The sequence below is a fragment of the Streptomyces sp. NPDC008139 genome (assembly GCF_042957025.1).
Classification (GTDB): domain Bacteria; phylum Actinomycetota; class Actinomycetes; order Streptomycetales; family Streptomycetaceae; genus Actinacidiphila.
In genome coordinates, this window is the sequence record NZ_JBIBHM010000007.1 from 84,033 (window position 1) to 141,703 (window position 57,671).

At 71.6% G+C, this 57,671-nt stretch carries 45 protein-coding genes (1 of these 45 only partly in view); 22 read left to right on the top strand and 23 right to left on the bottom strand.

The window, feature by feature from the left end:
* Positions 1 to 124 precede the first annotated feature (124 nt).
* The 4 genes from ACFZBB_RS16180 to ACFZBB_RS16195 form a co-directional block, all read right to left on the bottom strand.
* Positions 125 to 4,018: a multifunctional oxoglutarate decarboxylase/oxoglutarate dehydrogenase thiamine pyrophosphate-binding subunit/dihydrolipoyllysine-residue succinyltransferase subunit gene (locus ACFZBB_RS16180; RefSeq protein ID WP_391122450.1), complete on the bottom strand. Its 3,894-nt coding sequence runs from the start codon at positions 4,016 to 4,018 to the stop codon at positions 125 to 127.
* A gap of 248 nt (positions 4,019 to 4,266) precedes the next feature.
* The gene (locus ACFZBB_RS16185) at positions 4,267 to 5,358 is read right to left on the bottom strand and encodes an ATP-binding protein (protein ID WP_391122454.1); all 1,092 of its coding nucleotides are present in this window, start codon (positions 5,356 to 5,358) and stop codon (positions 4,267 to 4,269) included.
* The gene (locus ACFZBB_RS16190; RefSeq protein WP_391122457.1) at positions 5,355 to 6,068 is read right to left on the bottom strand and encodes a response regulator; all 714 of its coding nucleotides are present in this window, start codon (positions 6,066 to 6,068) and stop codon (positions 5,355 to 5,357) included. Before ACFZBB_RS16190 ends, ACFZBB_RS16185 begins: the two co-directional genes overlap by 4 nt.
* A 60-nt stretch (positions 6,069 to 6,128) precedes the next feature.
* Entirely contained in the window at positions 6,129 to 6,863 is a 735-nt protein-coding gene (locus tag ACFZBB_RS16195) for a spermidine synthase (RefSeq protein WP_391122460.1), read from the bottom strand.
* Positions 6,864 to 7,009: 146 nt separating this feature from the next.
* On the opposite strand from ACFZBB_RS16195, the gene ACFZBB_RS16200 reads away from it, so the two are divergent.
* The gene (locus ACFZBB_RS16200; protein ID WP_391122463.1) at positions 7,010 to 7,960 is read left to right on the top strand and encodes a class I SAM-dependent methyltransferase; all 951 of its coding nucleotides are present in this window, start codon (positions 7,010 to 7,012) and stop codon (positions 7,958 to 7,960) included.
* 199 nt (positions 7,961 to 8,159) lie between these two features.
* Positions 8,160 to 10,634, top strand: coding sequence for an endopeptidase La (lon, locus tag ACFZBB_RS16205; protein ID WP_391122466.1), 2,475 nt, complete (start codon positions 8,160 to 8,162; stop codon positions 10,632 to 10,634).
* A gap of 118 nt (positions 10,635 to 10,752) precedes the next feature.
* Here lon and ACFZBB_RS16210 read toward each other — a convergent pair whose 3' ends face one another.
* A complete protein-coding gene (locus tag ACFZBB_RS16210; protein ID WP_391122469.1) occupies positions 10,753 to 11,625 on the bottom strand; it encodes a GH25 family lysozyme in 873 nt (290 codons plus the stop codon).
* A 239-nt stretch (positions 11,626 to 11,864) separates the two neighbouring features.
* Between ACFZBB_RS16210 and ACFZBB_RS16215 the strand changes: the two genes are divergently transcribed.
* On the top strand, positions 11,865 to 12,278 hold the full coding sequence (locus ACFZBB_RS16215) for a MarR family transcriptional regulator (RefSeq protein WP_355344462.1): 414 nt from the start codon (positions 11,865 to 11,867) through the stop codon (positions 12,276 to 12,278).
* Positions 12,279 to 12,292: 14 nt separating this feature from the next.
* Here ACFZBB_RS16215 and ACFZBB_RS16220 read toward each other — a convergent pair whose 3' ends face one another.
* Positions 12,293 to 13,051 (bottom strand): hypothetical protein, encoded by a 759-nt coding sequence (locus tag ACFZBB_RS16220; protein ID WP_391122472.1) that lies wholly within the window; start codon positions 13,049 to 13,051, stop codon positions 12,293 to 12,295.
* 471 nt (positions 13,052 to 13,522) lie between these two features.
* Between ACFZBB_RS16220 and ACFZBB_RS16225 the strand changes: the two genes are divergently transcribed.
* The 5 genes from ACFZBB_RS16225 to ACFZBB_RS16245 are packed head-to-tail and all read left to right on the top strand — an operon-like array spanning position 13,523 to position 18,784.
* Positions 13,523 to 15,979 carry a nitrate- and nitrite sensing domain-containing protein gene (locus ACFZBB_RS16225; RefSeq protein WP_391122475.1) on the top strand — a complete coding sequence of 819 codons (2,457 nt, stop codon included), beginning with the start codon at positions 13,523 to 13,525 and terminating at the stop codon, positions 15,977 to 15,979.
* A 26-nt stretch (positions 15,980 to 16,005) separates the two neighbouring features.
* Positions 16,006 to 16,494, top strand: coding sequence for a roadblock/LC7 domain-containing protein (locus ACFZBB_RS16230; protein ID WP_391122478.1), 489 nt, complete (start codon positions 16,006 to 16,008; stop codon positions 16,492 to 16,494).
* Positions 16,494 to 16,886 (top strand): DUF742 domain-containing protein, encoded by a 393-nt coding sequence (locus ACFZBB_RS16235; protein WP_188281760.1) that lies wholly within the window; start codon positions 16,494 to 16,496, stop codon positions 16,884 to 16,886. Before ACFZBB_RS16230 ends, ACFZBB_RS16235 begins: the two co-directional genes overlap by 1 nt.
* Entirely contained in the window at positions 16,867 to 17,475 is a 609-nt protein-coding gene (locus ACFZBB_RS16240) for an ATP/GTP-binding protein (RefSeq protein ID WP_391122481.1), read from the top strand. Before ACFZBB_RS16235 ends, ACFZBB_RS16240 begins: the two co-directional genes overlap by 20 nt.
* A 52-nt stretch (positions 17,476 to 17,527) precedes the next feature.
* Positions 17,528 to 18,784: a styrene monooxygenase/indole monooxygenase family protein gene (locus ACFZBB_RS16245; protein ID WP_391122484.1), complete on the top strand. Its 1,257-nt coding sequence runs from the start codon at positions 17,528 to 17,530 to the stop codon at positions 18,782 to 18,784.
* Positions 18,785 to 18,810: 26 nt separating this feature from the next.
* On the opposite strand, the gene ACFZBB_RS16250 is transcribed toward ACFZBB_RS16245, so the two are convergent.
* From ACFZBB_RS16250 to ACFZBB_RS16270, 5 genes are all read right to left on the bottom strand, one after another.
* Positions 18,811 to 20,169, bottom strand: coding sequence for an NlpC/P60 family protein (locus ACFZBB_RS16250; protein WP_391122487.1), 1,359 nt, complete (start codon positions 20,167 to 20,169; stop codon positions 18,811 to 18,813).
* 333 nt (positions 20,170 to 20,502) lie between these two features.
* On the bottom strand, positions 20,503 to 22,155 hold the full coding sequence (locus ACFZBB_RS16255) for a glycosyl hydrolase family 18 protein (RefSeq protein WP_391122490.1): 1,653 nt from the start codon (positions 22,153 to 22,155) through the stop codon (positions 20,503 to 20,505).
* Positions 22,156 to 22,355: 200 nt separating this feature from the next.
* Positions 22,356 to 22,619, bottom strand: coding sequence for a hypothetical protein (locus ACFZBB_RS16260; protein ID WP_355344412.1), 264 nt, complete (start codon positions 22,617 to 22,619; stop codon positions 22,356 to 22,358).
* 46 nt (positions 22,620 to 22,665) lie between these two features.
* The gene (locus ACFZBB_RS16265; RefSeq protein WP_355344409.1) at positions 22,666 to 23,400 is read right to left on the bottom strand and encodes a TetR/AcrR family transcriptional regulator; all 735 of its coding nucleotides are present in this window, start codon (positions 23,398 to 23,400) and stop codon (positions 22,666 to 22,668) included.
* An 89-nt stretch (positions 23,401 to 23,489) separates the two neighbouring features.
* The gene (locus ACFZBB_RS16270) at positions 23,490 to 24,383 is read right to left on the bottom strand and encodes a diiron oxygenase (RefSeq protein WP_391122493.1); all 894 of its coding nucleotides are present in this window, start codon (positions 24,381 to 24,383) and stop codon (positions 23,490 to 23,492) included.
* A 105-nt stretch (positions 24,384 to 24,488) separates the two neighbouring features.
* Here ACFZBB_RS16270 and ACFZBB_RS16275 point away from each other — a divergent pair, with 105 nt between their 5' ends.
* From ACFZBB_RS16275 to ACFZBB_RS16285, 3 genes are all read left to right on the top strand, one after another.
* Positions 24,489 to 25,598, top strand: coding sequence for a ferritin-like domain-containing protein (locus ACFZBB_RS16275; protein ID WP_355344403.1), 1,110 nt, complete (start codon positions 24,489 to 24,491; stop codon positions 25,596 to 25,598).
* Positions 25,599 to 25,628: 30 nt separating this feature from the next.
* Positions 25,629 to 26,813, top strand: a complete 1,185-nt coding sequence (locus ACFZBB_RS16280; protein WP_391122497.1) for a CapA family protein — start codon at positions 25,629 to 25,631, stop codon at positions 26,811 to 26,813.
* A 176-nt stretch (positions 26,814 to 26,989) separates the two neighbouring features.
* Positions 26,990 to 27,859 carry a polysaccharide deacetylase family protein gene (locus ACFZBB_RS16285; protein WP_391122500.1) on the top strand — a complete coding sequence of 290 codons (870 nt, stop codon included), beginning with the start codon at positions 26,990 to 26,992 and terminating at the stop codon, positions 27,857 to 27,859.
* 34 nt (positions 27,860 to 27,893) lie between these two features.
* Here the strand turns inward: ACFZBB_RS16285 and ACFZBB_RS16290 are convergent, their stop codons facing one another.
* Both ACFZBB_RS16290 and ACFZBB_RS16295 read right to left on the bottom strand, forming a co-directional pair.
* Positions 27,894 to 29,354, bottom strand: coding sequence for a penicillin-binding transpeptidase domain-containing protein (locus ACFZBB_RS16290; protein ID WP_391122503.1), 1,461 nt, complete (start codon positions 29,352 to 29,354; stop codon positions 27,894 to 27,896).
* Positions 29,351 to 30,745, bottom strand: a complete 1,395-nt coding sequence (locus ACFZBB_RS16295; protein WP_391122506.1) for an FtsW/RodA/SpoVE family cell cycle protein — start codon at positions 30,743 to 30,745, stop codon at positions 29,351 to 29,353. Before ACFZBB_RS16295 ends, ACFZBB_RS16290 begins: the two co-directional genes overlap by 4 nt.
* A 107-nt stretch (positions 30,746 to 30,852) precedes the next feature.
* On the opposite strand from ACFZBB_RS16295, the gene ACFZBB_RS16300 reads away from it, so the two are divergent.
* From ACFZBB_RS16300 to ACFZBB_RS16310, 3 genes are all read left to right on the top strand, one after another.
* On the top strand, positions 30,853 to 31,506 hold the full coding sequence (locus ACFZBB_RS16300) for a pentapeptide repeat-containing protein (protein WP_391122509.1): 654 nt from the start codon (positions 30,853 to 30,855) through the stop codon (positions 31,504 to 31,506).
* 12 nt (positions 31,507 to 31,518) lie between these two features.
* The gene (locus ACFZBB_RS16305; protein WP_391122512.1) at positions 31,519 to 32,019 is read left to right on the top strand and encodes a glutathione peroxidase; all 501 of its coding nucleotides are present in this window, start codon (positions 31,519 to 31,521) and stop codon (positions 32,017 to 32,019) included.
* A gap of 252 nt (positions 32,020 to 32,271) precedes the next feature.
* Entirely contained in the window at positions 32,272 to 32,592 is a 321-nt protein-coding gene (locus ACFZBB_RS16310) for a hypothetical protein (protein WP_391122515.1), read from the top strand.
* Positions 32,593 to 32,744: 152 nt separating this feature from the next.
* On the opposite strand, the gene ACFZBB_RS16315 is transcribed toward ACFZBB_RS16310, so the two are convergent.
* Positions 32,745 to 33,182 (bottom strand): hypothetical protein, encoded by a 438-nt coding sequence (locus ACFZBB_RS16315; protein WP_391122518.1) that lies wholly within the window; start codon positions 33,180 to 33,182, stop codon positions 32,745 to 32,747.
* A 134-nt stretch (positions 33,183 to 33,316) separates the two neighbouring features.
* On the bottom strand, positions 33,317 to 34,324 hold the full coding sequence (locus ACFZBB_RS16320) for a LuxR C-terminal-related transcriptional regulator (RefSeq protein WP_391122521.1): 1,008 nt from the start codon (positions 34,322 to 34,324) through the stop codon (positions 33,317 to 33,319).
* 844 nt (positions 34,325 to 35,168) lie between these two features.
* Here ACFZBB_RS16320 and ACFZBB_RS16325 point away from each other — a divergent pair.
* On the top strand, positions 35,169 to 35,408 hold the full coding sequence (locus tag ACFZBB_RS16325) for a hypothetical protein (protein ID WP_391122524.1): 240 nt from the start codon (positions 35,169 to 35,171) through the stop codon (positions 35,406 to 35,408).
* A gap of 232 nt (positions 35,409 to 35,640) precedes the next feature.
* Here ACFZBB_RS16325 and ACFZBB_RS16330 read toward each other — a convergent pair whose 3' ends face one another.
* Together ACFZBB_RS16330 and ACFZBB_RS16335 are read right to left on the bottom strand one after the other, a co-directional pair.
* On the bottom strand, positions 35,641 to 38,511 hold the full coding sequence (locus ACFZBB_RS16330) for an AAA family ATPase (protein WP_391122527.1): 2,871 nt from the start codon (positions 38,509 to 38,511) through the stop codon (positions 35,641 to 35,643).
* Between the two features lie 248 nt (positions 38,512 to 38,759).
* Positions 38,760 to 40,625 (bottom strand): M1 family aminopeptidase, encoded by a 1,866-nt coding sequence (locus ACFZBB_RS16335; protein ID WP_391122530.1) that lies wholly within the window; start codon positions 40,623 to 40,625, stop codon positions 38,760 to 38,762.
* 681 nt (positions 40,626 to 41,306) lie between these two features.
* Here ACFZBB_RS16335 and ACFZBB_RS16340 point away from each other — a divergent pair.
* Positions 41,307 to 41,579 carry a LuxR C-terminal-related transcriptional regulator gene (locus ACFZBB_RS16340; protein ID WP_355344366.1) on the top strand — a complete coding sequence of 91 codons (273 nt, stop codon included), beginning with the start codon at positions 41,307 to 41,309 and terminating at the stop codon, positions 41,577 to 41,579.
* Positions 41,580 to 41,697: 118 nt separating this feature from the next.
* Here the strand turns inward: ACFZBB_RS16340 and ACFZBB_RS16345 are convergent, their stop codons facing one another.
* A complete protein-coding gene (locus tag ACFZBB_RS16345) occupies positions 41,698 to 42,438 on the bottom strand; it encodes a gamma-glutamyl-gamma-aminobutyrate hydrolase family protein (protein ID WP_391122533.1) in 741 nt (246 codons plus the stop codon).
* Between the two features lie 277 nt (positions 42,439 to 42,715).
* Here ACFZBB_RS16345 and ACFZBB_RS16350 point away from each other — a divergent pair, with 277 nt between their 5' ends.
* Positions 42,716 to 46,135, top strand: coding sequence for a glycoside hydrolase family 3 C-terminal domain-containing protein (locus ACFZBB_RS16350; protein ID WP_391122536.1), 3,420 nt, complete (start codon positions 42,716 to 42,718; stop codon positions 46,133 to 46,135).
* A gap of 136 nt (positions 46,136 to 46,271) precedes the next feature.
* Here ACFZBB_RS16350 and ACFZBB_RS16355 read toward each other — a convergent pair whose 3' ends face one another.
* Positions 46,272 to 47,765, bottom strand: coding sequence for a glycoside hydrolase family 76 protein (locus ACFZBB_RS16355; RefSeq protein ID WP_391123197.1), 1,494 nt, complete (start codon positions 47,763 to 47,765; stop codon positions 46,272 to 46,274).
* A gap of 286 nt (positions 47,766 to 48,051) precedes the next feature.
* Between ACFZBB_RS16355 and ACFZBB_RS16360 the strand changes: the two genes are divergently transcribed.
* The 3 genes from ACFZBB_RS16360 to ACFZBB_RS16370 are packed head-to-tail and all read left to right on the top strand — an operon-like array spanning position 48,052 to position 50,689.
* Positions 48,052 to 49,290 (top strand): ATP-binding cassette domain-containing protein, encoded by a 1,239-nt coding sequence (locus tag ACFZBB_RS16360; RefSeq protein ID WP_391122539.1) that lies wholly within the window; start codon positions 48,052 to 48,054, stop codon positions 49,288 to 49,290.
* Positions 49,287 to 50,024 carry an ABC transporter permease subunit gene (locus ACFZBB_RS16365; RefSeq protein WP_391122542.1) on the top strand — a complete coding sequence of 246 codons (738 nt, stop codon included), beginning with the start codon at positions 49,287 to 49,289 and terminating at the stop codon, positions 50,022 to 50,024. The genes ACFZBB_RS16360 and ACFZBB_RS16365 overlap by 4 nt, the downstream gene beginning before the upstream one ends.
* On the top strand, positions 50,021 to 50,689 hold the full coding sequence (locus tag ACFZBB_RS16370) for an ABC transporter permease subunit (protein ID WP_391122545.1): 669 nt from the start codon (positions 50,021 to 50,023) through the stop codon (positions 50,687 to 50,689). Before ACFZBB_RS16365 ends, ACFZBB_RS16370 begins: the two co-directional genes overlap by 4 nt.
* 76 nt (positions 50,690 to 50,765) lie before the next feature.
* Here ACFZBB_RS16370 and ACFZBB_RS16375 read toward each other — a convergent pair whose 3' ends face one another.
* The 4 genes from ACFZBB_RS16375 to ACFZBB_RS16390 form a co-directional block, all read right to left on the bottom strand.
* Entirely contained in the window at positions 50,766 to 51,380 is a 615-nt protein-coding gene (locus ACFZBB_RS16375) for an ATP/GTP-binding protein (RefSeq protein WP_391122548.1), read from the bottom strand.
* Positions 51,367 to 51,807: a DUF742 domain-containing protein gene (locus tag ACFZBB_RS16380; protein ID WP_188280651.1), complete on the bottom strand. Its 441-nt coding sequence runs from the start codon at positions 51,805 to 51,807 to the stop codon at positions 51,367 to 51,369. The genes ACFZBB_RS16375 and ACFZBB_RS16380 overlap by 14 nt, the downstream gene beginning before the upstream one ends.
* Positions 51,808 to 52,021: 214 nt before the next feature.
* Positions 52,022 to 52,513, bottom strand: a complete 492-nt coding sequence (locus tag ACFZBB_RS16385; protein WP_355344344.1) for a roadblock/LC7 domain-containing protein — start codon at positions 52,511 to 52,513, stop codon at positions 52,022 to 52,024.
* The gene (locus tag ACFZBB_RS16390; RefSeq protein WP_391122551.1) at positions 52,510 to 55,173 is read right to left on the bottom strand and encodes an ATP-binding protein; all 2,664 of its coding nucleotides are present in this window, start codon (positions 55,171 to 55,173) and stop codon (positions 52,510 to 52,512) included. The genes ACFZBB_RS16385 and ACFZBB_RS16390 overlap by 4 nt, the downstream gene beginning before the upstream one ends.
* Before the next feature lie 433 nt (positions 55,174 to 55,606).
* On the opposite strand from ACFZBB_RS16390, the gene ACFZBB_RS16395 reads away from it, so the two are divergent.
* Both ACFZBB_RS16395 and ACFZBB_RS16400 read left to right on the top strand, forming a co-directional pair.
* Positions 55,607 to 56,578 (top strand): glycine betaine ABC transporter substrate-binding protein, encoded by a 972-nt coding sequence (locus ACFZBB_RS16395; protein WP_391122554.1) that lies wholly within the window; start codon positions 55,607 to 55,609, stop codon positions 56,576 to 56,578.
* A 99-nt stretch (positions 56,579 to 56,677) separates the two neighbouring features.
* Positions 56,678 to 57,671, top strand: the 5' portion of a protein-coding gene (locus ACFZBB_RS16400; RefSeq protein ID WP_391122558.1) for an aromatic amino acid lyase. It continues 698 nt past the right edge of the window; the window shows 994 of its 1,692 coding nt (coding positions 1–994); it begins with the start codon at positions 56,678 to 56,680; its stop codon lies off the right edge, out of view.

A 57,671-nucleotide genomic window follows, 5' to 3' on the forward strand; every position in this document is an offset into this window, starting at 1 on the left:
CCCGCCCCCACCCGGGCCAGCCCCCCCACCCCGCGGGCCCCCCCCCCCCCCCCCCCCCCGGGGGGGGGCCCCCCCCCCCGGGGGGGGGGGGGGGGCCCCCCGGCCGTTCGCGACGAGCGGGAGGTCAGATCGAGAAGACCTCTTCGATCAACTGCTGCTGCTGCTCCTGGTGCCGCTTGGCGGAGCCCACCGCGGGCGAGGACGACGCCGGGCGGGACACCCGGCGGAGCCGGTCCGCGTTGTCGGGGGCCGCGCCGAGCAGCAGGTCCAGGTGGTCGATCAGGTTGAGCGCGATGAACGGCCACGCGCCCTGGTTCGCGGGCTCGTCCTGCGCCCACACGAACTTCTGCGCCTTGGTGTACGGCGCGATGGCCGCCTGGATCTCCACACCCGGCAGCGGGTACAGCCGCTCGATGCGGATGAAGGCCACGTCGGTCGCCCCGCGCCGCTCCCGCTCGGCGATCAGGTCGTAGTAGACCTTGCCGGAGCAGAAGACGACCTTGCGGACCGCCTCGGGCTGCACCGAGGTGTCGCCCATCACCGGCTGGAACTGCCCGGTGGTGAAGTCCTCGGCCTTCGACGCCGCCGCCTTCAGCCGGAGCATCGACTTCGGGGTGAAGACGATCAGCGGCTTGTGGTGCGGGTTGTGCACCTGCCAGCGCAGCAGGTGGAAGTAGTTGGCCGGGGTGGTCGGGGTGGCGACCGTCATGTTGTTCTGCGCGCAGAGCTGGAGGAAGCGCTCGATCCGGGCCGAGGAGTGGTCCGGGCCCTGGCCCTCGTAGCCGTGCGGCAGCAGCAGGGTGACGCCGGACGTCTGGCCCCACTTCTGCTCGGCCGCGGTGATGTACTCGTCCACCACGGTCTGGGCGCCGTTGACGAAGTCGCCGAACTGCGCCTCCCACAGCACCAGCGCCTCGGGCCTGGCCAGCGAGTAGCCGTACTCGAAGCCCATCGCCGCGTACTCGCTGAGCAGCGAGTCGTAGACGTTGTAACGGGCCTGGTCCTCGGACAGGTACAGCAGCGGGGTGAAGTCCTCGCCGGTCTCCCGGTCGATCAGCACCGCGTGCCGCTGGCCGAAGGTGCCGCGCCGCGAGTCCTGGCCCGCGAGCCGGACCGGCGTGCCCTCCAGGAGCAGCGAACCGATCGCCAGCGTCTCGCCCATGCCCCAGTCGATCGTGCCGTCCTCGACCATCGCCGCGCGGCGCTGGAGCTGCGGCAGGAGCCGCGGGTGGACGGTGACGTGCTCGGGGATGTTGACCTGCGACTCGGCGATCCGCTTGACGACCTCGGCGGAGACCGCCGTGGGCATCGCGACCGGGAACTCCGGCTGCACGGGCGTCTCGTGGCTCGCGGGCGGCGCGGACGCCGCCTCGCGGACCTCGGTGAAGACCTTCTCCAACTGCCCCTGGTAGTCCTGGAGCGCCTGCTCCGCCTCTTCCAGGGTGATGTCGCCGCGGCCGATCAGCGACTCGGTGTAGAGCTTGCGCACCGAGCGCTTCTTGTCGATCAGGTCGTACATCAGCGGCTGGGTGAACGCCGGGTTGTCCGACTCGTTGTGCCCGCGGCGGCGGTAGCAGATCAGGTCGATCACGACGTCCTTGTTGAACGCCTGCCGGAACTCGAAGGCCAGCCGCGCCACGCGGACCACGGCCTCCGGGTCGTCGCCGTTGACGTGGAAGATCGGCGCCTCGATCATCCGGGCCACGTCGGTGCAGTACATCGACGAGCGCGCGGACTCCGGGGCGGCGGTGAAGCCGACCTGGTTGTTGATCACCACGTGCACGGTGCCGCCGGTGCGGTAGCCGCGCAGTTGCGACATGTTGAGCGTCTCCGCGACGACACCCTGGCCCGCGAAGGCCGCGTCGCCGTGCAGCGCGATCGGCAGCACCGTGAAGTCGGTGCCCGCCTTGTTGATGATGTCCTGCTTGGCGCGGGCGATGCCCTCGATGACCGGGTCGACCGTCTCCAGGTGCGAGGGGTTCGCGGCCAGCGAGACGGTGATCTGCTCGCCGTCGAGACCGGTGAAGGTGCCCTCGGCGCCCAGGTGGTACTTCACGTCGCCGGAGCCGTGCATCGACTTCGGGTCGAGGTTGCCCTCGAACTCGCGGAAGATCTGCGCGTACGACTTGCCGACGATGTTCGCCAGCACATTGAGCCGCCCGCGGTGGGCCATACCGATCACGGCCTCGTCCAGCCGCGACTCGGCCGCCGCGTCGATGACCGCGTCGAGCAGCGGGATGACGGACTCGCCGCCCTCCAGCGAGAAGCGCTTCTGGCCGACGTACTTCGTCTGGAGGAAGGTCTCGAACGCCTCGGCCGCGTTGAGCCTGCGCAGGATGCGGAGCTGCTCCTCGCGCTCGGGCTTGGCGTGCGGGCGCTCGATCCGGTCCTGGATCCACTTGCGCTGCTTGGGGTCCTGGATGTGCATGAACTCGACGCCGACGGTGCGGCAGTACGAGTCGCGCAGCACCCCGAGGATGTCGCGCAGCTTCATCAGTGACTTCCCCGCGAAGCCACCGACCGCGAACTCGCGCTCCAGGTCCCACAGGGTCAGTCCGTGCTCCAGCACGTCCAGGTCGGGGTGCTTGCGCTGGCGGTACTCCAGCGGGTCGGTGTCGGCCATGACGTGGCCGCGGACCCGGTAGGAGTGGATCAGCTCGAAGACCCGCGCGGCCTTGGTGACGTCGTCGTCGTGCGCGGTGTCGATGTCGGTGCGCCAGCGGACCGGCTCGTACGGGATGCGCAGCGCGGCGAAGATGTCGTCGAAGAAGTCGTTCTCGCCGAGCAGGAGCTGGTTCATGATCCGCAGGAACTCGCCGGAGGCGGCGCCCTGGATCACCCGGTGGTCGTACGTGCTGGTCAGCGTCATGACCTTGGAGATGCCCAGCTTGTTCAGGGTGTCCTGCGAGGTGCCCTGGAACTCGGCCGGGTAGTCCATCGAGCCGACGCCGAGGATCATGCTCTGGCCGGGCATCAGCCGCGGCACGGAGTGCACGGTGCCCAGGCCGCCGGGGTTGGTCAGCGAGGCGGTGACGCCGGTGAAGTCGTCCATCGTCAGCTTGCCGTTGCGGGCGCGGCGGACGATGTCCTCGTAGGCCTGCCAGAACTCGAAGAAGTTCAGCGTCTCGGCCTTCTTGATGGCCGCGACGACGAGCTGGCGGTCGCCGTTGGGCTTCACCAGGTCGATGGCCAGACCCAGGTTGACGTGGTCGGGCTTGACCAGCGTCGGCTTGCCGTCCTTCTCCGCGAAGGAGTGGTTCATCGCCGGCATCGCCTTGAGCGCCTGCACCATCGCGTACCCGATCAGGTGCGTGAAGGAGACCTTGCCGCCGCGGGCGCGCTTGAGGTGGTTGTTGATGACGATGCGGTTGTCGAACAGCAGCTTCACCGGGATGGCGCGGACCGAGGTGGCGGTCGGCAGCTCCAGCGAGGCGTTCATGTTCTTGGCGACCGCGGCGGCTGGGCCGCGCAGCGTCACGTACTCGGTGCCCTGGGGCTCCGGCGTGGGGGCGGCCTGCCGGGGCGCCGCCTGCTTCGGGGCGGGCGCGGGCGCGGGAGCGGCCGGAGCCGCCGGAGCCTGGGCCGCGGGCGCCGGGACGGGCGCGGGGGCCGCCGCGGGCGCCACGGGGGCGGCAGGCGCGGCGGGGGAGGCCACGGGGGTGCCGTTGGCGACCGGCTGCGCGGGAGCGGGAGGGGCGGCGGACGCCGGGGCGTCCGTCGCCGCGGGGACCGGCTGCGCGGCGCCTACGGCGCTGCCCTCGTCGGGGGACGTCGCGCGAGCGGCGGCGCCGGAGGCGCCGCCCTGGCCGGGGGCGGCCGCCGAATCGGCGGAGCCGTCCGGCTTGTAGTCGGCGAAGAAGTCCCACCAGGCTCGGTCTACCGAGTCCCGATCCTGGAGGTACTGCTGGTAGATCTCATCGACCAGCCACTCATTGGGGCCGAAGCCCACTGCGGGGCCTTCGCCCTGCGCTTCGTGGTCGGTCGAGACACTAGAGCTATTGGGGGACTGTGACGACACGGCGGCAACCGCCCTCTTCCGCTTCACAAGATGGTGGACAGCGGAAATAAAGGCTACGCCTACTGGAGGGGTCGATGCAGGCCCGGGGCCCTTACGTCGCGCATGTCACACCCGAAGACTGGTTTCAGTGCTGTTCCTGGCGGGAAATTGATCCCTCTTGGGGGTCGTTCGATCGGCCGCGCTCGCACGGCGTCGGTGCGGCGGAGGGCGGCTGGGGGCAGCCGCGAGCGGCTTGCCCCAACTTTAGGTCAAGGTTGCGCCGTGGAGACACCCGGAAGGGTGACGTGGATCCGGCAGCCACGAGGGGATTCGGCCACTTCTATCCGCCCGCCGTGCAGGTCCACCGCCCAGCGCGCGATGGCCAGACCGAGCCCCGTACCGCCGTCGCCGCCCGGATGCGCGCCGCGGTGGAAGCGGTCGAAGACGCGGGTGCGGTCGGCCTCGGGGATGCCGGGCCCCTCGTCGCGCACGTCCAGGTCGAGGCTGCCGGGCGCGCTGCCGCGCCTGGCCCGTACCGTCACCCGGCCGCCCGGCGGGCTGTGCTTGACCGCGTTGTCGACCAGGTTGGCCACCACCTGGTGCAGCCGCTCGCCGTCGGCGTAGGCCGTCAGTTCCGGGGGTGACACGTCCAGGTGCAGGTGGACGTCGGCGCGCGGCCGGGAGCGGGAGCCGGTCGCGGAGGAGCCCTCCATGCCCAGGCTCGCGGTGCGCAGCACCGCCGACAGGTACGGCCACACCTCGAAGCGCTTGGCCTCCAGCCGGACCGCGCCGCTGTCCAGCCGCGAGAGGTCCAGCAACTGGGTGACCAGCTTGCCGAGCCGTTCGGTCTGCTGGAGCGCCAGCCGCATGGTCTCGGGGTCGGCGGCCGACACCCCGTCCACCACGTTCTCCAGCACGGCCCGCAGCGCGGCGATGGGGGTGCGCAGCTCGTGCGAGACATTCGCCACGAGTTCCTTGCGGTGCCGGTCGACGGCGGCCAGATCGGCCGCCATCTGGTTGAAGGTCTCGGCCAGCTCGCCGACCTCGTCCCTGCGCACCCGCGCCACCCGGCGGCTGTAGTCGCCGCCCGCCATCGCCTTCGCGACGGCCGTCATCTCGCGCAGCGGCGCGGTCAGGCCGTTGGCGACGATCTGGGTCAGCAGCAGCGAGGCGATGATCGAGAAGATCGTGATGACCCGCAGCTCGGTCGCCGAGTGGATGGCGACGATCACCAGCAGGGTGGTGATCAGCACCGAGATGATCACCAGGAGCTGGAGCGCGGCCTTGATGGAGCGGTACGGGTCCCAGGGCCGCAACGCGTCCCACACGCGCCGCCACAGCCGGCGCCACCACCGGGTCATGGCGCCGGGGTCTCCAGCGCGTACCCGACGCCGTGCACGGTACGGATGCGCTCGGCGCCGATCTTGCGGCGCAGCGCCTTGACGTGGCTGTCGACGGTCCTGGTGCCCGACGCGTCCGCCCAGTCCCACACCTCGGCGAGCAACTGCTCGCGGGAGAGCACCGCGCGCGGCTGCTGCGCCAGGCAGACCAGCAGCTCGAACTCGGTCGGGGTCAGGTGCACGTCGGCGCCCCTGACCCGGACCCGGCGCTGCGCGTGGTCGATCTCCAGGTCGCCGAGCTGCATGCTGGCGCCGCGCGGGTCGTGCGCGGCGATCGAGGCCCGCTCGACCCGGCGCAGCAGGACGTGCACGCGTGCGGCCAGCTCGCGCATCGAGAACGGCTTGGTCATGTAGTCGTCGGCGCCGACGCCGAGCCCGACCAGCATGTCCGTCTCGTCGTCGCGCGCGGTGAGCATCAGCACCGGCACCGGCCGGTCGGCCTGCACCCGGCGGCAGACCTCCAGGCCGTCGTAGCCGGGCAGCATGACATCGAGAACCAGCAGGTCGGGCTGCCAGGTGTGCGCGGACTCCACCGCGGAGGGGCCGTCCCCCGCCGTCCGTACCTGGAATCCCTCGGCCTGCAGCCTGGCCGCGATGGCCTCCGTGATGGTCCGGTCGTCCTCGACCACCAGCACCCGGCGCTGCGTGCCCGTCGTCTGCGCGCTGTCCAATTCCGCCCCACAAGGTCGTCCTGGTTACGGGGGAGCCTACGGGGCAGGTGGGCGCCGTGACTACGCGGCGTTGATCGCCAGGTGCACGACATCCGGAACCCCACGCGTCACTTCCACCTCCAGAGTGCGTACTCCGGAGAAGCCCGCGGCCCGCAGCGCGTCCTCGAAACCGGCCGACGGGCTCGCCGACCACACGGCAAGGACGCCGCCGGCCGTCAGCCGGTTCCGGCAGGCCGCGAGGCCCGCGGGGCCGTACAGACCGCCGTTGTCGTCGGTGACCGTCCAGTCCGGGCCGTTGTCGATGTCCAGGCAGAGCGCGTCGTACCGCTCGCCGGGCTCCGCCACGTACGCCACCAGGTCCCGCTCGACCACGGTCACCCGCGGGTCGTCCAGCGCGCCCGCGGAGAACGGCGCGAGCCGCCCGTCGCGGTGCCAGCCGACGACTGCGGACTCGCGTTCGACGACGGTGATCCGGGACCAGCGCGCCTGCGCGGCGGCGCGCGCGAGGGAGAAGCCGACGCCGAGGCCGCCGATGAGCACCGAGCGGCCGGGCCGGTCCGCGCTATTCGCCGGTTCTCCGTCCAGGTATTCCAGTGCCGCGTCGATAAGAAGGCGCTCGGACCGCCCGTCGGAGGTGTCCATGAGGAAACACCCGTTCGCGATGATCTGGAGCAGGTCGCCGTGCCGTCGCAGCACCACCTCCCCGTACGGGCCTTCCTGCCGGTCGAGCACCACGGGAGCGGTGTGGTCGAGGGCGCGGGTTCCGCTGTAGGAGGATGGGTGTTGGAGGGTCATACGGCCAGTTTGGCGTATGCCGCACGAGGTCATGACCTTATGTCGGCCACCTTTCCATCGGGCGTTAACTTCTCGGTCGTGAGAACTTCATTTCCTCTGCATCGGGGCATGACCTGGGCGGCGAACCGGCGGCGTAAATTCCGCGCATGTCCTCCCTTCTGAAGAATCGACTGACCAGGCGGGTGCTCGCCCCCGCTGCCGCACTGGTCGACCGTCGCGTGCAGAGCTCCGCCTCCAAGCTCCGCAAGGAGATCGAGAGCGACCGCAGGTCCCAGGTCGCCGATCTCGACTCGATGCGCAAGAAGGTCGCGGAACTGGGCGACCAGCAGTTCGCGATCGGTCTGCTCTTCGACAAGACCGGGCGCAGCGGTCCCCGGCTGCCCACCCCGGCCCGGATCGACACCCTGGTGCGGGAGATGGTCGCCGTCTCCGGCCGCGACGAGGCCGACGCGCGGCGCAATGTGACCATCGCCTTCCGCAACGTGATCGCGCTCGAAGCCCTGGCCGTCGGCCGCCTGGCCGGTTCCACCTACAACATCTGCGGGAAGCTCGCCACGGTCCCGCTGCTCGACCCGCCCAACGAGGACGTGCTGGAGATCGGCACGTTGCACGGCCTGTTCTCCGCCGCGCTGATGCGGATGCTGCATCGGGCCGGTGTCGAGGCGCGGCTGACCATCGTCGACCCGCTGGCCGGGACGCAGCTCCAGCCCGGCGCCCGGCCGGTCGGCGAGCCCACCGGCACGCCGGTGCGGATGGACGTGGTGCGGGCGAATCTGGCGCTCGGCGGCAAGGCCGGGGAGCGGGCCAGGATCGAGCAGGGCTTCTCCGGCGACCCGGACACCCAGGCCGCGGTCTCCGACCGGAAGTACGGCGTGATCATCGTCGACGGCGACCACTCGGCCGAGGGCGTCATGGCCGACCTGGAGTGGGCCGAGAAGATCGCGGCGCCCGGCGGCATCGTGGTGCTCGACGACTACGGGGACGCCGCCTGGACCGGTGTCCAGGAGGCGGCGGACAAGTACCTGGAGACCGGGGAGTCCCGGTTCGAGATGCTGGGCCGGGTCTCCACCTCGGCCTTCCTGCGCGCCAGGAGCTGACCGGGGGAGCTGCCGGGATCGCCGGGAGCGGGTTCGTGGGGGTCGGGATCGGCCAGGTCGGGGATCGGCGGGAGCGGGATCGCCCAGGTCAGGATCGCCGAGGTCGGGGATCGCTGAGAGCGAACGCGCTCCGGGGAACATTCGAAGTGCCCCAGGCATTGAGTCGACATAGCTCAACTTGATTGCCGAAGGGGAGATCATGGCTTCGACGCCCACAACGCTCACTCTGCCCGTGCTGCCCCTGTCCGACGAGGTCGTCCTGCCCGGCATGGTCGTGCCGGTCGACCTGTCGGACACGGAGGCGCGGGCCGCGGTGGAAGCCGCGCACGCCGCCGCCGGATCCGGCGGCCTCGCCGGTGACAGCGGCGACAACAAGCCGAAGGTGCTGCTCGTTCCCCGCGTGGACGGGACCTACGCGGGGATCGGGGTGCTCGGCACCGTCGAGCAGGTCGGCCGGCTGTCCGACGGCGACCCCGGCGCCGTGATCCGGGGCCGCTCACGCGTGCGGATCGGGGCCGGTACGACCGGGCCCGGCGCCGCTTTGTGGGTGGAGGGCACGCCGGTGGAGGAACCGGCGCCCGCGGAGTCGCCCGGCACGGTCGCCGAGCTGATGAAGGAGTACAAGGCGCTGGCCACGAGCTGGCTGCGCAAGCGCGGCGCCTGGCAGGTGGTGGACCGGGTCCAGCAGATCGACGACCTGTCCCAGCTCGCCGACAATTCCGGCTACTCCCCTTACCTCACCACCGAGCAGCGCGTGGAGCTGCTGGAGACCCTCGACCCGATGGCCCGGCTCAAGCTCGCCGTCCAGTGGCTGCGCGACCACCTCGCCGAGCAGGACGTGGCCGAGAGCCTGCGCAAGGACGTGCAGGAGGGCATGGAGAAGCAGCAGCGCGAGTTCCTGCTGCGCCAGCAGCTCGAAGCGGTCCGCAAGGAACTGGCGGAGCTCAACGGCGACCCGGAGAACGAGAGCGAGGACTACCGCGCCCGCGTCGAGGCCGCAGAGCTGCCGGAGAAGGTCCGCGAGGCCGCCCTGAAGGAGGTCGAGAAGCTGGAGCGCTCCTCGGACGCCTCCCCCGAGGGTTCCTGGATCCGTACCTGGCTGGACACCGTCCTGGAACTGCCGTGGAGCACCACCACCGAGGACACCTACGACGTCCCGGGCGCCCGCGCGGTGCTGGACGCCGACCACTCGGGCCTGGACGACGTCAAGGAACGCATCACCGAGTACCTGGCCGTGCGCAAGCGGCGCGCGGACCGCGGCCTCGGTGTCGTCGGCGGGCAGGCGGACGGCGCTTCCGGCAAGAGCGGCGGCGGGCGACGGGCGGGCGGCGCGGTGCTGGCCCTGGTCGGGCCGCCCGGAGTCGGCAAGACCTCGCTCGGCGAATCCGTCGCGCGCGCCATGGGCCGCACCTTCGTCCGGGTGTCGCTGGGCGGCGTCCGCGACGAGGCGGAGATCCGCGGCCACCGGCGTACGTACGTCGGCGCGCTGCCCGGCCGGATCGTGCGGGCCATCAAGGAGGCCGGGTCGATGAACCCGGTGGTGCTGCTCGACGAGATCGACAAGGTCGGCTCCGACTACCGGGGCGACCCGGCGGCGGCGCTGCTCGAAGTCCTCGACCCGGCGCAGAACCACACGTTCAGGGACCACTACCTGGAGGTCGAACTCGACCTGTCCGACGTGGTGTTCCTGGCCACCGCCAACGTCCTGGAGACCATCCCCGAGCCGCTGCTCGACCGGATGGAGCTGGTCAGGCTCGACGGCTACACCGAGGACGAGAAGGTCGTCATCGCCCGCGACCACCTGCTCCCACGCCAGTTGGAGCGGGCGGGCCTGGCCGAGGACGAGGTGGCGCTGGAGGAGGAGACGCTGCGCAGGCTGGCGGGCGAGTACACCCGCGAGGCGGGCGTCCGCAATCTGGAGCGCACCGTCGCCCGGATCCTGCGCAAGATCGCGGCGCGGCACGAACTGGGCGACCAGGAACTGCCGTTCACCGTCGGCCCCGACGACCTGCGGGCGCTGATCGGACGGCCGCACCACGTACCGGAGTCCGCGCAGGACCCGGAGGAGCGGCGCACGGCGGTGCCGGGCGTGGCCACCGGGCTCGCGGTGACCGGCGCGGGCGGTGACGTCCTCTACATCGAGGCGTCGCTGGCCGACCCGGAGACCGGCGGATCGGGACTCCAGCTCACCGGCCAACTGGGCGACGTCATGAAGGAGTCGGCGCAGATCGCGCTGTCCTTCCTGCGGTCGCACGGCGCGGAGCTGGAACTGCCGGTCGGTGACCTCAAGGAGCGCGGAGTCCACCTGCACGTGCCCGCGGGCGCGGTGCCGAAGGACGGGCCGAGCGCCGGTGTCACCATGACCACCGCGCTGGCGTCGCTGCTCAGCGGGCGCCGGGTCCGTACCGACGTCGCCATGACCGGCGAAGTGTCCCTGACCGGACGGGTGCTGCCGATCGGCGGCGTCAAGCAGAAGCTGCTGGCCGCGCACCGCGCCGGGATCACGACCATCGTCATCCCGAAGCGGAACGAGGCGGACCTGGACGACGTCCCGGCCGAGATCCTGTCGGCCCTCGACGTCCACCCGGTCAGTGACGTCCGCCAAGTCCTGGCGCTGGCGCTGGAGTCGGCCTCCGCCGAGGCCGCCGAGGCGGAGGTGCCGCTGGCCGCCTGACGGCCTCCGGCCGTGGTCCGGTTGAAGGCCGTGGTCCGGCCCTGAAGACGCGAGTTCCCCGCACCCCTTTGGACGAGGGCGCGGGGAACTCGCGCGTGCGGGAGCCGCTGCGAGGTGATCAGCCCAGGGCGAGGGCCTGGAGACGGGACAGGTCTCCGTTGAAGCGGTCCTGGTCACCGGGGAAGGTGCCGGAGTCGCCGTACTGCCAGAAGGTGTAGAAGCCGTAGCCCGCGGGCAGGGTGCCGACCGTGCTGGTGTACTTCGCGATCCAGATCGGGCTGGTGGTGGCGAAGCCGCTGTTGTTCCCGGTGCAGGTGTTCCACCAGTCGAAGGTGGTGTAGATGACCGGGTAGACACCCTCACGCGCGTAGTACTGGTTGGCGAAGGCGTGGATCCAGCTCACCATGCTGGCCTGGCTCAGGCCGTAGCAGGTCGCGCCGTAGGGGTTGTACTCGATGTCCAGCGCGCCCGGCAGCGTCTTGCCGTCGCCGGACCAGCCGCCGCCGTGGGCGATGAAGTAGTCGGCCTGCGCGGCGCCGCCGGAGGTGTCGGGGGTGGCGAAGTGGTACGAGCCGCGGATCATGCCCACGTTGTACGACCCGTTGTACTGCTGCGCGAAGTACGGGTTGGTGTACGACGTGCTCTCCGTCGCCTTGACGTAGGCGAACTTGCCGCCGTTCGCCCACGCGGTGGCCCAGTTGACGTTCCCCTGGTAGCCGGAGACGTCCATGCCGAGCGTCTGCGTCGCCATCGGGGTGACGGTCCCGGCGGACGACGACGAGGAGGCGCTGGAGCCCTCGTGCGCCTTGATGGTGGAGCCCATCCAGTCGAGTTCGGGGTGCGTGATGTGCCCCGTGCTGCTCGCCGCGCTGGCGGAGCCGGGCATGACGAACACCATCGCGAGCATGGTGACGAACAGACCGGCCAGCAGGCCGAGCCTCTTCCGGACCGAGCCGGGGCCGTGCACGACGGAGAGATCTCCGTGGGACATTCGTGCCTCCATGGTGGGGACTCGGCATGGCCTTGCAGTGGCCATGACAGGTTTGAAGGTAGAGGCGCGACTCCGGGCGTGAAAGGGGGTCAGGAAACCGCCGATGGTCTACTCCTGCGAAATACTTGACGTGCTGCGGAAACAACCGTGAGTGAAGGAAACTTTCAGGCGTTGAAAGTGGGAACGGTGTGAACGAGGCGAGACAAGCGGCGGAAGTGGCCGGATCCGACGACAGCGACATGGACGCGCTGGAGCGCGAACTGACCGTGCTGTTCCGGCGCGCCCGCGCCACCTCGGGCGACCTCGCCCGGGCCGTCCACCCGGAGCTGGAACCCGCCGCGTACGGCCTGCTGGTCCGGCTGGAGGAGACGGAACCCGAGCGCGCCACCGAACTCGCGGCGTACTTCGGGGTCGGAAAGGCCACCATGAGCCGCCAGTTGCGGGCCATGGAGGAACTGGGCCTGGTCACCCGCGAGCCCGACCCCGCCGACGGCCGCGCCTTCCTGATGCGCCTGACCGCCGAGGGCCGCGAGCGCTTCTCGCGCGTCCGCACCGCCCGCCGCGAGCGCTACCTGCGCCAGCTCATGGCCTGGGACCGCACGGACGTCGCGGAGCTGGCCCGCCTGCTCCAGCGCCTGAACAACGAGGAGTAGCGCGCCCGGCGGGGCTACAGCTCCACCAGGACCGCTGTCGCGTCGTCGTGGCGCTTTCCGTCGGGGGACTCCTCGGCGGCCTCGCGGGCGCGCACGCGAGCGATCAGGGCCTCGGGGCCCGCCTTGCGGAGCAGGGTGAGGACATCGGGCCAGGCGTCGTCGCCGAAGACCTCGACGGTACGGGCGGCGCCGTCGGTGAGCGCGGCCAGCGCGCGGACCCGTGAGCGCGGGGTGCGGCCGGTGACGGCCCGCGAGACGACCGCGGGATCGGCGGCGGCGGTGAAGAAACCGCCCTCCAGATTGCGCAGCGGCCCGACCCGTACGCCCGCGGCGCGCAGCCGGTCGATCCGGTCGTCCAGCACCGCGGTCACCTCGCCGTCCGGCGACTCCAGCAGCAGCGCCGAGTCCGACAGCACCAGGTGCTCGACGTACTCCTCGTCCCAGCGGACGGCGACCACCGTGGCCTGCGGGGTGAGCGGGTGAGAAAGATCACAGGTGTCACGGTGTGCTGCGGCCGTTCTGCCGATCGCGGCGGACAGAGCGTCGGGAAGCGTCATCTCCGGCCGGGAAACGGACAGTTCGAGCAGCGCGCCGCCGAGCCGGGCGGTGAACCACGGCACCGAGTGCGCACAGTCTCCGTTGTCCGGCGGCGGCGTCACCCCGTCCAGCAGGACCACGGTGCCGCCCTGCCCGGAAGCGGGCAGGGCCACGGAGATGAAGTCCTCGTTCGGACGGTCGGGGGTGCCGGGCGCGGTGGCCGTCTCGATGCGCATGGGGCCAGTGTGCGGGACCCGCGGGTACGGACGGCGGCCCGCGGGTGTCCCGGCGGCGGCCGGACGGCGGCTTCCCGGCACCCAGCGCGGCGGCCCGGCGTTCGAAACCGCGCCCCCGCGGACGGCCCCATTGGTACGGACCGGGGCGCGCGGGCATATGCGCGCGGGCATCCTGCCAAAGGTCGCAGCACGGCGCCAGTGCCGTCCACGCCGGGCGAAGTGTCCCCGCGCGCGCCGGACTTGTCGGTCAACTCCTCGTTGCGATTCACTCGTTCGAGTGTCCGGGGGAGCGACGCGTGGCACCTGTCCGGGCGGGGCTGCAAGGGTCGGAGGGACTTCTGCATATTCCCCGGGGACACTCCCGGGCCCGCCGGCGATACGTGATTGCGAGCACCGAAGTTGCGTGAACGACGTCAACCGCGAGAGCGGAGGGTCCGGCAGCGTCTGCTCGCCGCCCTGCTCGTCTGCGCCGTGACCGTCCTGGCCGCCGCCGCTCCAGGCGTCGCCCTCGCGGTCCGCGACCTGTCGCGGGCCCAGGACCGGGCCGACGCGGCCCAGCTCACCACCCGCGCCACCGTGCTCGCCCACTCCCTCGCCGACGAGCGCGACGACCTCGCCGCCTTCGCCGCCGACGGCCGTGACGCGGCCAGGGGCGACGGCCTGCCGGAGGACAGCCGCTCCCGCGTCGACCGCCAGGTCCAGGACGTCTCCGCCGACGCCCCCGCCGGCCTGCGGACCGCGCTCGCCGCGCTGCCCCGCATCCGGCAGGGCGCCCTCGGCGGCGACGGCGGCCCGCAGAGCGTCATCAGCGCCTACCAGCCGCTGCTCGACGCCCTCGGCAGGACCGCGGGCCCGGTCACCGCGCCGCTGACCCGCGCCGTCACCGCCGCCGCCGTCCAGCGCGGCCTGCTGGTCGCCGCGCTCACTGCGGGCGGCACCCAGCCGGAGCTGACCGCCGCGGCCCAGGTCGCCCACGTCCAGGAACAGGCCGCGCTCGCCGAATTCCGCGCCACCGCCCCCGCCGACCTGCGCGGCCAGTACGACCAGACCGTCACCGGCGCCGACACCGCGCAGGCCGACCGCGACCTCGCCCAGCTCCTCGACGGCGGGCAACTCACCCGCTCCGACCGGGCGCTGGGCGCCACGCCGGTCAACGCGGCGCTGACCGCCAGGATCGGCCTGATGCGTACGGTCGAGGCGTCCGCCGCCACCGACGAGGCCCGCGCCGCCGCCCACGACCGCGACGACGACGTCACCGCGCTGGAGCTGAGGGCCGCGCTCGCCGCGCTCTGCCTGCTGCTCGTGGTGGGCGTCCTCGTCACCGTCTTCCGCAGCCTCACCCGCCCGCTGGCCGCGCTGCACCGCTGGTCCCGCGCCGACGCCGAGAGCGGCCAGGGCGCCGAGGTGACCGGCACCGACGAATTCGCCGCCGTCGCCCGCCGGGCCAACGCGCTGACGCAGGAGGCCCAGGCGCTGCGCTCGCGCTCCGCCGACCTGGCCGCCGACCGCATCCGCGCGCTCGGCGTGCACGGTGCGCTCTCCGCCGAGCGGGACACGCTGCTGCGCCGCCAGGACGAACTGACCCGGCAGCTCGCCGCCGCCACCACGCAGGGCGCCGCGCAGCTCACCTACGTCAACCTCAGCCTGCGCACCCTCGGCCTGGTGGAGCGTCAACTCACCCTGATCGAGGGCCTGGAGGACCAGGAGCAGGAGCCGGACCGGCTGGAGACCCTGTTCAAGCTGGACCACCTCGCCACCCGCATGCGGCGCAACAGCGAGAATCTGCTGGTCCTCACCGGCACCGAGCACAGCCACGGCGCCGCCGCCCGCCCGGTCCCGCTGGTCGACGTGGCACGCGCCGCGATCTCCGAGATCGAGCGGTACGAGCGGGTACGCATCCAGGTGCTCGCCGTCGCCCGGATCGCGGGCCGCGCCGCCGACGACATCAGCCACCTGCTGGCCGAACTCCTCGACAACGCCACCTCCTTCTCCGCCCCGCACGCCGAAGTGCACCTGTCCGGCTGGCTGCTGGAGAGCGGCGAAGTCATGCTGTCGGTCGAGGACGCGGGCATCGGCGTACCGCCGGAACGCCTCGGCGAGCTCAACGCGGTACTCGCCGACCCCGACCCGGCCCCGCCCGGCACGGTCTCCGGCATGGGCCTGTACGTGGTCTCCCGGCTCGCCCACCGGCACGGCGTGCGGGTGCAGTTGCGTCCGCAGAAGCTCGGCGGCACCGCCGCCGTCGTCGTGCTGCCGCGGGTTCTGCTCCCGGCCGCGCAGCCGGACGAGCAGCCCACCACGCCGGTGGAGGCCGCGCTGGCGGGCGAGCCGATGCCCGCGGCCACGACGCCGACCGGCACCGGGGCCGACGCCCCGTCAGCCCCGGAACCGGCCGCCGAAGCCGCCTCCGCCGCACCGGAGTTCGGCCGGGCGTCCGCGCCCGCCGCCGACCCGGTCGTACCGCGGCAGACCGAGCACGCACGCCCGGCTCCCGACGGCGGGACCGCGCCAGGACAGGGCGCCTCCCGGCCCAGGCACCGTAGGGTGTCCGCAGCCGACACGCCTGCCGCGCCCGTCGGCGGCGGCCTCACCGGCAAGGGGCTGCCGCAGCGGACCCCGCGCAGCACCGGTCTGACCGGAGAGCCCGCGACGCGCGAGCCGCAGCGCGGGGGACCGGTCGACGCCGAGGCGCTGCGGCGCAAACTGGGCGGTCTGCAAAGGGGATTGCAGGCCGGACGGCGGGACGTCGAGGAGGAGATCACCAGCGGATCAGGACCGGTTGCCGGGGCAGGAGTGGTGATACCGGAGCAGGGAGCCGGAGCGGGACCGGGAGCGGTGGAGGGCACCGCGGTCACGACCACGGACGTGCGAGGGGACGACCAGGGGGACGCAGGCCCAGCCGAAACCGTTGAGGAGGCGACCCGTTGAACGCGGTCGGCACGCAAACGAAGGACTTGAGTCATGAGGCGCGCAATCTCCAGTGGCTGTTGCAGAGCTTCGTCGAGGAGGTGCACGGCGTCCGCTCGGTCGCCGTGGTCTCCTCCGACGGCCTGCTGCTGATCACCTCGCACGCCGAGGCCGACGCGTCGCCGCCCCCCGCGCCGCCGGCCGACGAGGACCCGGCGGTCCCCGCGCCGCGGAAGAACCCCGCGGGGGACCGCGGCGACCTCGCCGCCGTCGTGTCGGGCCTGGCCTCCCTCACCGTCGGCGCGGCGAAGCTGATGGACGGCGGCAAGGTCCGGCAGACCACCGTCGCGATGAGCGACGGCGCGGTGTTCGTGATGTCGATCAGCGACGGCTCGCTGCTGGGCGTGCACGCGGGCGCCGACTGCGACATGAGCGTCATCGCTTACCACATGGCCCTGTTCGTCGGACGGGCCGGACACGTCCTGACCCCCGCACTGCGCAGTGAGCTGCGCCACGCCCTGGAGAGTGCCCGCTGATGCCGTCGCTGCCCCAACGCGGAGCCGACCGGCGCACCGCGCGCGTACGCCCGTACGCTTTGACCGGCGGTCGCACGCGGTTCGGCCATGTGCTCATGGTCGAGACGTTCGTGGCCACCGTTGACGGTCCGGGCGAACAACTCGCCCTCACCAGGGGCGACTGGGCCGAGCGCGTGATGCCCGAACTGCGGGCGATCGTCGAACTGTGCCGCAGAATGCGGTCGGTGGCCGAGATCTCCGCACTCCTGCGGATGCCGCTCGGCGTCGTCCGTGTCCTGATCAGTGACCTGGCGGACCAGGGAAGGATCCGCGTGTACGGGACCGGGCACGGGCCCGGCAGCCCCGACCGCGCGCTGCTCGAAAGGGTGCTCAGTGGACTTCGCAGGCTCTGACCAGCAGGACGGCCTGCAAGAGTGGCAGAAGGAACGCGGCAGGGCGCCGGTCTCCACGAAGATCGTGGTGGCGGGCGGCTTCGGCGTGGGCAAGACCACCTTCGTCGGCGCCGTCTCCGAGATCGCACCGCTCACCACCGAGGCGGTGATGACCCAGGCCAGCGAGGCCGTCGACGACCTCGCCGCCACTCCCGACAAGACCACCACCACGGTGGCCATGGACTTCGGCCGGATCACCCTGGACCAGGACCTGGTGCTGTACGTCTTCGGCACGCCGGGACAGCAGCGCTTCTGGTTCATGTGGGACGACCTCGTGCGCGGCGCGATAGGCGCGGTCGTGCTCGCCGACACCCGCCGACTGGCCGACTGCTTCCCGGCGTTGGACTACTTCGAGGGCACCGGTCTGCCCTACACGGTCGCCGTCAACCAGTTCGAGGGCACGGCGCAGTACACCCCGGACGACGTCCGTGAGGCACTGGCCGTACCCACCCACATCCCCGTATTGATGATCGACGCTCGCAAGCGGTATTCAGTGGTGGAGGCGCTGCTGGCGCTGGTCGGGCACGCGCTGTCCGAACAGCCCATGTAGTGGCCGCAGTTGCCGCCGTCCTACGAAGACCATCGACCTGAAGCGAGCCGTTGTGCGCAAGATACTCATCGTCGGAGCCGGGCAGGCCGGGCTCCAACTCGCCCTGGGCCTCCAGTCCCAGGGCTATGACGTCACCGTGATGTCCAACCGGACCGCCGACGAGATACGCGGCGGCCGGGTGATGTCCACCCAGTGCATGTTCGCCACCGCGCTCCAGCACGAACGCGACCTCGGGCTGAACTTCTGGGAGGACCAGGCGCCGCGCATCGAGGGACTGGGTGTCTCCGTCTCCGCGCCCGACGCCTCACGGCCGATCGACTGGGTGGGCAGGCTGCGCGGTCACGCGCAGTCCGTCGACCAGCGGGTGAAGATGGCCGGCTGGATGGAGACCTTCGCCGAGCGCGGCGGCAAGCTCGTCATCCACGGTGTGGCCGTATCGGATCTGGACTACTTCTCCCGCGCCTACGACCTGGTGCTGGTGGCCGCGGGCAAGGGCGAGATCGTCTCCATGTTCCGCCGGGACGCCGCCCGTTCGCCCTACGACGCCCCGCAGCGGGCGCTCGCGGTGTCGTATGTGCACGGCCTCGGGCCGCGCCCCGAGCACCCCGACTTCCTCGCGGTGCGCTGCAATCTGGTGCCGGGCGTCGGCGAGTTGTTCGTGATGCCGACGCTGACCACCTCGGGCCCGGCCGACATACTCTTCTGGGAGGGCGTGCCCGGCGGCCCGGTCGACGTCTTCCAGGGCGTCAAGGACCCCGCGGAGCAACTCCGCCTCACACTCGACCTGATGCGCCGCTTCACGCCGTGGGAGTACGACCGGGCGGGCTCGGTCGAGCTGACCGACGCGGGCGGCACGCTCGCCGGGCGGTACGCGCCGACCGTGCGCGAGCCGGTCGGTGAACTGCCTTCGGGCGGGCTGGTTTTGGGCGTCGCGGACGTCGTGGTGGCCAACGACCCGATCACCGGCCAGGGTTCCAACAACGCCGCCAAATGCGCGGCCTCGTATCTGGCGAGCATCGTCGAGCGCGGCGAGCTGCCCTTCGACCGCGCGTGGATGCAGAGCGCCTTCGACCGCTACTGGAACCACGCGGCGCCGGTCACCAAGTGGACCAACGCGATGCTCGCGCCGCCGCCGGAGCACGTCCTCGGCCTGATCGGCGCGGCGGGCGGGCTCCAGCCGGTCGCCGACCGCTTCGCCAACGGCTTCGACGACCCGGCCGACTACGAGGAGTGGTTCTTCGACCCGGAGCGGGCCGGGGCGTATCTCGCCGAGGCGCAGGCCGCGGCGGGCGCCGGGACCTCCGCGTAGGCGTCGGACCCGGCTCCCGCGGGCGGCTAGCTCGCGCCCCCGCTCTCGGTGGCGGAGGGCGTGGGCGTCGGGCCGCCGGACGGGGTGTCCGAGGGCGTCGGCGTCGGGGTGGTCTTCGGCGGCGGCGTGCTCTCGCCCGGGGTCGGCCGGGTGACGGGACCCGAGGAGTGCGGCGGCGGCGTGGCCGGCGCGGTGCCGGTCGACCCGCCGGAGGTCCTGGGCTTGGGCGCCGGGGGCGTCACCTGCGGGCTGAACGGCGTCGGCTGCTCGGCCTGCTTGGGGATCTTCGGCAGGGTGTAGTCCCCGGCCGGGGCGCTGCCGAGGTCCGGGCGGACGGCGCCCAGTATCGGGTTGGCGGCGATCGGCGAGACCTTCACCACCGAGCCGGGGCGCGGCGCCTGGACCACCAGGCCGTTGCCGATGTAGATCGCCACATGGGTGGCGCCGGAGAAGTAGATCACCAGATCGCCGGGGCGCAGCAGTTCGAGCGGCACGTGCGGGAGCCGCGCCCACTGCTCCTGGCTGGTGCGCGGGATGGTCACCCCGGCGTGCGACCACGCCTGCGAGGTCAGCCCCGAGCAGTCGAAGGAGTCCGGCCCCTGCGCGCCCCACACATACGGCTTGCCGAGCTGCATGAAGGCGTAGCTGATGGCCCGCTTTCCCGCGTCGGACGGCAGGCGCTTGTCGGCGTCGGAACCCAGCGCCTTGGAGTCGAGGAAGTCCTGCTGCGCCTTGTTGACGCCCTTTTCCTCCAGCGACTGCAATTCGCTGATCTGCACGCCGGTGAGCCCGGCCAGTATCGACTCGACCTCCTGGAGGCGCTTTTCCACCGTGTTCTTCTGCGCCTGCTGGACGGCCAGCGCGGACTGCGCCTTGTCCAGCGCCTGCTGCGCCTGGGTGTTCAGCTCGTTCAGCCGCTGCTCACCGCTGGTCAGCTCGGCCAGTACGTCCTGCTGGTGGTCGGCGGCCCGGTCCAGGACGTGCCGCTGCCCGAAGAAATCCTGCGGGGTCTGACCGGTCAGCATCGACAGGTACGGCGACACGCTGCCGTCCTTGTACATCTGGCGGGCGATCAGACCCACCTCGTCGCGCTTGTCCGCGACCGAGACCCGCTGGTCGGCGAGTTGTGAGTCGACCTGGTCGGCCTGGGCGCGCTGCCGGTCGGCGGTCTCCTTGGCCTTGTTGAACGACTCGGTCGCCGTCTCCGTCTGCGCGTAGAGGGTCTGGAGCCTGGTCAGCAGATCGGGCAGTGAGACCTCCGCCGCGGGCGGTGGGTCGTAGGGTCGCGCCGCCGCCTGCTGGGCCGGCAGAGCGAGTGCCGCGGCGGCGAGCAGAGTGCCGCAGACCGCGGCCGAACGCAGCCACCTCCTGGTACCTCGGGCCACTGACTACCCCTCATCTCCCGTAACCGGTCAGTAACACGCTACGCGATCCGCATCCTGCCACGAATTGTCATATGTTCGACAGAGGGAATAGGCGATTCCGCGCAACCCGGTCACTCTCACAGGTGATCTTCGCCGTGCGATCACCTTCCGGACATAAAAAGCGTACGGCCCGGTCACCGCCCTCGGCGGCCGGGCCGTACGCGTTTCAGGAGCCGTCACCGGCTCGGTCGAAGGCCGGCCGACGGATCGGCCGAGGGGTCAGCCGAGGGGTCAGCCGACGGATCGGCGGGCGGATCTGCCGACGGATCGGCGGAGGGGGGATCTGCGGGCGGTTCAGCCGAAGTAGCTGGTGAAGTTCTTCTGGAACTCCCAGTTGCTGAACTTGTCCCAGTTCACCGACCACGTCATCAGGCCGCGCAGCGCGGGCCAGGTGCCGTGGGTGGTGTAGCCGCCGCAGTTGGTCTTCTTGGTCAGGCAGTCGAGCGCCTGGTCGACGGCGGCCGGGGCGGTGTAGCCGTTGCCCGCGTTGACCGAGGCGGGCAGGCCGATCGCGACCTGCGAGGGGGCAAGCGCCGGGAACATGTTGGCGGTGTTGCCCGCCACCGGGAAGCCGGTGAGGAGCATGTCGGTCATCGCGATGTGGAAGTCCGCGCCGCCCATGGAGTGGTACTGGTTGTCCAGGCCCATGATCGAGCCGGAGTTGTAGTCCTGGACGTGCAGCAGCGTCAGGTCGTTGCGCATCGCGTAGATCACCGGCAGGTACGCGCCGCAGCGCGGGTCCTGGCCGCCCCACGGGCCCGAGCCGTAGTACTGGTAGCCCATCTGGACGAAGAACGTCTCGGGCGCCATCGTCAGCACGAAGCCGCTGCCGTACTTGGCCTTGAGCGTCTTCAGCGCCGAGATCAGGTTGACGATCACCGGGGTGGTCGGGTTCTTGAAGTCGGTGTCACCGGTGTTCAGGGACAGCGAGTGGCCCTCGAAGTCGATGTCGATGCCGTTCAGGCCCCAGGTGTCGATGATGCCGCTCACCGAGGAGACGAAGGCGTCGCGGGCGGCCGTCGTGGTGAGCTGCACCTCGCCGTTCGCGCCGCCGATGGACAGCAGCACCTTCTTGCCCTTGGCCTGCTTGGCCTTGATCGCGGCCTTGAAGTCCGCGTCGGACTCCACTCCCGGGCACTCGCTCGCCGAGCAGCGGGTGAAGTGGATGCTGCCCGAGGTCGGCGAGCTGGTCTCGCCGAACGCCAGGTCGATGATGTTCCAACTGTCCGGCACGTCCGCCAGCTTGGTGTAGCCGGAGCCGTTGGCGAACGTCTCGTGCAGATAGCCGACCAGCGCGTGGGTGGGCAGTCCGCCGGAGGGCGGGGGCGAGGTCGGGGGAGTGGTCGGCGGCGTCGTGGGAGGCGTCGTCGGCGGGGTGGTGGGGGGAGTGGTCGGGGGCGTCGTGGGCGGGGTGGTCGGCGGCGTGGTCGTGCCGCTGCCGGGGCCCTGGAGCGAGACGTCGTCGGCGAGGTACGCGGGCTGGCCGTACCAGCCGTGCACGTAGACCGCCGCGCTGGTCTGGCTCGCGCCGGTGGTGAAGGACACGCTCAGCGCCGCGTAGCCGCTGCCCGTGCCCGGCGTCCACGTACTGGTGCCGCCGTCCACGCCGAGGTAGACGTACGAGCCCTTGACCTGGGCGGTCAGGGTGTATGTGGTGTTCGGTGCGACGGACACGTTCTGCTTGCACTGCGCGGTGCCGCTCGCGCTCGGAGTGCCCTGGAGGGCGTAAGTGCCGCTGTGCGCCTGGCCGCTGACGACGGCGGCGGTGCCCGCGTCGCAGGTCCAGCCGGACAGGCCGCCGGTCTCGAAGCCGCCGTTGGTCAGGAACTCGCCCGCGCTGGCGGACGGGGCGAGCGCCACGAGCCCGCCGAGCGCGACGGCGCCCGCGAGGGTGGCGGAGGCGGCGATGAAGGTTCTGCGTCTGTTGCGCGGTGCGGTGGAGAGCATGGGGGGATGCTCCTTCGGTGAGGACGGCGCATGTCACCGCGCAGCAAACAGGTCCAGACCAATGCGTGTCAATGGTCCGGACCAGTACCCGGCCCTTTGACCTGTGGATCCGTCCGGTTCGGCCGCCTTTGCGCCGCGCGCCGCGTGGCGCGGTCCTGCGCGATGTCCCGCGTGGCCGCGCGGGGCCGTCCGGCGGGGCGTCAGGCGCCTTTGCGCCAGGGCCACTTGGGGCCGTCCGGCCGGTTGCCCTCCGGGTCGTACACGAAGACCCAGCGGGTACGGCGGGAGCCGCGCGGGCCGGGGCTGGGCTCGCGGTGGTAGACGTGCACCACCGGCGGACCGCCCTCGGGCGTGGGTACGGGCACGGTGTAGACGCGCGGCGGCTGCCCGGTCATCCCGGCGAGCACGCCGAGCACCCGCCCGTCCAGCGGGCCCCCGACGAATTCCGTGTCCTCGTGTCTCACCCGCTCAGGATCGCACGGCGGGCGGCGCGGGGTTCCCCGGTCGGGGTCAGGAGGGGTCGGGGAGCAGATGTGCGACCGCGTCCGCGATCGGCGCGAGCCGCCGCGCCAGCCCGCCGGCCGGGCTGCTCGGGGTCTCCAGCGCCAGCGCGCGGGCGGCGGCCTCCGCGGCCTCCGGGTCGGTCGTCGCGGTCACCAGCAGCAGCCCGATGAAGTGGTCCACCAGCCACGCCCGCAGCTCCGCGACCGGCGGCTGCTTGCCCTCGTCCAGCCAGATCAGCGATATCGCCTCCACGCAGGCGATCCACGACCTGACCATCATCGCCAGCCGCGGCCCCGGCGCCGTCACCCCGAGGTGGTGCAGCACCTGCTCCGCGGCCCGGCGCCGTACGTCGTCCACGATCGCGTCCGTACGGCTGGTCTCGGCGACGCTGCCGCCGCGCAGCAGCGCCCCGTACGCCGCGTCGTGCTCGTCCACATACGCCAGGTAGCGGTCCAGCGCGTCCGCGAGCCGTTCGGTCGGCGGCCCCTGCGAGGGGACGCCGAAGCGGCCGATCAGCTCCTGCGCCGCGTCGTGCACCGCGGCCTCGTACAACTGCTGCTTGCCGCCGGGGAAGTAGCGGTAGACCAGCGGCCGGGAGACCCCGGCCGCCGCCGCGACGTCGTCGACCGACACGTCCTCCGGCCGCCGGTGGCCGAACAGGTCGACGGCGGCGGCCAGCAACTGCGTACGGCGCTGCTCGACGCTCATCCGGCGGTATGCGGGCGCCGCGCTGCTGGTCATGTCCAGCAGACTATCCGCCCGCACACGTGAACGGGTCGGCCCGGGCGCGGGGCTTCGCACGGGTGTCCGGGTCCGCGGGCGCGGCCGGGTCAGCCGAGCAGTCCGGACGAGCGCCACAGCTTGCGGCTCGGGCCCTTGATCAGCCCGATCTCGTCCAGGAAGTCCATCAGCCGCTTCGCCGACTGCCGCATCACCTCGCGGCGGTGCGGGCTGGTGCGGGCCGCCTCGGCCGCCTGGACGGGGTCGAGGCCGACCGACGCGTAGACCTGCGGGCTGATCAGCGAACGGGCGATGGTCCTGGCGGCCTGCGCGGAGGTCAGCCGGGTGAATTCCACCTCCCAGCGCGGCGCCGTCACCATCTGGCGGCGCAGCTCCTCGCGGGCGTAGCGGATGTGCCGGGCCTCCTCGACCACGTGAATCCGGGTCACGCCCTGGACGAAGGGCTGCACGCGGTCGTCGGGGAAGGTCAGCCGCTGCATCCAGTCCAGTATCTCCTCGGCCAGCAGCGTGCCGGTGAAGGCGCCGGGCGTGGTGGACACCGTCTTGATCAGCCGGCCGAGGTTGTGGTCGAGCCTGCTGGGCCGATAGGTGGGCGTGCCCATCTTCGTCACGGCCTGCGCGAACATCTTCGAGTGCCGGCACTCGTCGGCGATCTCCGTCAGCGCGTACCGCACATGGTTGCTGGTCGGGTCCAGGTCGTAGGTGTGCCGCAGCAGGAGCTGCATCAGGATCGTCTCGAACCAGACGCCGATCGAGCACAGCGACGCCGCCTCGTGGCGGCTCAGCTCGACGCGCTGCTCCTGCGACATCCGCTTCCACAGCGGGGTGTCGTACAGCGACACCAGCTCCGGCGGCCAGAACCACTTGCCTTCCTCGAAGGGCGCGTCCCAGTCCAGCTCGGTGTCCGGGTCGAACGAGTGCTTGGCGGACGCGGCCAGCAGCCGCTCCGCGGTCTTCTCGCGGTCGATCAAGCTGGTGTCCATCGTGAAGTGGCCTCCGGCGCATGAGGGTTACCTGCGGTACGCCTCTTATGAGACTCTGTGTCAACAAGCCCGTCAAGACCCCGCGCACGTGGAATGGAGCCGCCGATGTCGACGGAAGCCCTGTACACGCAACCGCCCACCGAGTGGATCTGGCAGGTCCCGGCCCAGGGCGCCGCCCGCTTCTCCTGGGAGTACGGCGACGGACGCGAACGCCTGCTCGCCCTCTACCAGAAGGGCAAGGACAAGCAGTGGGACGCGGCCAAGCGCATCGCCTGGGACCTGGAGGTCGACCCGTACGACCCGCTCGGCACCCCTGACGAGGCCATGTCCATCTACGGCAGCCGCTACTGGGACGCGATGAACGCCCGCGACCGCGGGCTGCTGCGGCAGCACTACACCTCCTGGCAGTTCAGCCAGTTCCTCCACGGCGAGCAGGGCGCGATGATCTGCGCCGCCCGGATCGTGGAGTCCGTCCCCGACCTCGACGCGAAGTTCTACTCCGCCACCCAGACCATGGACGAGGCCCGGCACGCCGAGATCTACGGCCGCTTCCTCCAGGACAAGGTCGGGATGGTCTACCCGATCAACGACAACCTCCAGGCGCTGCTCGGCGACACCCTGCGCGACGCGCGCTGGGACATGCCCTACCTCGGCATGCAGGTGCTCATCGAGGGCCTGGCGCTCGCCGCCTTCGGCATGATCCGCGACACCACCACCAAACCGCTGCCCAAGCAGATCCTGGCCTACGTCATGCAGGACGAGGCCCGGCACGTCGCCTTCGGACGGATGGCGCTGCGCGACTACTACAAGCAGCTCACCGACGCCGAACTGCGCGAGCGCGAGGACTTCGTCATCGAGGGCTGCTACCTGATGCGCGACCGGCTGCGCGGCCTCGAAGTCCTGGAGAACTTCGGCATCCCCACCGCCGAGGCCGCCGAGATGACCGAACGCTCCGAATTCCTGCACCTGTTCCGCAAGCTGCTCTTCAGCCGCATCGTGCCGTGCGTGAAGGACATCGGCCTGTGGGGACCCCGGCTCCAGAAGGCGTACCTCGACATGGGCGTCTTCGACCTCGGTGACTCCAACCTCGACCAACTCATGGACGAGGACGAGGAGATCGCGGAGAAACTCGACGCGGAACGCTTCGCCGCCGAGGAGCAGGCCCGCGTGGCCGAGGTCACCGACGCCATCGCACAGGGGGCGGCCCCGCACTGACCCACGGCGAGCGGATCGTACGCTTGTCCGATGAGCGAGGGAGCCGGACCGGAATCGCGGCGCGAGACACGCCGGGCCAGAGCACGCCGCCGACGCAGAAACACCGTCGTCGGCGGTACGGCGCTGCTGCTCGTCGCCGCCGGTTCCCTGTACGTGGCCTACGGCCGCGGCGGCTCCACCGAGGCCGGACCCGCACCGGACTCGCGCACCGCCACGACCGGCGGCGCCGCGCCCTCCTCGACGCCGACCGTGGACGCCGCCGCGCGCCCGGCCGAGCCCGCCGGCACGGTGACCCTCGCCTTCGCCGGGGACGTGCACTTCACCGAGCGGACGGCGAACCGGCTCGGCATCGACCCGGCGCTCGGGCCGATGTCGACGGCGCTGGCCGCCGCCGACTTCTCGATGGTCAACCTGGAGTCCGCGATCACCACGCGCGGCACCCCGCAGCCGAAGAAGTACCACTTCAGGACCGGCCCCGACGCGCTCGCCGCGCTCCAGCGGTCCGGTGTCGACGCCGTCACCATGGCCAACAACCACGCCGTGGACTACGGCGCCCAGGGCCTGGCAGACAGCCTCGCGGCCAAGCGCGCGGCGCCGGTCCCCGTGGTCGGCATCGGCGCCGACGCGGCGGAGGCGTACCGCCCGTACACCGAGACCGTCAACGGCGTACGCCTCGCGGTCGTCGCCGCCAGCCAGGTCTACGACATCACCAACGAGAACTTCCGGGCCACCGCCACCGCCCCCGGCATCGCCTCCGCGCTCGACCGCCCCCGGCTGCTGAAGGCGGTCAGGGACGCCAAGGCGCACGCCGACGTCGTGGTGGTCTATCTGCACTGGGGCACCGAGGGCCAGAGCTGCCCGGGGCCCGAGCAGAAGTCGATCGCGGCCGACCTGTCGGCGGCCGGGGCCACCGCGGTCGTCGGCACCCACGCCCATGTGATGCTCGGCGCCGGCATGCTCGGCCCCACCTATGTGGCCTACGGGTTCGGCAACTTCCTCTGGTACGGCTCCTCGCCGTACCCGCACTCCGACGAGACCGGCGTCACCACACTGACCGTCCGCCACGGCGAGGTCACCCGCGCCGTCTTCGCGCCCGCCCTCGTCGACGGCGCGGGCGTACCGCAGCCGCGGACCGGCGCGGCGGGGCAGCGGATCACCGACCGGTACGAGCAGTTGCGCCGGTGCACCGGGCTGACGTCGCCACCAGGGAGTTAGCCGGAAGTCCGGGTTCTGTAACGGCAGTGTCGCCGACCTGCCCATGGCGGAACCGACGCGGAGGCACCAGCATCTATTCGGTCGCGGAGCCGGGGGGACGGCCGGCCGTGCGGACACCGCGTGGAGCACGGCGCGGACCGGGTCGATGGAATCAACGAGGCGGGCGGGTACAGACGATGACCGAAGGGCGATTCTCGGTGGGGCGACTGAGGACGATGCCGCAGGCGGCGGCCATCACGATGGCGGTCCTGGTGGTGGTGATCGCGTCGGTGGCCACCGCGGTCCTGGCGCACGGCCACGGCAAGGCGTCGGCGAACAACGGCTCCGGTGTCATCGGCGGGGTGAACGGCGGTGGCAAGGGGAGCGACGGCGGCGGTACGGGCGCGGGTTCGACCGGCCCGTCCGGCACGCCCACCAGCCACATACCCACCGTGGCCGCGGTGCCCGACACGATCGTGCACGCGCCGGAAGCCGCGGGCAAGGCCGTCAACATCACCATCGACGACGGGCCCGACCCGGTCTGGACGCCGAAGGTGCTCGACGTCCTCAAGCGGCACGGCGTCCACGCCACCTTCTGCATGATCGGCCCGCAGGCCAAGGCCCACCCCGACCTCGTACGCGCCGTCGTCGCCGCGGGACACCGGCTGTGCGACCACACCGTGACCCACGACGAGTCGATGGACCACAAGCCCTTCGCGTACCAGCAGAAGGAGATCATGGACGCCTACGCCATGATCGAGGAAGCCTCGGGCGGCGCGCCCGTGCAGTACTACCGCGCCCCCGGCGGCGCGTTCACCCCGGCCAGCCGCGCGCTCGCCGCCCAGCACGGCATGCGCCCGCTCGGCTGGAACGTCGACACCAAGGACTACACCAAGCCCGGCGCCGGCACGATCGTGCAGACCATCAAGTACGAGCTGAGCAACGGCCCGACGATCCTCTTCCACGACGGCGGCGGCGACCGCGAGCAGACCGTGGACGCGCTGGAGCAGATCCTGCCGTGGCTCAAGGAGCAGGGCTACGCCTTCAGCTTCCCCAAAGTGAACTGACCGCCGGCGCAGGACACTTGTATCCGACGGCACGTCAGCGCGCGCTCAGCACCGCCTGCATGACCGCCCGCGCGACGGGCGCCGCGTTCCCGCCGCCGGAGATGTCCGCCCGCACCGCCTCCGCGTCCTCGACGACCACCGCCACCGCCACCGACGCCTGCGTACCGCCCGGCGGCTTCGCGTAGGAGATGAACCAGGCGTACGGCGTCCCGGTGTTGTCCACACCGTGCTGCGCGGTGCCGGTCTTGCCGCCGACGACGACACCGGGGATCGCCGCGTTGGTGCCGGTGCCGTCGGTGACCACCGCCTCCATCAGCTGCTGGAGCTGCTGCGCGGTGCCCTCGCTCATCGCCCGGTGCAGCGTCCGCGGCCCGTCGGCGGAGACCGTCGCCCCGCTGTGGTTGGTCACCGAGTCCACCAGGTACGGCGCCATCAGCACCCCGCCGTTGCCGACCGCCGCCGCGACCATCGCCATCTGCAACGGCGTCGCGGTCGTGTCGAACTGCCCGATCGAGGAGAGCGCCACCTGGTCGGGGCTCATCCGCGTGTCGAAGTTGCTCTTCGCGACGGACGGCGGAATCCGCAGCCGCGTGTCGTTGAAGCCGAACGCCTGCGCCTGCGCCCGCATCCCGGCCAGCCCCACGTCGGCGCCCAGCTTGGCGAAGACGGTGTTGCACGAGACCCGGAAGGCGTCGTACATGCTGGCGTTGGCGCAGCCGCCGCCCTCGTTGGTGAGCGTGGCCGTCGAACCCGGCAGCCGGTACGGATCGGGCGAGCGCGTCGGCGCCAGCAGATCGGTGACCTTGCCGCTCTGGAGCGCGGCGGCGGCCGTGACGACCTTGAACGTCGAACCCGGCGGATACGTCTGCCGGATCGCCCGGTCCAGCATCGGCTGACTGGTGTCCGTGTTCATCCGCGTCCACGCGTCGTTCACCGCCGCGCCGGTGCCCGACAGCGCCGCCGGGTCGTACGACGGCGACGACACCAGCGCCAGAATCCGCCCGGTCGCCGGGTCCACCGCGGCCACCGCGCCCCTGCGGCCCGCGAGGCCGGTGTACGCCGCCCGCTGCGCCGCCGCGTCGATCGTGGTGTGCACATCGCCGCCGCGCTGCCGCGCCCGGGTGATCTCGTTCCACAGCGGCACCGACGCCAACTGCGAGGCCGTGCCCGACAGCACGCCGTCCTCGGTGCCCTCCAGCAGCGTCGTGCCGTACGTCTGCGAGGCGAAGCCGGTCACCGGCGCGTACAGCGGCCCGTCGGCGTACGTCCGCCGGTACCTCAACTGGCCGCCCGCGTCGCGTGATCCGGTCACCGGGGAGCCGCCGACGAGGATGTCGCCGCGCGGCTGGTGGTAACGGGTGATCGCGATCCGCCGGTTGGCCGGGTTGTCGTCGTACGCGGACGCCTTGACGACCTGCACCCGCGCCGCGTTGAGCAGCAGCGCGACCAGCAGCAGGAAGCAGAAGGCGGCGGCGTGCCGCACACAGCGGATCACCGGGCCCGCTCCAGCGGCGCGAGCTGGTCCGGCGGCCCCTCGGGCAGGTCCGGCGCCGGGCGGCGGGCGCTGTCGCTGAGCCGGATCAGCAGCGCCACGATGATCCAGTTGGTCACGACGGACGAGCCGCCCTGCGCGAGGAACGGCATCGCCATGCCCGTCATCGGGATCAGGTCCATCACCCCGCCGGTGATCACGAAGACCTGGAGCGCCAGGATCGAGGCCAGGCCGACCGCGAGCAGCCGCCCGAAGGGGTCGCGCAGCGCGAGCCCGGCCCGGAAGCCGCGCGCCACCAGCAGCGCGTACAGCAGGAGCAGCGCGGTCAGTCCGAACAGGCCCAGCTCCTCGCCCGCGGTGGCCAGGATGAAGTCCGACTTCGCGGCGAAGCCGATCAGCGCGGAGTGGCCCTGGCCGAGCCCGGTGCCGAGCACCCCGCCGTTGGCGAAGGCGAACAGCGACTGCGAGATCTGGTTGGGGCCGATGCCCGCGTCGATGGTCGCGAAGGGGTGCAGCCAGTCCTGCACCCTGCTGTGCACATGCGGCTCCAGCGCGCCGACCGCGCACGCGCCCACCCCGGCGAGCAGCAGCCCCACGGCGATCCAGCCGGTCCGCCCGGTCGCCACGTACAGCATGATCACGAACAGGCCGAAGAAGAGCAGCGAGGTGCCCAGGTCGCGCTCGACCACCAGGACGCCGACGCTGAGCAGCCAGATCGCCACCACCGGGCCCAGCACGCGGCCGGTGGGCAGTTGCAGCCGCCACACCCGGCGGCCCGCGTACGCCAGCGCCGCGCGGTTCGCCGACAGGTAGGCGGCGAAGAAGACCGCGAGCAGCACCTTGGCGAACTCGCCCGGCTGGAAGGAGAATCCGGCCACCCTGATCCAGATCTTCGCGCCGTTGATCGCGGGGAAGAAGATCGGCAGCACCATGAGCAGCAGCGCGGCGGTCACGCTGATGTACGCGTAGCGGGCCGGTGTCCTGTGGTCGCGCAGCGCCAGCACCACCGCGATGAACAGCGCCACCCCGAGCGTGGACCAGATCAGCTGGGTGGGCGCCGCCCGGCCGCCGAGCACCGGCTCCAGGTCGAGGCGGTAGATCAGCACCAGGCCGAAGCCGTTGAGCAGTACGGCGATCGGCAGCAGCAGCGGATCGGCGTAGGGGGCGCGGGCCCGGACCGCGAGGTGGGCCAGGAGCGCGAGCACGCCCAGGCCCGCCCCGTAGGCCGCGGCGTCGGGCGGCACCGCGCCGTTCCTGGCCAGGCCGACCTCCGCGTAGCCGTACACCGAGATCAGTACCGCGGCGACGATCAGCGACAGCTCCACACCGCGGCGGCGGGGCATCCGCAGGGCGGCCGGGGGAGCGTCCGCCGCCGCGGCGCTGGTTGCGCTCATGGGCTGCAACCTAGCAAGGGGTGGGGTGTATGTCGCTTAAGTCGGCTTCCCGGTGGGCCGCCGATGCCTCACAGGGCGCTGTCTGAGGTGCCGCGTACGCTGGCCGAGTGACACCCCCGGACGAACTCGCCGACCTTCCGTACGCCGATCTGCTGCGTCGCCACACGGGCCCGCTGGCCGTCGAAGGGGACTACGACACCGTCCACTTCGACCGCCTCGCCTTCGAGGACGAGGCGGCGAACGGCTCCCGCTTCCTGGAGTGCGCGGTCACCGACTGCACCTTCACGGACACCACCCTGCGCCGGTCCCGGTTCAACGACCTGTGGGCCACCGGCAGCCGCTTCACGGGCGTCTCGCTCGCCGAGAGCGACTGGCTGGACTCCTCCCTCACCGCCTGCTCGCTGGCCGGCGTGGAGGCGTTCGGAGCCGTGCTGCGCCGGGTCACCTTCCGGCGCTGCAAACTGGACTCCGTGAATCTGCGCGCCACCGCCCTGCACGACGTGGCCTTCGAGGACTGCGTCCTGCGCGACGTCGACTTCGGCGAGGCCAAGCTGAACGGGGTGACCTTCCCCGGCAGCAGCATCGAGCGCGCCCGGCTCGGCCGCGCGACGCTGAAGAAGGCCGACCTGCGCGGCGCGGTCACCATCGACCTCGCCGACGGATACGAGTCGCTGCGCGGCGCCGTCATCAGCTCCTCGCAGCTTCTCGACCTCGCCCCCGCGCTCGCCCAGACCCTGGGCATCACGGTCACGGACCGATAGGAGAATTGACTCATGAGTGACCCCGTAAGCCTCTACGACATCCCCCTGAACACCATCGACGGCGACCCCACCACCCTCGGCGCCCACGCGGGCAAGGCCGTCCTGGTGGTCAACGTCGCCTCCAAATGCGGCCTGACCCCGCAGTACGAGGGCCTGGAGAGGTTGCAGAAGCGCTACGCCGACCGCGGCTTCACCGTCCTCGGCGTACCGTGCAACCAGTTCGGCGGCCAGGAGCCCGGCACCGCCGAGGAGATCCAGACCTTCTGCTCCACGACCTACGGCGTCAGCTTCCCGCTGCTGGAGAAGGCGGATGTCAATGGCGCGAACCGGCATCCGCTCTACGCCAGGCTGACCGATGTGCCCGACGCGGCCGGAGAAGCCGGTGACATCACCTGGAACTTCGAGAAGTTCCTGGTCAGCGCCTCGGGGGAAATCGTCGGGCGTTTTCGGCCGCGGACCGAGCCCGAGGCTGCGGAGGTCGTTGGGGCGATTGAGGCACAGCTTCCGTCGTGACCTTGCCACGTGCTTAGATGCGCGATCGCGCCATGGCAGAATCCGGCCGGTCCGTGGACATTGTCCGGATCACCCTGTTCCTGGTTCGCTCTTCTTACCGCCCCAAGCGAGGAAGGGACAGCGGCAGTGCAGGAGATTGATTTCCGTAGCGGACACCTTTGTGTCGAGACGGACCCTGCCCTGTGCGTTCCTTGCCAGGAGCGGTTGGATCGGCAACTCGCCTTGCTTCCCCGGGTATACGGCGAGTTGGAGGTGGCACTCGTACCGGCGCCGAACTCCGGCGACCGACTGACCGGCACTGCCCGGCCCGGCATCCCCCTGAACGGGCCGGCTGTCGAGGCGCGCGCCGCCATACGAGGCACACTCGCCTCCTGGGCCGATCTGATTGTCGAGGGCCGCACCGTCCGTCTCCCCCTACGGACGGTGCCGGCCCTCGCGGCCTTCCTGCGCCGCCACCTCGGCTGGCTCGCCGTACATCCGGCAGCCGAGGACGCGGCCACGGACATCGATGAACTGGTGCGGCGGTCCCTGCGGATCGCCCGCCCCTGTCAGGAAGTGACATCGGCTCCCTGAGCCCCCAGGATTCCCCCCACAATGCAGGAAACGCTGTACGGCCCGTGAATATCGCTCACGGGCCGTACAGCGCTGTGCGGGTCTTGGCGGGTCTTGCGGCGCCGGGGTCCGGCGGGGAAACGAGGGCTTGGTGGCGCGGGGAGCTCGGGAAATTAAACCGACAGTGATGACACGGTCACATCGGTCGGGGCGATATTCGGGAACCAGTTCCCGGCGGGGACGGCGTTCGGGAACCAGTTGTCGGGGGAGACGGCCACGGCGCTGGGGAACCAGTTCACGGGTATGGCACCCGGGAACCAGTTGTCGGGGGATACGGCGCTCGTGGTGGGGAACCAGTTCCCGGCGGGTACGGCGTTCGGGAACCAGTTGTCCGGGCCGGTGTCCGCACTGGGACCGGGGAACCAGTTCGCGGCCTGAGCACCGGGGAACCAGTTGTCCGGGGCCACCGACGTGTCCGCGGGTGCGCTGGGCGCCGGAGTGGAATCCGAACCGGCGTCGGCGAAGGCGACGGTTGTTCCGATAGCCGACGACAGAGCGAGCACCAGGGCGGCGACGGCGGAAATCTTGGTCGTGTGCCGGATGCGCGACATCGTGATCCTTCGTTGGGAGGGCAGGCGCTCAAGGGGGTGATAGGTACGCGTAGCCCTGCCGATGATGTCAAAATCGGACAGGGCCAGGCCAGATTCCGGTTGTGCGTAAGTGCGCAATGGCGCGAATGCGCAGGTCAAATTAGCCCATGGGCCGCAGCGAGGACTCCCGCCTGGAACCGGCTGTCCGCCTGGAGATATCGCATGATCTCTGATACCAGGCGACTCACAGTGCGCAGGGACACCCCTAGTTTGCGCGCGATCCGCTCGTCTGTCAGCCCGTTGGCCAGAAGTCGCATCGTCGTGCGGTGCTGTTCGGTCAGTTCGCCGCCCGAGTCGAAGCTCCCCGCCGACTTCGCCGAGTACGGCACCGCCCGCAGCCAGCAGTCCTCGTAGAGCGCCACGTACGACCGGACCAGGGCCGCGCCGCGGACGATGACCGCGGGGCCGGAAGGGTTGTCGGGATTGGCCGAGACAAGCGCGCTGTGCGAATCCGCTATCAGGAGGTCGAAGGGGACCTGGGTCGCCAGCCTGACCTCGACTCCGACCGCCGAGAGTTCCGTCAAGTATTTACGTTGACGTGGCGCGGAATTAATGCTCTGCCCGTATACGGCGCGCACTTTCACGCCCCGCTCGATAAGCGCGCTGTCCGCGGCGAGAGAATGCACGAGAACTTCGGCGGGCGGCAGCGGTCCCGGATGCATCGAACCGGTTGATTCCGTGATGCGCGCATTGAAATCGCCGATGGACTGCCGTTTACGGTTTTCCCCGATGAGGAGTTCCACCTCGATCTCCGCCGCGTCGCGCAACACCGCGGGGCGGTAGCGCTCCATCAGCGACTCGGCCGCCCGCACGATCGAGGACAACTCGTCGCGCTGGGCCTGGAGCGCCTCGCGCTGCCGGGCCAGCAGGCCGATCAGGGCGGTGTCGGGCTCCACCGAATCGACCTCCTCCGGCACCCGACCGGCGCGTATGAGCCCCAGCTCCCGCAGCTCCGACCAACCGGCCCTGGCCTCGGCGTCGGTCAGCCCGATGCCCGCGGCCGCCTTCTCCGGGGCTATGGATCCGTTGGTGCGCAGCGTCTGGTACAGGGCGAGACCGATGTCCTCGGCATCCGCCCCGCCACTGCGAACAACTCCCGCCACGGCTAGCCCCCTCTCGTCACCGCGGACCGGTCCCGTGGGTCGGCCCGCGGCGTGCCGACAGCACCCGAAGCGACTCTAGCAACGGTTCTGTCCTAAGCCGACGGACGAGTGTTCGCCGCCGGTTCCATGAGTGCTTCCAGGAGTGAGGGGTATTACCGGCGCGGCCCGGCGACCGGAAGCCCGCAAGTGCGACTTTTCCGGTTGCACATCGCCTATTTGTCGCCCGCGTCGAATGGGTGCGGAGGCGCAGGGCGCCAACGTGGGAAACATCCTCTTGGGCACACGTCGGCATGTCAATACCTGTTTTTGACACTGGCCACCGCATCGTCGCACCTCCACGCTTACATGGTCGGGCACCATCGGTCGCCACGCCAGTGACCCTCACCCCGGCGGGCGCGCGCCGCCCGCCGTGTGATGCGCTGGGAGAGAGGCGAAAAGGGGTGCGGACCGATGGGACAACCGGTTCCCGTGGCGTTGATCGGCGCGGGCAAGGTGGCGCACACGGCGCATCTGCGCGAGATGCGGGACCTCCCGGAGCTGCTGCGGCGGGGGTGTCGAGGGCGGCGTCGAGGGGGGGTGCCGCGCTGCCCGGTCCGCGCGAGGTCAGGCAGGACACGCCGGCCGTCCGCGAGGCGGCGCTGCGCCTCACCTGACCCAGGAGGGCCATCCGTCGGCTGCTGTCACACATTGGCCTAGACCTATTGCTGCGGCCTGTAGTCAACGGCTAACGTTCGATCACGGCGCGCGGCCCGAACAGCTCTGATCTGGACGTCTGATCCGCACACGCAAGCCCCCTTCCCTCCCCCCGCAGGCGCTTCCGCCTGCCCGGAAAGGAGTTCTGCACATGACCAAGCGACTGATGGCCCGCACCGGAACGCTGGTGGCCACCGCCCTGCTCGGCCTCGGCGTCTTCGCCGGCGCGGCCCAGGCTTCCCCGCCGCCCGGCAGCGGCTTCATGTTCATGGGCTACTTCCCGACCTACGCGTCGTGTGTCGCCCAGGCACAGGCCAACGCGCCCATCCACGGCCCGGTCTACATCTGTGAGTTGGGCACCAACAACCTCTACCTGCTCTGGATGCACTGACCCCGCGTCAGGCAACGGGCGAGGCGGGCCGGTCGTTCACGGGGGCGGCCGGCCGACTCGGCTCGTACGAAGGGGTGTTCCGCCGACCGGGCGGGGCGCCCCTTGGCGTTCTTCCCCAAGTCCGCAGGTCCGTACGTCCGTACGTTCCGTATGTCCGTACGTCCGCGGTCCGCAGGTCCGTACGTCCGGACGTGCCGCGAGGCCGTGCCCGCGTCCCGCGTGCCGCTCGCCGTCAGACCTCGTGGCGGTCGGCGGCCGGGTGGTCGAGGGCGACCCTGGCCAGGTCGACGCGGGAGCGGACGCTGAGCTTGCGGTAGGCGCGGGTGAGGGCGGCCTCGACGGTCTTGACGCTGATCACCAGGGTCGCGGCGATCTCCCGGTTGCTCGCGCCGCGCGCCGCCAGCGCGGCGACCCGGCGCTCGGCGTCGCTGAGCGCGGTGAGCGGCGCGGCCCGGTCGTGCGCACGGCCCGGCGGGTCGAGGCGGTCGTACCCGCCGAACCGGTCGAATCTGTCGAGCCGGTCATCGCGGTCGACGCGGTCGGCCTCGGCGTCGGTCAGCGCCAGCCACGGGTGCGCGCGGGCCGCGCGGAAGACCCGCGCCGCCGCGTCGAGCGCGGCCCTCGCCGCCCGCGGATCGCCGCGCCTGGCGTGCAACCGCCCCAGCGCCAGCCGCGCCCTGCCCTCCTCCAGCGGATACGGCAGCGCGGTCAACCTGGCGACGGCCGCACCGAGTTGGGCCACCGCCGCGTCCGAGTCGCCGCGCGCCTCGGTGACCAGCGCGGCGGCCCTGTCGAGCACGGCGAGCAGCCCGCGGCGGCCGAGCCGGGCAGCCTGCGCGCGGGTCGCGGCGACCAGGTCGGCGGCCTCGTCGGTGGCGCCCGACCTGACCAGTGCTTCGGCGAGATCCGCCTGCCAGCGGCGCATCGCCGGATCGCCCTGCCCCTGTCCCGTCTCCAGCAGCCTGGCCCGCTGGAGCGCGTGCACGGCCGCGGCCGTCTCGCCGCGCAGCAGCCGCACATGGCCCTCCGCGTGCAGCGCCCTGGGCAGGAAGAGCTGGTCGTCGTCGTCCTCGCTGTGCCGTCTGGCCCGGTCGGCGGCGGCCAGCGCCCGTTCCGTACCGCCGCCCGCCGCCTCCGCGAGCGCGACCGCGTACCAGGCGGGGCCCTGGCTCAGCCCGCCCTGCTCCGCGACCCGCAGGCTCTGGTGGGCCAGGTCGAGGGCGCGTTCGCAGCGGCCCCGCAGGATCTCCACCTGGGCGAGGCCGGACAGGCACTGGCACAGGCTCTCGGCCGAGCCGCGCCGCCGTACCGTGTAGACCAGCGCCCGCAGTTCGGTCCGCGCGTCGTCCAGCCGGTCGTGCAGCAGATGGCGGCGGTGCTTGAGGAAGACCGGGCCGTTGTGGTCGAAGAGCACGCGCGGGTCCTGCGGCCCCGCCAGCGCGGCGGCCAGGGTGTCCTCGGCCTCCGGGCGGCCGAGGTAGAACTCGATGGCCGCCTGCTGGCTGAGCGCCGACAGTTCGGTGCGGCGGTCGCCCGCGCTCCTGGCCAGTACGGCCGAACGCGCCGCGTGCGTATGGGCCTTGACCGCCGTGCCCTCCACCATCCAGGCCCGCCAGCTCATCCGGTGGTGCAACTGGGCCAGCAGCCGCGGGTCGTCCCGCGCGTCCTCGAGCGCCTGCGGGAAGACGTCCGCCACTTCGGCCATCGCCTGGCCGCACGAGTCCACGATGACCATCCACGCCCTGACCCGGTCCGCGGGCCTGCCCGGTTCGGCCGGCGGTTCGTGCAGCACCTCGTGCGCGATACGGCGGGCCAGCGGGTAGTCGCCCGCCGCGACCGCGTCCTCCGCCGCCGTCAGCAGCCGGTCGGTCTCGGCCGCCGCGTCCCCCGGCGGAGTACGGTCGGCCGCGAGCCGTCCGAGCCGCGCGGCGGTCGCGGGGGAGCCCCGGCGGCGCGCCGCGGTCGCCGCCGCCGACAGCGCGGCGGCCACCTCCGCGTCCCAGCCGGGCGTCAACGAGGCCAGGTGGTGGGCCCGTTCGACCGGATCACCGGCCGCCGCCGCGAGCGCCGTGTGCACCCGCCGCCGCTCGTCGGGCTCCGCGTCCTCGTACACCACCCGCGCCAGCAGCGGCGGTACGAAGCGCACCGCCCCGCCGTCCGGCACCGGCTCCACGACCCCCTGCCGTACCGCCTCGGCCAGTTCGGCCACCGCGTTCTCCCGCCCCGCCCGGCGCAACAGCCGTACGGTCGGCCGCTCGGCGGCGCTCGCGGCGAGCACCGTGGTCCGCGCTCCGGCCGTGAGACCTGACACGCGGCCGAGCAGCGACTCGCGCAGCGAACGGGGTACGGGGAGCGGTCCCGCCGTCTCGGCCTCGCCGAGCGCGCGGGTCAACTCCAGTGCCACGTGAGGGTTTCCGCCGCTCTCGGCGTGCACGCGGGCCGCCACCGGGCGCCCGCCCAGCAGTTCGGCCACCTCCCGCTCGGTCATCGGCGGCACGTCCAGCACCGCGGCCCCTTCGGCTCCCGTCCACGCGGCGCCGTCCGCGCGGAGGGCGACGGCGGTGGTCAGCGGCAGGCGGGCGGCGCGGCGGGTGGCGAAGCTGAGGAGGGCGGCGGTCGGTGCGTCGAGCCACTGGACGTCGTCCACGGCCAGCAGGACGGGGGAGCGGGCGCAGAGCGCGGTGAGCAGGCGGAGCAGGGCAAGGCGCAGGGTGAGCGGGTCGGGGGGAGCGGCCCCGGCCGCTGCGGGCGGGCGGCGCAGGGCGGCGCGCAGCGCGTCGCGTTCCGGCGGCGGGAGGTCGGCGAAGGCGGTGTCCCCGACGTCGGACAGCAGGTCGATGAGGCCGACGTACGGCAGGTGCCGCTCGGCGGGGGAGGGCGCGCAGCGCAGGACGCGGTGGCCGGCCGCGGCGTGTTCGTCGGCCAGCGCCGTCAGCAGGGTGCTGCGGCCGATTCCGGCAGGGCCGGTGAGCAGGACACCGGCGCCGCCGCCGAGTGCGGCCCGCGCGGCGGTCATCAGCGCGGCGCGGCTGCGGACCGCAGCCCGCCTCGTGGGGGTGGGGCGGGCGGCGGTCCTGCCTGCGGAACGCGTCGCTTCTGTCATGCCCGGGGCCCTCCCGACACGGCGTGGGCCCCGATCATCAGCTTCGATCGTGCACCTGTCAAGAAGGCGTGACGGTCGTCGAAGGCGTCGCGTGTGGGGCACCCCGTCCGGGAACCGCCGCGGCTCCCGGACGGGGGCGAGATGTGAGGGGCCGGGTCCCGGCCGGGCCTGGACCCGGACCCGGCCCCTCGGCCTTGAGGGCCGGTGCCCCGGGGCCCGTGGCGCGGCCCCGGGCGTTGATCCGGTGGCTAGCCGTCGATCCGGTGCTGCGTCCAGAAGGACGTCAGGTCGACCGTGGTCGCCGCCTGGGCCGCGGCCTTGAACTCCGCGGTGGTGGAGACGCCGTACCAGTGCGACTGCGCGTAACCGCGCAGGAGTTGGGTCATCGCGGTGTCACCGATGAGGCGCCGCAGGTCGTGCAGGGCGCACTTGCCGTAGTTGTAGACGACCGTGCCGTAGCGCGAGGAGTGCGCGTCCCAGTACGCCATCGAGTTGGTGATCTTCTCGGCGGAGGACGCCCAGGAGACGCTGTTCCAGCAGCTCGCGCCGGTCTTGCCGAGCGCCAGGTCGGTGGAGTAGTCCGCGAACGACTCGTCCAGCCAGGGGCTGTTGTACTCGTCGTCGCCGACGATGCCGTACCACCACTGGTGCCCGATCTCGTGGGTCAGCGCGGTGGTGTCGACCAGGTCGAGCACGAAGCCCGGGTACTCCATCCCGCCGAACCAGAAGTTGTTGTCCAGCACCGCGTCGATCTCGCTGTACGGGTAGGCGCCGAAGCGGCCCGCGTGCGCGTCCACCGCGTTCTCCGAAACGGTCAGCATGGAGTTGGAGTTGGCGGTGCTGATGCCGCTCACCGCGTACACGTTCACCTTCACGCCGCCCGGCGACGTACCGGAGACCTTGCTGAACGGGCCCGCGGCCCAGGCGAAGTCGCGGACCTTGCTCGCCGTCGCCTTGGTGACGGTGCGGCCGGAGGCGCCGGGGGTGTCCACCGAGGTGCCGGTCGCCGGGACGGAGATGCCCGTCGGATGGTCGAGCGTCACCGAGAAGTCGGCGGCCAGCGAGTAGAACGCCTCGCCGTTGTTGGTGTACGGGTCGAGGTGCCAGCCCGCCGCGTCCCGGATCGCCAGCACCGGCAGCGCGTTGCCGATGAAGCTGAAGGAGCCGTCCTTGCCGAACCGGTCGGCCCCGCTGGGCACCACGATCTTCAGGTCGAACCCGACCGTGCCGCTCTGCCCCTGGGCCAGCGCCGCGGGCAACGTCACTTTCAGCGCGGTGCAGTTGACCGTCAGGGCGGACGCGGTGCCGCCGGTCACGTTGGTGACGGTGATCGGCGTCGTCGGGCAACTGCCGTGGTAGTTGTCCCACAGCCGCAGGTACACCTCGGTGAGCGGCGTGGCCGAGGCGTTGGTGAAGTTCACGCTCTCGTGGCCGTTCCAGGTGCCGCCGGTCGTGTCGCTGGTCAGGCTGACGGTGTACGCGGGCGCCGCGGGCGTACGGGTCGCGTCGGCCGCCGGGGGCGGCGTGGTGTCGCCCGAGGTGCTCAGCGCGATGTCGTCCAGGACGAAGCTGGTCTGGAGGCCGGAGTCCTCGGTGCCGGTGAAGGCGAGGGTGACGCTCTGCCCGATGAACGCGGACACGTCGACGGTCCGCTGCACATAGCCGGTGGCCGCGTCGAGGTTGGAGTACGTCGCCAGCGTGGTGCTGCCGATCTTCGCGGTCAGCTTGTCGTAGGCGGTGGTGGTCGTGGTCTCCGCGGTGTCGATGTGCAGCCAGAAGGTCAGGCTGGCGGCCGAGCACCCGGCGGGGATCGTGACGGCCTGCGACAGGCTCTCGGTGTGCGTGGAGCCGTACCCGTTGAGCCAGGCGAACTGGGTGCCCGCGTGCGCGCTCTGCCCGCCGCCGGTGGTGATCACTCCGGTGGAGCTCGTCCAGGGTGAACTGCCGGACTCGAAGCCGCCGTTGGCGATCACCTGGGTGGGGGTGCAGGCGGCCGGGGCGGCGTGGGGGGCGGTCCGTTGGGGTGGTGCGGCCTGCGCGGGCGCTGCGGCGACCGCGCCGCCCGCGACGAGGACGCCCGCGGCGGCGACCAGGGACAGAAGTCTGTTTCTCATCGGATCCTCTTGTGGGGTAGGCGGATGAGCCGACGGCGGAGGGTCGGAAGGCGGGTGGCGTGGGTGGCACCCCGGTGGGAGTCTGCACAGTGCGCTCACAGGAAGTAAGGCCCGCCGGAAATCCGTAGGGATATCCCTATGCGCGCGGCTTCGAAGCGACCTCGAAGCCGCTTCGGCGCCTCGCGCAATCGTATGAGCGCGCACGACGCCGATTCGCGGGTGCCGAATGCCCGCGTGTCGAATGACCGGACAGATGCCGCGAGCACGCGCATCCACCGGGCTGACGGAGCGTCAACGAGAAGCGGGAGCGCTCCCGCGCGAATTGCGTTCGGCTTTCAACCATGTCACACAACTGCCCCTCTGGCCTGGGGAGTTGACGTGTCGCCGCTGCTAAACCTGGATCGGGGTGTCACGTATGTGGCGTAGGTCACCTGATTGCCTCGCCTGAACCGGGCGGCGGACAGCCCCCGTTGTTTACTGTCGGGGAGTGGGCGGAGCGTCAATATCCGGCCGATCACCGCGAGCTCATGAAGCCCGGCGAAGGGAGTGACGATATGAACGGTCAAATTCGGTCGGGCGATTGGCGTGTTCAGCCCATTCGGCACCTTCTGCGTTGAAGGTCTTCATTGGGAGTTGGGGAGTAGCGTGTACGGGGACAAGCTTCTTACTGACCGTCAAGGATTGAGTCGGTTCGACAGGGGACGGGGTGGCGGCGCGGGTCTCGCGCCACTGGAGCGCTCGGCGCTCAGCACCCTCACCCCCCGCGAGCGCGAGGTACTGAGCGTCATGGGCTTCGGCGAGGGCAACAGGGCACTCGCCTCCCGGCTCGGTATCGCCGAGCGCACAGTGAAGGCGCATCTGACGAGCATCACCCGGAAGCTGGGGCTGCGCTCCCGGGTCGAGACGGTGCTCGTGTCACTGGAGTGGGCCGAGGATCTACGCCGCGTGGAGTGACATCCGCACGGACCCTGTGAAGCGCCCCGCGGCAAGGCCCGCCGCCCGGCACGGCACAGGGGCCGTCGTGCGGTACGCGGCGTGACCGCGTTCCCCCGCGCTCACCCGCGCGAGGTGATCACGCCGCCGACGCGACGGCGGCGAAGCGCAACGCCACCTGACGCCATACGTCGGCCGCGGCCGCGTCGTCCCGCACGGCGGCGCGGTGCAGCTCGTCGCGGTCCACGCCGTGGCGCCGCAGGCGTTCGACGTTCCACCCGCGGATGCGGTCCGCCGTGGTCTCCGGGTGGAACTGGACGCCCCAGGCGTTCTCGCCGACCCGGAACGCCTGGTACGGGCAGCGCTCGCTCTCGGCCAGCCACCGCGCGCCGTCCGGCAGTTCGACGATGGCGTCCACGTGGTTCTCGATCGCGGTGGGGTGCTCGGGCAGCCCGGTGAACAGCGGGTCGTCCGCCGCCTCCTGACGCAGCGTCAATGTCGTGCTGCCGAATTCGGGCCGCCCGTGCTCGCCGCGCACCGCGCCGCCCGCGACCTGCGCCAGCATCTGGCCGCCGAGGCAGATCCCGAACACCGGTGTGCCGGCCTCCAGTGCCTGCCGCACCAGCTCACGCGTCGCCGCCAGCCACGGGGCCCGCTCGTCGTCGTCGGGCAGATAGCCGCCGCCGAGCACGATCAGCGGGCGCCGCTCCAGCCGCTCGGGCACCTTCTCGCCGTCGTACGCGGCGACCACGTCCACGCCGACGCCGCCCTCGCCGAGCCAGCCCTCCCATCGGCCGGGCCCTCCGGATGCCCCGTGCTGCACCACCAACGCCGCCGTCACGCCCGTACCTCCGCTCGCCCGCCCGTTGTCCGCACCCATGATCCCCCGCACCCCGCTCCGGAGCCACCCTGCCCCCTGTGACCCCCGCCACCGCGGGAGACCGCGTCACCGCGGAAGGCCCCACGTCAGCGGGCCCCGCCCCCGTCCCGGCCGCCGGAACCGGGGCGGATGCCGAGACCCGAAGGGTCGACGCGTTCAGAACAGCGTGTCGTGTTCATGTTCTTGACGCTCTTCCTGGGTGGGCGCAGACTTCGAGGCGTTTGCGTTCACCTCCTGAATTCGCCGGCAATGACGCCCCTTTGGAGAACGTATGCGCATGGCTCGTCTCGCGGTCGCAGCAGCCGCTGTCACCGCCCTCGCCGTACCGCTGGCGCTGGCAGGACCCGCGTCCGGCAGCACCGGGCCCGCCGGAGCCGGGCAGCAACCCTGGCTCAACTCCCGGCTCCCGCTGGAGAAACGGATCGACCTGCTGCTCGGGCAGATGACCAACACCGAGAAGGCCACGCTCATGACGGCGGTGGGCGTGCCGAGCGGGTCGCACGCCACCGGCTACATACCGGGCATCGATCGCCTCGGCATCCCCGGCACGCAGTTCACCGACGGCCCCGGCGGCGTACGCGACGGGCAGCCCGCCACCGCGCTGCCGTCCCCGGTCTCGCTGGCCGCCTCCTTCGACACCGAACTCGCCAGGCGGTACGGCACGGTGATGGGCTCGGAGGCCAAGTCCCGCGGCTATCAGGTCATCTACGGCCCCATGGTGAACATCGTGCGCACCCCGCTCGGCGGGCGCGACTTCGAGACCTTCGGCGAGGACCCGGCGCTCGCCGGTGACATCGGCGCGTCCGAGATCGACGGCATCCAGAAGCAGGGCGTCGCCGCGCAGGTCAAGCACTACGCGGGCAACAACCAGGAGAACGGCCGCACGACGACCAGCTCGAACATCGACGAGCGCACGCTGCACGAGATCTACCTGCCCGCCTTCGAGAAGGCCGTCAAGGACGCCCACGTCTGGTCCCTGATGTGCGCCTACAACAAGGTCAACGGCACCTACGCCTGCGAGAACGCGCAGATCCTGCGCGACATCCTGATCGACACCTGGAAGTACGACGGCGTCGTCGACACCGACTACCCGGCCAACCACAGCACCGTGGCCTCCGCGCTGGCCGGTCTCGACCAGGAGTTCAGCGGCACCACCTACTTCCAGCAGCTCCCGGCGGCCGTCGCGGCCGGCCAGGTGCCGCAGTCCGTCCTGGACGACGCGGCCCGCCGCATCCTGCGACTGGAGTTCCGCACCGGGCAGTTCGAGGGCAAGACCCCCACCACCGTCGACTACGAGGCCGACAGCGCCTTCGCGCGCAAGGCGGCCGAGGACGGCAGCGTCCTGCTGAAGAACAGCGGCAGCACCCTGCCGCTGGACACCGAGAAGCTGAAGTCCCTGGCCGTCATCGGCCCGAACGCCGAGACCGCCGTCACCGGCGGCGGAGGCAGCTCCGCGGTCACCCCGTACAAGAAGGTCGACCCGGTCTCGGGGCTGAAGGCCAGGCTGGGCAGCGGAGTCGACGTCACCTCGGTGAAGGCGGGCGGCGCCGGCGGCTTCCCGGCGATCCCGGCCTCCGCGCTCACCGGCCTCAAGGGCGAGTACTTCGCGAACAAGACGCTCTCCGGGACGCCCGCGGTCACCCGCGACGACCCGAACATCGACTTCGACTGGGTCCTCGGCTCCCCGGCCGACGGCATCCCCGTCGACAACTTCTCCGCCCGCTGGACCGGCACGGTCACCGCGCCCGCCACCGCCGCTTACACCTTCTCCGCGACCAGCGACGACGGCAGCCGGATCTACCTCGACGGACAGCTCATCGTCGACAACTGGTCGGACCACGCGGCCAGTACGGTCAAGAGCGCGCCCGTCCAGCTCACCGCGGGCGAGGCGCACAGCCTGCGCGTGGAGTACTACGACAGCGCCCAGAACGCCTCGGTGACCATCGGCTGGTCCGGGGCAGGACTGCCCGACCCGACCATCCAGGCCGCGGCCGACGCCGCCGCCAAGGCCGACGCGGCCGTCGTCGTGGTCGGCGACTCCTCCAGCGAGGGCTCCGACCGTACGACGCTGGCGCTCCCCGGCAACGAGGACGACCTGATCCGTGCGGTCGCCGCCGCCAACCCCCGTACCGTCGTGGTCGTCAGGGCCGGGGCGCCGGTGCTCATGCCGTGGCTCTCCGACGTCCCCGCCGTGCTCGACATGTGGTACCCGGGCCAGGAGGACGGCAACGCGCTGGCCGCGCTGCTCACCGGCGACGCCGAGCCCGGCGGCCGGCTGCCCGTCAGCTTCCCGAAGTCCGACACGCAGACCGCCGTCGCCGCCGCGCCCGGGCGCTACCCCGCGGTCAACGGCGTGTACGACTACAGCGAACGCCTGGACGTCGGCTACCGCTGGTACGACCAGCAGGGCCAGACCCCGCTCTTCCCGTTCGGATACGGCCTGTCGTACACCACCTTCAAGCAGTCCCGCCTCACGGTCGACCACGACCGGGTCGAGGCCACCGCCCGCGGCACCCAGCCGGTCCGGGTCTCGGTGGACGTCACCAACACCGGCCGCCGCACCGGCACCGACGTGGTGCAGCTCTACATCGGCTACCCGGCCGGGTCCGGCGAGCCGCCGAAAGCCCTGAAGGCCTTCGCCAAGGTCCAGCTCAAGCCGGGCCAGACGAAGACCGTACGGCTGACCCTGTCCGCCGACGCGTTCCGGACGTGGGACGGCGACGCGCACGACTGGACGGTCCTCAAGGGCCGTTACCCGCTGTACGTCGGCCAGTCGTCCGCCGACACCCCGCTGAAGTCCGCGGTGACGGTGAGCAGGACGGTCGGCGCGCAGTACACCGCGCTCTCCGTGCCCGCCACCACCGACGCCGGTGCCTCGTACCCGGTGAAGCAGACCTTCACCAACACCGGCGACTCGACCGTGCGCGACCTCGCGCTGAGCCTGAAGGTCCCGGCCGGCTGGACGGCGACGCCCGCACCCGGCAACGCCGTCGGCCGTACGGTCGCGCCGCACTCCTCGGTGAGCGCCACCTGGGTCGTCAAGGCGCCCGCGAACGCGGTGCCGGGCGCGGCCACGCTGACGGGGAAGGCGACGTACGACCTCAGCGGCAGGCAGAGCAGGACCGCCGACGCCGCGACCACCGTCCCGTACGCGACGACGGCCGCCGCGTACAACAACAAGGGGATCAGCGCCGACAGCGATCCGAGTACCGGCACCCTCGACCCCGCGGGTTACAGCTTCTCCGCCACCCAACTGGCGGCGGTCGGCTACACGCCGGGCGCCACGGTGACCGCGGGCGGACTGCCGTACACCTGGCCGGACACGCAGCCGGGCCGGCCCGACAACGTGGCGGCGGCCGGACAGGTGATCCGGTTGCGGGGCCAGGGCACCCGCCTCGGCCTGCTCGGCACGGGCATCAGCTCCACGCACGCCGGGACGGTCAAGGTGACCTACACCGACGGCACGAGCGCGGACCTCGCGGTCGTCCTGCCGGACTGGTACAGCAACGCGGCCAGCGGCAACAGCCAGTTGGCGGTCACCACGGCCAACTGGAACCGCCCGCCCGGTGACACGCTCGGCGACCACGCCGTCAGCCTGTACACCACGGGCGGCGCGCTCGACCCGGCCAAGACGGTCGCCACGGTGACGCTGCCGAACGACAGCGGCTTCCACGTGTTCGCCCTGTCGGTCGGCTGAGGCCGATACCGAGGCCGGATCCGAGGCTGAGGCCGAATCCGAGGCCGAAGCTGAGGCCGAGCCCCGCGCACAGAGAGCCGCCGCCCGTCCCGGACACCGGGGCGGGCGGCGGCACGTGACGCTCACGGCGCAGGCGTCAGCTCGCCTCGGACGCGTTCAGCGCGTCCAGCGCGCTCTGCTGGCAGCCGTAACCGGTCCCGGCCAGCGGCCCGTTCCAGTGCGGCCCGTACACGTCCAGCGCGTTGCGGTCGTTGGTGTGCGCCGCGTTCGCCTGCGTGTGCAGATAGCCGCTGTACGGGCGGTCGGAGAGCTGCTTGTTGAGGTCGCGCAGCCCCCGGACGTACGCGCCCTTGAACGACGCGCCGTCGTTGTCGCACGAGTCGCCCTCGCCCGGCTCGCGCAGCACACCGCCGGAGTTGACCGCGGTGGACGTGGTCGAGGCGTTGCCGAGAGTGCGCGCGGTGGTCAGCAGCCCGCTGTCGCCGGTCGCCTTGTACAGCTCGCTCAGACCGCCGAGGATCACGCCCTGGTTGTACGTCCACGTCGGCTGGCCGTTGTTGACGCAGGAGTCGTTGAGCCCGTCGTTGACCATGTGCGAGGAGTTGATCATCCCGCTGCTCTGGAACCAGCTCCACTCGCTCCGCGCGCGCCCGAGATAGACGCTGTCACCTGAGATCCGGTTGTGGAGCGCGGCGTTGAGCTGGAGGTACAGCTCGTTGGTGATGGCGTTCTTGTACGCGTTCGTCTCGTTCCACTGCACTCCGCCGCCGCACTTGCTCGTCCAGTAGCCGAACATGTGGTCGGCGTCGGCGCGGGCGGTGTTGAGGTAGCGGCTGTCGCCGGTCAGGTCGTACGCGTCGACCCAGGCCAGGCCCCACCAGCCGGTGTCGTCCAGGTAGTCGTTCCTGAACTGGCCCTCGCGCGCGTTGACGTTGAGGTCGTAGGTGCGCGAGACCGCGTAGCCGTAGCTGGGCATGCCGCTGGTGCGAATGTTGTCGATCACGGAGGTGAGCGCGTTGGCCGCGGTCCACCAGCCGTTGCCGCCGAACAGCCCGGTGCCGCGGTCCCACTTCATCATCAGCGCGGTGGCGGCGGCCGTGCTCTGGCTCCAGGCGTTCCAGTTGGACCTGGCCCACTGGGTGCAGGCGATCTCGGGCCGGTCGCCCGCCTTGCCGCAGGCGCGCAGCGCGCCCACCCCGTTGGTGTTCCAGTCGTCGACGTTGTACATCAGCGTGCGCCAGCCGCTGTTGGCCGCGGGCGTGACGGTGTCGCCGAGCTTGCTGCCGTTTGTCCAGGTGGCGCCGCCGTCGAAGGACCGGTCGAGCCAGACCTCGTCGCCCGGATTGCCGTTGCCGATGGACGCCCAGCCCATGGCATCGTTGTCATCCAGATGAAGTTGAATGCTGCGGGAGTAGATCGAGGCGCTGACGGGCACGCGCTCCGAGGGTGCGGCGGCCGGATCACGCGCGTCGCAGTACGTGTTGCAGATCGCTGTCGCGGCCTGCGCCCTGAAGGTCGTGGGGACCAGACTCAGCAGCAGGCAGGACAGCACGAGGACGAGGACGCGCGAGGAACGCACGCGCGACGGACGGTGGGGGACCGCGTGATGAGCGGACAGGTGCGCGGGCATGTGTGCGGGCATGGCTCCGCTTCCCGGCGGCTCGGACGCCGCCTGTGCGACGGATGGTGGGGGGTGACCGGGACCGGGGACCGGCCGGGCCGCGGGGTCCGGCCAAGTGCCGTCCTTCGGGCCTTGGTCGAGACCAGAACACCCCTATGGCCTGCCCATGTCAAGATGGCCGCCCTGCGTCCCATGGGACGGATGTTCCCCGGAACGGACACGTGTGCGGGATAGGCTTTCCGCGCGACGGCCGGAAACAGTCCCCCCAAGCCCAGCCCCGAAGGGGATCAGGAACTTGATACAGATAGATTCGGTGACCAAGCGATACCCCGACGGCACTGTGGCGGTCGACGAACTCTCCCTTGACATACCCGACGGCTCGATCACCGTACTGGTCGGACCCTCCGGCTGCGGGAAGACCACCACCTTGCGGATGATCAACCGGATGGTCGAGCCCAGTGGTGGCCGGATCCTGCTGGACGGCACCGACATCCACGCGCAGCCGGTCAACGCGCTGCGCCGGTCGATGGGTTACGTGATCCAGAACGCCGGGCTCTTCCAGCACCGCACCATCGTGGACAACATCGCGACCGTGCCGCGCATGCTGGGATGGGACCGCAACCGGGCCAGGAAGCGCGCCAGGGACCTGATGGAACGCGTCGGCCTGGACGCCTCGATGGCCAAGCGCTACCCCTACCAGCTCTCCGGCGGCCAGCAGCAGCGCGTCGGCGTGGCCAGGGCGCTCGCCGCCGACCCGCCCGTCCTGCTGATGGACGAGCCCTTCTCCGCGGTCGACCCGATCGTCCGGAAGGGACTCCAGGCCGAACTGCTGCGTATCCAGGCCGAGTTGGGCAAGACCATCGTCTTCGTCACGCACGACATCGACGAGGCCATCAAGCTCGGCGACATGGTCGCGGTGCTGCGGACCGGCGGGAAACTCGCCCAGTACGCGCCGCCGGACGAGCTGCTGACCGCCCCCGCCGACGCGTTCGTCGAGGACTTCCTCGGCACCGACCGCGGCATCCGCCGGCTGTCCTTCTTCACCTCGGCGGGACTCGAACTCACCACCGCGCCGATCATCGCCGTCGACTCGAGCTCCGCCCAGGTCGCCGAGCGCACCGCGGCGTCCGACGCCCCGTACCTCCTGGTCACCGACACCGACGGCAGGCCGATCGGCTGGACCGAGCCCGCCGCCGCGGCCAAGGGCGCCGACCGGCTGGACCGCGCCGATCTGCTGCCGCACGGGCGTCCGTTCGTCTTCGGCGAGGAGTCGCTGCGCGACGCGCTGGACTGCGCGGTGCTCTCGCCCACCGGCTGGGCGGTCGCCGTGGACGACACCGGGCGGGTGGTCGGTGTCACCTCGCAGACGACGATCGCCGAGGCCATCCGCGGCGCCCACGCGGAACGCGGCGCGGGCAGGGGCACCGCGAAGACCGGCGCGTCCGGCGCGTCCGGCGGGTCCGGCGCGAAGGCCGCGAAGGCCGCGGACCCGGCCGACGCCGACCCGGAGACCGCTGCCAAGGCCGCCCGATGAGCGAGTACTTCACCATCCCCAGCGACCTCCAGCACTCCTATCTCGGCCTGATCGGCCTGCACTTGCGCGAGGCGCTGCTCCCGGTGCTCTTCGGCATGCTCATCGCGCTGCCGGTCGCCCAGCTCTGCGTCCGCTTCAAGTGGATCTACTCGCCCGTGCTGTGGGTCACGACCGTCCTGTACGCGATCCCGTCGCTCGCCTTCTTCGTCGTCCTCATCGACTACACCGGCGCGACCGAGACCACCGTGATGATCCCGCTGACCGTCTACAGCCTCGTGCTGCTGGTCCCGGCGATCGTGGACGGCGTCCGGTCGGTGCCCGAGGAGACGATGGCCGCCGCGACCGCCATGGGCCTCGGCCCCGGACGCCGCTACCTCCAGGTGCAGTTGCCCATCGCGGTGCCCGCGATCTTCGCCGGGCTGCGGGTCGCGGCGGTGTCCAGCATCAGCCTGGTCAGCGTCGGCGCCCTGATCGGCAACCAGGGAGCGCTCGGCAATCTGCTCACCGACGGCATGTTCTACCACCGCACACCGCTGGTGGTGACCTCCGTGGTCTCCATCGCCGTACTGGGCATGGCGGTCGACGGCGTACTCGTCCTGATCCGCATGCTGCTCACGCCGTGGATGCCGCGCGGCGGACAGGCCAGGCGCAAGGGCGTACCGCTGTCGGAACCGGCGGAGCCCACCCCACGCCCCGCGCCCACCGCGCCCACCCTGAAGGACGCCGCCCGATGAACGTCCTGCACTTCGTCAACGCCTTCTTCAGCGACGGCTCGCACTGGCACGGCGCCGACGGCATCCCGCACCGGCTGTTCGAGCACGTCCAGTACAGCCTCATGGCCCTCGCCATCGCCGCCGCCATCGGACTGCCGATCGGCATGTTCACCGGCCACACCGGACGCGGCGGGAACGCGCTGGCGGCCATCGCGACCGCCGCGCGGGCGCTGCCCAGCTTCGGCCTGCTGGTGCTGATCACCGTCTGGGTCGGCATCGGCCTGACCCCGGTGATGATCCCACTGGTCGCGCTCGCGGTGCCGCCGATCCTGGTCACCACCTACGAGGCCGTGCGCACCGTCGACCCCTCGCCGGTCGACGCGGCCCGCGGCATGGGCATGAGCACCACGAGCGTGCTCTTCCAGGTCGAACTGCCGGTCGCGCTCCCGCTGATCCTCAGCGGCCTGCGCTCCGCGGCGATCCAGGTGGTCTCCACCGCGTCGATCGCCGCGTACGTCAGCTTCGGCGGTGTCGGCCGCTACATCATCGACGGCCTCTACCAGCGCAACTACGAGAAGGTCGTCGGCGGGGCGACCTTGGTGGCGGGCCTCGCCCTCGCCACGATCGGCCTGTTCTGGCTGGTCAACCGGCTCGTGGTGTCCCCGGGAGTGCGCCGCGGCGGCTGACCGCCGGGCAGCACGGGGCGAGTGGTCGAGGGAGCGGTGAGGGAACGGTCGGGGGCCGTACGACAACGGCCCCCGCTCAGCCCTCCGCGCGCGCCAGCGCCAGCTCCAGGACGACCAGCAGTGCGTCCCGTACCGAACCGCGCTCGCGCGCGTCGAAGGTGAACACCGGCACCTGCTCGGCGATGTCCAGCGCCCAGCGCACCTCGTCCATGGCGTGCTCGACGTGCCCGTCGAAAGCGTTGACGGCGACGGCGAACGGGATCGCCTTGTGCTCGAAGTAGTCGACGGCGGCGTAGCAGTCGTCGAGCCGCCGGGTGTCGACGATGACGAGCCCGCCGAGCGCGCCCTCCACCAGGTCGTCCCACATGAAGCCGAAACGGTCCTGCCCCGGCGTGCCGAACAGGTACAGCTTCAGCGACGCGTCGATCGTGATGCAGCCGAAGTCCATGGCGACCGTGGTGGTCGTCTTGTGCGGTGTGTGGCTGAGGTCGTCCACGCCCGCGGCGACCTCGGTGATGGCCGCCTCCGTGGTCAGCGGCCTGATCTCGGAGATCGACCCGACGGTGGTGGTCTTGCCGACACCGAAGCCGCCCGCGATCACCATCTTCACCGGCAGCGGCGGCCGGACGGCCGTCGGCAGCCGTGAGTCGGTCATCCGGGCGCCCCGGCCCGCCGGTTCACTCGGTGTCACGTAATGCCCCCCTGGAGTCGGGGATGGTGCGGAGCCCATCGATAACCCTTCGCAGTACGGAGATGTCCTGGGCGATGTCGGAGCTGGGAACGTAGACCGACAGATGGCCGCCGGACTGGAGGTCCTCGGCCAGCACGCGGACCACGTTCAGATGCAGGCGGAGCTTGGCCGCGATCTCCGCCAGCGACTGCGGCACGCGGCAGAGCGCGACGATGTCGTGCTCCTCGAAGGAGAGCCCGTCGAGCGCCCCGACACCGGCCGCGGTCGTCACCACCTGGGTCTCGACCGGGATCGGCGGTCCCGACCTGGTGCCGGCCACCCGGCCCGCGGTGACCAGGAACGGCCGTACCGCGGGTGCCCGGCCGACCGGGTCGTCGGCGGAGCCCGTACGGGACCCCTCGCCGACTGGCGTGTCACCGGCCGCCATGTGCCTGCCTCCTCCTTCTGCTCTCCTCGCTCCTGGCTAGGGCCTGTCCGGCGGATCACGAACGGCCCCTTCGACCCCTGGCACGCCGTCCGGGGGTGCCCCCACCGCCGCGTTGCCGAAATACCCGAATAGCTCCACTATGAGGCCATCCCGGCGCCTTGCGCTCGCACGTACCAGGCACCGCCTGGACCGCCCATGATCCGCCGGACAGGCCCTAGTCCCAGGACCGGCCGCGCGGGGACGGAACGGCGACGCTGTTCTTGAGTTCGAGGACGAGCTGCGGGCTGAGGGCGGCGCCCGCGCGGTTGGCGAAGACCGTCATCTCGTAGGCGATGTTCCCGAGTTTGGCTTCCTTGGAGGTGACGACGCCGAGCACCGCGCCGCTGCCGATCGCGGAGACCAGCACATGGCCGTCCTCCAGATCGATGATCACCTTGTTGAGGCCGCCGAGACCGTAGTTGCCCGCTGCGCCCGCCGCCAGGCTCGTGATGCCGGAGACGATGGCCGCCAGCCGCTCGGAGTCGGCCGCGTCGCGCAGTTGCGAGACGGCGATGAGCAGGCCGTCGGAGGATACGGCGATGGCGTCGACCACGCCCGCGGTCTCGGTGGCGAAACGGTTCAGCAGCCAGGTGAAGTCGGCTGCGGCGGCGCGCAGATCGGCGGGCGGGTCCTGTCCGGCCGGGGTCCCACCTGTCGGCGATGTCACTGGTCCGCTCCTTCCGGAAGCCCTGCTTGGCTGTTCGTCGTACCGGGTGCCGTGCCGCTCGCGACGTCACGGTTGGCCCGCTCCACTGCGGCCTCGAACTCGTCGAGTTCCGAGCGGACTTCTTCTGCGTCTGTCTGACGGGGGGCCCGGCGTGCGGCCGAGCGTCCCGCGTCGGTCAGTGTGGTGGCGAGCGTGGCACCGCGCACCCGGCGGCGCAGCGGACGGGCGCCGCCGTCCTCGCCGTCGCTCGGGGGCCGGCCCTGCTCGGAGTGGGGGGCGGTGGGTCCGCCCGCCGCGGGCGCCGGGGCGGCCGGGGTCTCGTCGGCCGCCTGGCGCTGCGGGACGCGGCGGGGGAGCGGGGTCAGGCCGTCGCGGCCGTCGCCCGGTCCGCCGCCGGGTTCGCCCGGTCCGGCTGATCCTGATCCGTCGCGTCCGTCGCGTCCGTCGCGTCCGTCGCGTCCTGCCGCCGGTTCCGGCGCGCGCGGCGCGGGCACCGGGGCGGGGCCCGCGGACGTCGTGGGGGAGCCTGCCGCGGGCGTACCGGCCCACGACGGCGCGGTACGGCGTTCGGGCAGCGCGACCGCCTCCTCGGCCTCGACGTGGCGGGGAGCCGCGGCGGCCTCCCGCGCGGCGCCGACGGCCTTGGCGGCCGGAGCCGCCCCCTCGGCGGCGGGCTCCGCGAACGGGCTCATGAGCAGCAGCAGCGTCGCCGGGATCGTCACCCGGCTGGTGACACCGCCGCCGGGCGTCCGCGTCAGCGTGACCCGTACGCCCCAGCGCCGCGCCAGGCTGCCGACCACGAACAGGCCGAGCACCTTCGTCGGCACCAGGTCGAGGCGCTCGCGGCGGATCAGCCGGGCGTTCTCCTCCGCCAGCCGCTCCGCGCTCATGCCCAGGCCGTGGTCGGTGATCTCGATCAGCGCGCCCTCGGCGCCGTCGCGCACCGCCACCTCGACGGGGCTGCGGGCCGGGGAGAACGCCACGGCGTTCTCCAGGAGTTCGGCCAGCATCAGCGTCAGATCGGCGATGATGTCCGGCGCGACCGTGACGTCGGTGTCCGCGAGCAGCGAGACCCGCTGGTAGCCCTCGATCTGGCCGAGCGCGGCGCGTACGACGTTGGTCAGCGCGGTGGGGCTGGCGTCCAGGCCCGCCTCGCGGATACCGGCGAGCAGCATCAGGCTGTCGGCGTTGCGCTGGAGGCGTACGGCCAGGTGGTCGATCCGGTACAGCCGGTCGAGCAGCGCGGGGTCGGTCTCGCCGCGCTCCAGGGCGTCGATCAGGGTGAGTTGACGAGCCGTCAGGTTGCTGACGCGGCGGCCGACGTTGCCGAACATCTCGGCCACGTTGCGGCGGCTGAGCACCTGGCGTTCCAGCAGTGCCGCCGCGGTGGACTGCACGCGGTTGAACGCCTCGGCCAGGTCGCCGATCTCGTCGTGCGCGGTGACCGGCACCTCCTGGAGGCGCGGCGCACCCGCGAAGTCCGCGTCGTCGTCGGCGACCCGGGCCAGTTCCTGCCCGGCCACCTCGGCGACCTCCGCCGCGGCCCCGGTCAGCACCTGCACCGGCCGGATCACCGAGCGGCGTACGGCCACGGAGAAGCCCAGCCACAGCACGAACGCCAGCAGCGCGCCGCCGAGCAGCCACGCGGCCCGCCACCAGGCGTCGTCGGACGCCCGGTCGGCGCGGTGCGCGATCTGGTCGATCAGCGAGCCGGTGATCTTCAGCCGGGTCTGCGCCTGCTTCTGGTAGTCCGGGTAGGACTTGAGGGCCTTGGTGAAGGCCGCCCGCACCTGCGCGGGGCCGGTGGCCTCCAGCGCGCTCGGGTCGATCTGGAGGCCCGCGTACTGGAGCGCGATGCCGTTCCAGACCGGGTTCATCTCGATCCCGGCCAGCTCCGTGCGCTGCGCGTCGCTGGCGAACCGCCCGAAGCGGCTGGCCTGGGAGACGTAGAGCTGCTGGTAGCCGACCGCGTTGTTGAACTCGATCAGCGCGTTGGTGTCACCGGTCTGCGCGGAGAAGACGCTGGTCTCGAAGGAGGCGTGCGCGGCCTCCGCGCGCAGCAGCGAGTCCAGCATGCTGCCGGTGCGGGTCGAGCTGAGGTTCTTGTTCAGATCGAGGCCGAGGCCGTCGATCAGGCCGTCCACGGTCGCGGTGTACGCCGGGTCGATGTTGTCCGCGGGCAGATAGCTCTGCTCGATGGTGCTCCGCAGGCTGCCGAGGCCGTTGATCTCCTTGAGGACCTGGGCCTCCGCGGCGGGCAGCCGCGATCCGAAGGTGGCGCGTACGTTCTCCACCTGCGCGTCCACGGCGGTGCGCGCCTGCCGGTAGGCGACCAGCGACGGGCGCTTGCCCGAGGTGGCCGATTCGTAGCGCACGGACAGCAGCAGAGCCTGCTGGTGCTCGGTCTCGACCAGGTCGACGAGTTCGGCGACCTGGCGGCTGTCGCGGACGAGCTGCGCGGCCGAGGCCGCGTCCTGGGCCTGGCCGACGAGGCCGGTGATCACGTAGGCGAGCAGCATCGCGACCACGACAAGCGGAACGCCGACGAGGACGTTGAGCTTGCGCCGGAACGGCCAGCGGTCGGCGAAGTTCCGTACCCCGCCCCTGACGTGTGGCTCCGGGTCAGGACGTGCCGACCCGTCCACCTCGTGCACGGACACCAAGCCTCCTCCGGAACCGCCTACCGGCTCGCCGACAACCGGACACGACGACAGTGGCGCAAAATGAACGCTTCTGTGCGTAACCGGAATGAAGTGACCGGATACTCCCCGCGGTTGTCCGAGCACCGTGACCAACGTCGGGGAGACTACCTCGTCTTGACCACGACTAGCTGACCACACCATCAATAATTTGTTACGGACACGACCGTACGGAACGGGAATCCCCGACCAATCCACCGGTGTTCAGACATCGATGCCGATCGGTGATCAGGCTGCTCTTGACTGACCCAGAAGCGGCTGGATTGGATCGCTGGGTAGCACTCGCAACCGCACGTGTGTACGTACTCGACGTACGTCCGCGTGTGTGGGTGCGCCTACGCCACGAGTACGCCCGATCAGAGACCGAAACTCCCCGAGCCCGGAAGCGGAAATCGTGACCTCTCACGTGAAGAGCACCTGGTCCAGCCCGAGCCACATACGCCGCCTCGCGGCGGTCGCCGTCGTCGCCGCCGTCGCGGCGCCCCTGCTCGCGGGTTGTGGTGACTCCGGCTCCGACAAGGCCAAGGACCCGCTGGCCGGGTCGAAGGCGAGCGGCGACACCGTGGTCGTCGGCTCCAACAACTTCCCCGAGAGCATCCTCATCGCCGACATCTACGGCGAGGCCCTGAAGGCCAAGGGGATCAAGGTCAGCTACAAGCCGAACATCGGCAGCCGGGAGACCACCTACGGCCTGCTGAAGAACGGTTCGCTGACCGTACTGCCGGAGTTCAACGGCGCACTTCTGGCATACCTGGACGCCAAGGCCACGCCCAAGACGGCCCAGGCCACCAACGAGGCGGCACTCGCCAAGCTCGACCCGAAGCTGACGCTGCTCGACATGGCACCGGCCGAGGACAAGGACTCCCTGACGGTCAACGCGGCCACCGCGGCGAAGTACAAGCTGACCGAGAAGTCCACCATCGCGGACCTGGCGAAGTACGGCTCCGAGATCACCATCGGCGCCTCGCCCGAGTTCCAGACCCGGCAGCAGGGCCTGGTCGGCCTGAAGTCGGTCTACAACCTCACGCCGAAGTCGTTCAAGGCGCTCGACGCGGGCGGTCCGCTGACCGCGGCGGCGCTCAAGAACAACAACGTGCAGGCCGCCGACATCTTCACCACGGACCCGACCATCGAGAAGGAGAAGTTCGTCGTCCTCCAGGACCCCGAGAACCTCTTCGGCTTCGAGAACGTGATCCCGCTGGTCTACAAGAGCGGTCTGTCCAAGGAAGGCGTCGCCGCGCTCAACGCGGTGTCGGCGAAGCTCGACACGGCGGCCCTGCTCAGCCTGGACACCCAGGTGCAGAGCGACAACAAGGACCCGCTGGAGGTCGCCAAGACCTGGCTGACCTCAGTCGGCCTCGGCTGACCGCGGCAGCGGGACCGATACAGCGCAGTGGGTACAGCCTCTGATTCCGAGACGCCGACGGACCGCACGACGGCACCCTCCGCCGAGGAGGGGGCCTTCGTGGTGCTCGACGGCGCCGGCCTGGACGCGGACGCCGTGACGCGGATCGCGGACCGGACGGCCGTACCCACCGTGCCGCCCGACGCGCTGGCCCGCGCGGACCGCTCCTGGCGGGCCGCGCGGCAGGCCGCCGCCGCGGGCCGGATGTACGGGCGGCACACCGGCGTCGGCGCGAACCGGCTCGTGCCGGTCAGCGACGAGGACCAGGCGGGACAGGACCTGCGGCTGCTGCGCAGCCACGCGGGCGGGGTCGGGGCGCTGCTCCCGGCCCGCCAGGTGCGTGCCGCGCTCGCCGTCCGCGCCAACCAGGCGCTGGCGGGCGGCTCCGCGCTCCAACCGGCCGTCGTGCAGGCCCTGGTGGAGGCGCTGCGGCTCGGTGTGCACCCGGCGGTCAGCGAGTACGGGGCCGTCGGCACCGGGGATCTGACGGCGCTCGCCGAGACCGGTCTCGCGCTGATCGGCGAACGGCCGTGGCTGCACGAGGACTTGGGGCGGCAGCCGGATCCCGCGGACGCCTTCCGCGAGGGGCCGTGGCCGTCCCCGTCGCCGCAGTCCTCGTCGTCACCTTCGCCGCAGTCCTCACCGTCGTCCTCACCGTCGTCCTCGTCGTCACCTTCGCCGTCGTCCGGTCCGTCGCCCGAAGGTGAAGTGCCGCCGTCCGCCGGTGGGTTGGACCCGGCCGCCGCGCTCGACCCGGCCGCGGTGCCCGCGCCCTTCCCCGGCCGCGTCACCCTCCAGCAGGGCGACGCGCTCGCGCTGATGAGCAGCAGCGCCTTCACCCTCGGGCAGGCCGCGCTGGTCTGCCACGACCTGGACATCCTGCTGCGCGCCTCGCACGCCGTGACGGCCCTCTCGCTGGCCGCCGTCTCCGGCTCGCTCGAGGCGTACGCGGCGCCCGCCCTCGCCATCCGCCCCTATCCGGGCGCGCTGCACGCCGGGGCCGAGGTCCGCAGGCTGCTCGGCGTCCCCGACCGGCCGCGCGCCACCGGCCGCC

What these genes read in the sequence shown, in the direction of transcription:
- ACFZBB_RS16185 (WP_391122454.1), bottom strand. Translation starts at nt 5,358, where the DNA reads ATGACCCGGTGGTGGCGCCGGCTGTGGCGGCGCGTGTGGGACGCGTTG.
- ACFZBB_RS16195 (WP_391122460.1), bottom strand. Translation starts at nt 6,863, where the DNA reads ATGACCCTCCAACACCCATCCTCCTACAGCGGAACCCGCGCCCTCGAC.
- ACFZBB_RS16200 (WP_391122463.1), top strand. Translation starts at nt 7,010, where the DNA reads ATGTCCTCCCTTCTGAAGAATCGACTGACCAGGCGGGTGCTCGCCCCC.
- lon (WP_391122466.1), top strand. Translation starts at nt 8,160, where the DNA reads ATGGCTTCGACGCCCACAACGCTCACTCTGCCCGTGCTGCCCCTGTCC.
- ACFZBB_RS16210 (WP_391122469.1), bottom strand. Translation starts at nt 11,625, where the DNA reads ATGTCCCACGGAGATCTCTCCGTCGTGCACGGCCCCGGCTCGGTCCGG.
- ACFZBB_RS16215 (WP_355344462.1), top strand. Translation starts at nt 11,865, where the DNA reads ATGGACGCGCTGGAGCGCGAACTGACCGTGCTGTTCCGGCGCGCCCGC.
- ACFZBB_RS16220 (WP_391122472.1), bottom strand. Translation starts at nt 13,051, where the DNA reads ATGCGCATCGAGACGGCCACCGCGCCCGGCACCCCCGACCGTCCGAAC.
- ACFZBB_RS16235 (WP_188281760.1), top strand. Translation starts at nt 16,494, where the DNA reads ATGCCGTCGCTGCCCCAACGCGGAGCCGACCGGCGCACCGCGCGCGTA.
- ACFZBB_RS16255 (WP_391122490.1), bottom strand. Translation starts at nt 22,155, where the DNA reads ATGCTCTCCACCGCACCGCGCAACAGACGCAGAACCTTCATCGCCGCC.
- ACFZBB_RS16265 (WP_355344409.1), bottom strand. Translation starts at nt 23,400, where the DNA reads ATGACCAGCAGCGCGGCGCCCGCATACCGCCGGATGAGCGTCGAGCAG.
- ACFZBB_RS16270 (WP_391122493.1), bottom strand. Translation starts at nt 24,383, where the DNA reads ATGGACACCAGCTTGATCGACCGCGAGAAGACCGCGGAGCGGCTGCTG.
- ACFZBB_RS16275 (WP_355344403.1), top strand. Translation starts at nt 24,489, where the DNA reads ATGTCGACGGAAGCCCTGTACACGCAACCGCCCACCGAGTGGATCTGG.
- ACFZBB_RS16280 (WP_391122497.1), top strand. Translation starts at nt 25,629, where the DNA reads ATGAGCGAGGGAGCCGGACCGGAATCGCGGCGCGAGACACGCCGGGCC.
- ACFZBB_RS16285 (WP_391122500.1), top strand. Translation starts at nt 26,990, where the DNA reads ATGACCGAAGGGCGATTCTCGGTGGGGCGACTGAGGACGATGCCGCAG.
- ACFZBB_RS16295 (WP_391122506.1), bottom strand. Translation starts at nt 30,745, where the DNA reads ATGAGCGCAACCAGCGCCGCGGCGGCGGACGCTCCCCCGGCCGCCCTG.
- ACFZBB_RS16305 (WP_391122512.1), top strand. Translation starts at nt 31,519, where the DNA reads ATGAGTGACCCCGTAAGCCTCTACGACATCCCCCTGAACACCATCGAC.
- ACFZBB_RS16315 (WP_391122518.1), bottom strand. Translation starts at nt 33,182, where the DNA reads ATGTCGCGCATCCGGCACACGACCAAGATTTCCGCCGTCGCCGCCCTG.
- ACFZBB_RS16325 (WP_391122524.1), top strand. Translation starts at nt 35,169, where the DNA reads ATGACCAAGCGACTGATGGCCCGCACCGGAACGCTGGTGGCCACCGCC.
- ACFZBB_RS16330 (WP_391122527.1), bottom strand. Translation starts at nt 38,511, where the DNA reads ATGACAGAAGCGACGCGTTCCGCAGGCAGGACCGCCGCCCGCCCCACC.
- ACFZBB_RS16335 (WP_391122530.1), bottom strand. Translation starts at nt 40,625, where the DNA reads ATGAGAAACAGACTTCTGTCCCTGGTCGCCGCCGCGGGCGTCCTCGTC.
- ACFZBB_RS16345 (WP_391122533.1), bottom strand. Translation starts at nt 42,438, where the DNA reads ATGGGTGCGGACAACGGGCGGGCGAGCGGAGGTACGGGCGTGACGGCG.
- ACFZBB_RS16350 (WP_391122536.1), top strand. Translation starts at nt 42,716, where the DNA reads ATGGCTCGTCTCGCGGTCGCAGCAGCCGCTGTCACCGCCCTCGCCGTA.
- ACFZBB_RS16355 (WP_391123197.1), bottom strand. Translation starts at nt 47,765, where the DNA reads ATGCCCGCGCACCTGTCCGCTCATCACGCGGTCCCCCACCGTCCGTCG.
- ACFZBB_RS16365 (WP_391122542.1), top strand. Translation starts at nt 49,287, where the DNA reads ATGAGCGAGTACTTCACCATCCCCAGCGACCTCCAGCACTCCTATCTC.
- ACFZBB_RS16370 (WP_391122545.1), top strand. Translation starts at nt 50,021, where the DNA reads ATGAACGTCCTGCACTTCGTCAACGCCTTCTTCAGCGACGGCTCGCAC.
- ACFZBB_RS16380 (WP_188280651.1), bottom strand. Translation starts at nt 51,807, where the DNA reads ATGGCGGCCGGTGACACGCCAGTCGGCGAGGGGTCCCGTACGGGCTCC.